The organism is Streptomyces aureus (assembly GCF_000725495.1).
Taxonomy (GTDB): Bacteria; Actinomycetota; Actinomycetes; order Streptomycetales; family Streptomycetaceae; genus Streptomyces; species Streptomyces aureus_B.
Map to the genome: position 1 here is coordinate 171,516 of NZ_KL647042.1, position 57,210 is coordinate 228,725.

At 73.0% G+C, this 57,210-nt stretch carries 49 protein-coding genes and 1 pseudogene (2 of these 50 running past the window's edge); 19 read left to right on the plus strand and 31 right to left on the minus strand.

The genetic code is table 11. The annotated features are described in order from the left end of the window. Window positions 1-769: the 3' portion of a DMT family transporter gene (locus tag IO36_RS41895; RefSeq protein ID WP_078943782.1), read on the plus strand. The gene continues 407 nt to the left of window position 1, outside the view; the window shows 769 of its 1,176 coding nt (coding positions 408-1,176); the start codon falls outside the window, past its left edge; the stop codon is at window positions 767-769. Between the two features lie 164 nt (window positions 770-933). On the opposite strand, the gene IO36_RS41900 is transcribed toward IO36_RS41895, so the two are convergent. The 8 genes from IO36_RS41900 to IO36_RS41935 all read right to left on the minus strand — a co-directional run bounded on the left by IO36_RS41900 (window position 934) and on the right by IO36_RS41935 (window position 11,535). Beyond that, the gene (locus tag IO36_RS41900; RefSeq protein WP_037628528.1) at window positions 934-2,016 is read right to left on the minus strand and encodes a Zn-dependent alcohol dehydrogenase; all 1,083 of its coding nucleotides are present in this window, start codon (window positions 2,014-2,016) and stop codon (window positions 934-936) included. Window positions 2,017-2,026: 10 nt separating this feature from the next. Then, a complete protein-coding gene (locus IO36_RS41905) occupies window positions 2,027-3,415 on the minus strand; it encodes an aldehyde dehydrogenase family protein (protein WP_037628529.1) in 1,389 nt (462 codons plus the stop codon). 135 nt (window positions 3,416-3,550) lie between these two features. Next, window positions 3,551-4,897, minus strand: a complete 1,347-nt coding sequence (locus IO36_RS41910) for an ABC transporter ATP-binding protein (RefSeq protein WP_037628530.1) — start codon at window positions 4,895-4,897, stop codon at window positions 3,551-3,553. Window positions 4,898-5,882: 985 nt separating this feature from the next. Next, on the minus strand, window positions 5,883-6,653 hold the full coding sequence (locus IO36_RS41915; protein ID WP_037628531.1) for a class F sortase: 771 nt from the start codon (window positions 6,651-6,653) through the stop codon (window positions 5,883-5,885). Next, entirely contained in the window at window positions 6,640-7,362 is a 723-nt protein-coding gene (locus IO36_RS46580) for a hypothetical protein (RefSeq protein ID WP_037628532.1), read from the minus strand. The genes IO36_RS41915 and IO36_RS46580 overlap by 14 nt, the downstream gene beginning before the upstream one ends. A gap of 218 nt (window positions 7,363-7,580) precedes the next feature. Continuing rightward, complete coding sequence (locus IO36_RS41925) at window positions 7,581-9,890, minus strand: molybdopterin oxidoreductase family protein (protein ID WP_078943784.1); 2,310 nt, start codon at window positions 9,888-9,890, stop codon at window positions 7,581-7,583. A 146-nt stretch (window positions 9,891-10,036) separates the two neighbouring features. Beyond that, window positions 10,037-10,654 (minus strand): TetR/AcrR family transcriptional regulator, encoded by a 618-nt coding sequence (locus IO36_RS41930; protein WP_037628534.1) that lies wholly within the window; start codon window positions 10,652-10,654, stop codon window positions 10,037-10,039. 383 nt (window positions 10,655-11,037) lie between these two features. Continuing rightward, complete coding sequence (locus tag IO36_RS41935; RefSeq protein ID WP_037628536.1) at window positions 11,038-11,535, minus strand: hypothetical protein; 498 nt, start codon at window positions 11,533-11,535, stop codon at window positions 11,038-11,040. Between the two features lie 192 nt (window positions 11,536-11,727). Between IO36_RS41935 and hmgA the strand changes: the two genes are divergently transcribed. The 4 genes from hmgA to IO36_RS41955 all read left to right on the plus strand — a co-directional run bounded on the left by hmgA (window position 11,728) and on the right by IO36_RS41955 (window position 16,470). After that, the gene (hmgA, locus tag IO36_RS41940; protein ID WP_037628537.1) at window positions 11,728-13,068 is read left to right on the plus strand and encodes a homogentisate 1,2-dioxygenase; all 1,341 of its coding nucleotides are present in this window, start codon (window positions 11,728-11,730) and stop codon (window positions 13,066-13,068) included. A gap of 49 nt (window positions 13,069-13,117) precedes the next feature. After that, the gene (locus IO36_RS41945) at window positions 13,118-13,867 is read left to right on the plus strand and encodes a GntR family transcriptional regulator (RefSeq protein WP_037628538.1); all 750 of its coding nucleotides are present in this window, start codon (window positions 13,118-13,120) and stop codon (window positions 13,865-13,867) included. Between the two features lie 41 nt (window positions 13,868-13,908). Continuing rightward, the gene (locus IO36_RS41950; protein ID WP_037628540.1) at window positions 13,909-15,123 is read left to right on the plus strand and encodes a type ISP restriction/modification enzyme; all 1,215 of its coding nucleotides are present in this window, start codon (window positions 13,909-13,911) and stop codon (window positions 15,121-15,123) included. A 138-nt stretch (window positions 15,124-15,261) separates the two neighbouring features. Further along, window positions 15,262-16,470, plus strand: a complete 1,209-nt coding sequence (locus IO36_RS41955) for a CaiB/BaiF CoA transferase family protein (protein ID WP_209441353.1) — start codon at window positions 15,262-15,264, stop codon at window positions 16,468-16,470. Between the two features lie 157 nt (window positions 16,471-16,627). Here the strand turns inward: IO36_RS41955 and IO36_RS41960 are convergent, their stop codons facing one another. The 3 genes from IO36_RS41960 to IO36_RS41970 form a co-directional block, all read right to left on the minus strand. After that, window positions 16,628-16,897, minus strand: a complete 270-nt coding sequence (locus IO36_RS41960; protein ID WP_078943785.1) for a hypothetical protein — start codon at window positions 16,895-16,897, stop codon at window positions 16,628-16,630. Window positions 16,898-17,012: 115 nt separating this feature from the next. Further along, on the minus strand, window positions 17,013-17,801 hold the full coding sequence (locus IO36_RS41965) for an anti-sigma factor (protein WP_037628545.1): 789 nt from the start codon (window positions 17,799-17,801) through the stop codon (window positions 17,013-17,015). Between the two features lie 55 nt (window positions 17,802-17,856). Further along, window positions 17,857-18,399, minus strand: a complete 543-nt coding sequence (locus IO36_RS41970) for a sigma-70 family RNA polymerase sigma factor (RefSeq protein ID WP_037628546.1) — start codon at window positions 18,397-18,399, stop codon at window positions 17,857-17,859. Between the two features lie 351 nt (window positions 18,400-18,750). Here IO36_RS41970 and IO36_RS41975 point away from each other — a divergent pair, with 351 nt between their 5' ends. The 4 genes from IO36_RS41975 to IO36_RS41990 all read left to right on the plus strand — a co-directional run bounded on the left by IO36_RS41975 (window position 18,751) and on the right by IO36_RS41990 (window position 25,714). After that, the gene (locus IO36_RS41975; protein WP_037628548.1) at window positions 18,751-20,292 is read left to right on the plus strand and encodes a DUF4331 domain-containing protein; all 1,542 of its coding nucleotides are present in this window, start codon (window positions 18,751-18,753) and stop codon (window positions 20,290-20,292) included. A gap of 110 nt (window positions 20,293-20,402) precedes the next feature. Continuing rightward, window positions 20,403-22,127 (plus strand): tetratricopeptide repeat protein, encoded by a 1,725-nt coding sequence (locus tag IO36_RS41980; RefSeq protein ID WP_078943786.1) that lies wholly within the window; start codon window positions 20,403-20,405, stop codon window positions 22,125-22,127. Further along, window positions 22,124-24,022: an urease accessory protein UreH domain-containing protein gene (locus tag IO36_RS41985; RefSeq protein WP_037628549.1), complete on the plus strand. Its 1,899-nt coding sequence runs from the start codon at window positions 22,124-22,126 to the stop codon at window positions 24,020-24,022. The genes IO36_RS41980 and IO36_RS41985 overlap by 4 nt, the downstream gene beginning before the upstream one ends. Window positions 24,023-24,067: 45 nt before the next feature. Continuing rightward, window positions 24,068-25,714 carry a serine/threonine-protein kinase gene (locus IO36_RS41990; RefSeq protein ID WP_037628551.1) on the plus strand — a complete coding sequence of 549 codons (1,647 nt, stop codon included), beginning with the start codon at window positions 24,068-24,070 and terminating at the stop codon, window positions 25,712-25,714. An 87-nt stretch (window positions 25,715-25,801) separates the two neighbouring features. On the opposite strand, the gene IO36_RS41995 is transcribed toward IO36_RS41990, so the two are convergent. Beyond that, window positions 25,802-26,608 (minus strand): SGNH/GDSL hydrolase family protein, encoded by an 807-nt coding sequence (locus tag IO36_RS41995; RefSeq protein ID WP_078943787.1) that lies wholly within the window; start codon window positions 26,606-26,608, stop codon window positions 25,802-25,804. 320 nt (window positions 26,609-26,928) lie between these two features. On the opposite strand from IO36_RS41995, the gene IO36_RS42000 reads away from it, so the two are divergent. After that, entirely contained in the window at window positions 26,929-28,023 is a 1,095-nt protein-coding gene (locus tag IO36_RS42000; RefSeq protein ID WP_037628555.1) for a DUF5925 domain-containing protein, read from the plus strand. Then, window positions 28,020-28,265: a hypothetical protein gene (locus tag IO36_RS42005; protein WP_037628556.1), complete on the plus strand. Its 246-nt coding sequence runs from the start codon at window positions 28,020-28,022 to the stop codon at window positions 28,263-28,265. The genes IO36_RS42000 and IO36_RS42005 overlap by 4 nt, the downstream gene beginning before the upstream one ends. Here IO36_RS42005 and IO36_RS45555 read toward each other — a convergent pair. Beyond that, window positions 28,161-28,514, minus strand: a pseudogene (locus IO36_RS45555) (GntR family transcriptional regulator); the annotation flags it as partial. The gene IO36_RS42005 and the pseudogene IO36_RS45555 sit on opposite strands and share 105 nt — an antisense overlap. A gap of 71 nt (window positions 28,515-28,585) precedes the next feature. Between IO36_RS45555 and IO36_RS42010 the strand changes: the two are divergent. Further along, window positions 28,586-29,515 carry a GNAT family N-acetyltransferase gene (locus tag IO36_RS42010; RefSeq protein WP_037628558.1) on the plus strand — a complete coding sequence of 310 codons (930 nt, stop codon included), beginning with the start codon at window positions 28,586-28,588 and terminating at the stop codon, window positions 29,513-29,515. Then, the gene (locus IO36_RS42015; protein ID WP_037628559.1) at window positions 29,496-29,996 is read left to right on the plus strand and encodes a ribonuclease FAU-1 family protein; all 501 of its coding nucleotides are present in this window, start codon (window positions 29,496-29,498) and stop codon (window positions 29,994-29,996) included. The genes IO36_RS42010 and IO36_RS42015 overlap by 20 nt, the downstream gene beginning before the upstream one ends. An 85-nt stretch (window positions 29,997-30,081) precedes the next feature. Here the strand turns inward: IO36_RS42015 and IO36_RS42020 are convergent, their stop codons facing one another. After that, window positions 30,082-30,705: a class I SAM-dependent methyltransferase gene (locus IO36_RS42020; RefSeq protein WP_037628673.1), complete on the minus strand. Its 624-nt coding sequence runs from the start codon at window positions 30,703-30,705 to the stop codon at window positions 30,082-30,084. A gap of 160 nt (window positions 30,706-30,865) precedes the next feature. Here IO36_RS42020 and IO36_RS49090 point away from each other — a divergent pair, with 160 nt between their 5' ends. Then, on the plus strand, window positions 30,866-31,000 hold the full coding sequence (locus tag IO36_RS49090; RefSeq protein WP_263974428.1) for a hypothetical protein: 135 nt from the start codon (window positions 30,866-30,868) through the stop codon (window positions 30,998-31,000). Between the two features lie 201 nt (window positions 31,001-31,201). On the opposite strand, the gene IO36_RS42025 is transcribed toward IO36_RS49090, so the two are convergent. The 3 genes from IO36_RS42025 to IO36_RS45560 all read right to left on the minus strand — a co-directional run bounded on the left by IO36_RS42025 (window position 31,202) and on the right by IO36_RS45560 (window position 33,548). Beyond that, on the minus strand, window positions 31,202-31,636 hold the full coding sequence (locus IO36_RS42025; protein ID WP_037628675.1) for a GNAT family N-acetyltransferase: 435 nt from the start codon (window positions 31,634-31,636) through the stop codon (window positions 31,202-31,204). Between the two features lie 86 nt (window positions 31,637-31,722). Continuing rightward, on the minus strand, window positions 31,723-32,706 hold the full coding sequence (locus IO36_RS42030) for a serine hydrolase domain-containing protein (RefSeq protein WP_245173676.1): 984 nt from the start codon (window positions 32,704-32,706) through the stop codon (window positions 31,723-31,725). A gap of 41 nt (window positions 32,707-32,747) precedes the next feature. After that, complete coding sequence (locus IO36_RS45560) at window positions 32,748-33,548, minus strand: hypothetical protein (protein WP_245173673.1); 801 nt, start codon at window positions 33,546-33,548, stop codon at window positions 32,748-32,750. A gap of 279 nt (window positions 33,549-33,827) precedes the next feature. Between IO36_RS45560 and IO36_RS42040 the strand changes: the two genes are divergently transcribed. Next, complete coding sequence (locus IO36_RS42040; protein ID WP_037628561.1) at window positions 33,828-34,886, plus strand: lytic polysaccharide monooxygenase auxiliary activity family 9 protein; 1,059 nt, start codon at window positions 33,828-33,830, stop codon at window positions 34,884-34,886. Between the two features lie 217 nt (window positions 34,887-35,103). Here the strand turns inward: IO36_RS42040 and IO36_RS42045 are convergent, their stop codons facing one another. Together IO36_RS42045 and IO36_RS42050 are read right to left on the minus strand one after the other, a co-directional pair. Continuing rightward, window positions 35,104-35,964, minus strand: coding sequence for an esterase/lipase family protein (locus IO36_RS42045; protein ID WP_037628563.1), 861 nt, complete (start codon window positions 35,962-35,964; stop codon window positions 35,104-35,106). A 170-nt stretch (window positions 35,965-36,134) separates the two neighbouring features. Further along, window positions 36,135-36,581, minus strand: coding sequence for a MarR family winged helix-turn-helix transcriptional regulator (locus IO36_RS42050; RefSeq protein WP_037628564.1), 447 nt, complete (start codon window positions 36,579-36,581; stop codon window positions 36,135-36,137). Window positions 36,582-36,704: 123 nt separating this feature from the next. On the opposite strand from IO36_RS42050, the gene IO36_RS42055 reads away from it, so the two are divergent. Continuing rightward, window positions 36,705-37,079 carry a cupin domain-containing protein gene (locus IO36_RS42055; RefSeq protein ID WP_037628566.1) on the plus strand — a complete coding sequence of 125 codons (375 nt, stop codon included), beginning with the start codon at window positions 36,705-36,707 and terminating at the stop codon, window positions 37,077-37,079. A gap of 101 nt (window positions 37,080-37,180) precedes the next feature. Here the strand turns inward: IO36_RS42055 and dnaE are convergent, their stop codons facing one another. The 6 genes from dnaE to IO36_RS42085 all read right to left on the minus strand — a co-directional run bounded on the left by dnaE (window position 37,181) and on the right by IO36_RS42085 (window position 46,938). Then, on the minus strand, window positions 37,181-40,840 hold the full coding sequence (gene dnaE / locus IO36_RS42060) for a DNA polymerase III subunit alpha (RefSeq protein WP_037628568.1): 3,660 nt from the start codon (window positions 40,838-40,840) through the stop codon (window positions 37,181-37,183). Between the two features lie 236 nt (window positions 40,841-41,076). Further along, window positions 41,077-42,123: a S1 family peptidase gene (locus tag IO36_RS42065; RefSeq protein WP_037628570.1), complete on the minus strand. Its 1,047-nt coding sequence runs from the start codon at window positions 42,121-42,123 to the stop codon at window positions 41,077-41,079. A gap of 433 nt (window positions 42,124-42,556) precedes the next feature. Continuing rightward, complete coding sequence (locus tag IO36_RS42070; protein ID WP_037628682.1) at window positions 42,557-43,219, minus strand: SPFH domain-containing protein; 663 nt, start codon at window positions 43,217-43,219, stop codon at window positions 42,557-42,559. Window positions 43,220-43,441: 222 nt separating this feature from the next. Further along, entirely contained in the window at window positions 43,442-44,341 is a 900-nt protein-coding gene (locus IO36_RS42075) for a S1 family peptidase (protein ID WP_037628572.1), read from the minus strand. A 262-nt stretch (window positions 44,342-44,603) separates the two neighbouring features. After that, entirely contained in the window at window positions 44,604-45,386 is a 783-nt protein-coding gene (locus tag IO36_RS42080; RefSeq protein WP_037628574.1) for a DUF1684 domain-containing protein, read from the minus strand. 250 nt (window positions 45,387-45,636) lie between these two features. Then, window positions 45,637-46,938 (minus strand): DUF5685 family protein, encoded by a 1,302-nt coding sequence (locus tag IO36_RS42085; protein ID WP_078943790.1) that lies wholly within the window; start codon window positions 46,936-46,938, stop codon window positions 45,637-45,639. Window positions 46,939-47,227: 289 nt separating this feature from the next. Here IO36_RS42085 and IO36_RS42090 point away from each other — a divergent pair, with 289 nt between their 5' ends. After that, window positions 47,228-47,665, plus strand: a complete 438-nt coding sequence (locus tag IO36_RS42090; protein WP_037628578.1) for a cell division protein SepF — start codon at window positions 47,228-47,230, stop codon at window positions 47,663-47,665. A 50-nt stretch (window positions 47,666-47,715) separates the two neighbouring features. Here the strand turns inward: IO36_RS42090 and IO36_RS42095 are convergent, their stop codons facing one another. After that, window positions 47,716-48,906, minus strand: coding sequence for an acyl-CoA dehydrogenase family protein (locus IO36_RS42095; protein ID WP_037628580.1), 1,191 nt, complete (start codon window positions 48,904-48,906; stop codon window positions 47,716-47,718). A gap of 143 nt (window positions 48,907-49,049) precedes the next feature. Further along, window positions 49,050-50,993, minus strand: a complete 1,944-nt coding sequence (locus IO36_RS42100) for an MFS transporter (protein WP_078943791.1) — start codon at window positions 50,991-50,993, stop codon at window positions 49,050-49,052. A 256-nt stretch (window positions 50,994-51,249) separates the two neighbouring features. On the opposite strand from IO36_RS42100, the gene IO36_RS42105 reads away from it, so the two are divergent. Together IO36_RS42105 and IO36_RS42110 are read left to right on the plus strand one after the other, a co-directional pair. Further along, window positions 51,250-52,428 carry a glycosyltransferase family 39 protein gene (locus tag IO36_RS42105; RefSeq protein WP_037628582.1) on the plus strand — a complete coding sequence of 393 codons (1,179 nt, stop codon included), beginning with the start codon at window positions 51,250-51,252 and terminating at the stop codon, window positions 52,426-52,428. Window positions 52,429-52,679: 251 nt separating this feature from the next. After that, window positions 52,680-53,717 carry a phosphatase PAP2 family protein gene (locus tag IO36_RS42110; protein WP_037628583.1) on the plus strand — a complete coding sequence of 346 codons (1,038 nt, stop codon included), beginning with the start codon at window positions 52,680-52,682 and terminating at the stop codon, window positions 53,715-53,717. Window positions 53,718-53,818: 101 nt separating this feature from the next. On the opposite strand, the gene IO36_RS42115 is transcribed toward IO36_RS42110, so the two are convergent. The 4 genes from IO36_RS42115 to IO36_RS42130 form a co-directional block, all read right to left on the minus strand. Next, window positions 53,819-54,034 carry an I78 family peptidase inhibitor gene (locus tag IO36_RS42115; RefSeq protein ID WP_037628585.1) on the minus strand — a complete coding sequence of 72 codons (216 nt, stop codon included), beginning with the start codon at window positions 54,032-54,034 and terminating at the stop codon, window positions 53,819-53,821. Between the two features lie 368 nt (window positions 54,035-54,402). Further along, window positions 54,403-55,434 carry a helix-turn-helix transcriptional regulator gene (locus IO36_RS42120; RefSeq protein ID WP_037628587.1) on the minus strand — a complete coding sequence of 344 codons (1,032 nt, stop codon included), beginning with the start codon at window positions 55,432-55,434 and terminating at the stop codon, window positions 54,403-54,405. Between the two features lie 149 nt (window positions 55,435-55,583). Next, window positions 55,584-56,861: an ABC transporter substrate-binding protein gene (locus IO36_RS42125; protein ID WP_037628589.1), complete on the minus strand. Its 1,278-nt coding sequence runs from the start codon at window positions 56,859-56,861 to the stop codon at window positions 55,584-55,586. Between the two features lie 6 nt (window positions 56,862-56,867). Further along, a protein-coding gene (locus IO36_RS42130; protein ID WP_037628686.1) for an MTB12 C-terminal domain-containing protein crosses the window boundary here: on the minus strand, window positions 56,868-57,210 show its 3' portion. The gene runs 221 nt beyond the window's last position; 343 of the gene's 564 nt are visible here — the last part of the coding sequence; its start codon lies off the right edge, out of view; the stop codon is at window positions 56,868-56,870.

Consider the following 57,210-nt stretch of genomic DNA (forward strand, 5'->3'; position numbering starts at 1 on the left):
GCTGCTCGCCGGCATGGCGGTGTCGTTCGCCGGCGCGGTCGCCGTGGGGCTGTCGATGTCGGGCGGCGGCGGTTCCTCGGTGCTCGGGGTGGTGCTGTGTCTGCTCGCCGCCGTCGCCTACGCCGCCGGGGTCGTCGCGCAGAAGCCCGCGCTCGGGCACGCGAGTTCGCTCCAGGTGACGACGTTCGGCTGTCTGATCGGGGCCGTGGTGTGCCTGCCGTTCGCGGGCCGGCTCGTCCACGACGCCGCCGCCGCTCCCCTCGGCGCCACCCTCGACATGGTCTATCTGGGCGTCTTCCCGACCGCCCTCGCCTTCACGACCTGGGGGTACGCCCTGGCCCGGACGAGCGCGAGCCGCATGGGCGCGACGACGTACGCCGTGCCCGCTCTGGTGGTGCTGATGTCCTGGCTCGTCCTCGACGAGGTCCCGGGACCGCTGACGCTGGCGGGCGGGGCGCTGTGCCTCGCGGGTGTGGCGGTGTCGCGCTCGCGGCCGCGCCGGACCCCGGCGTCGGGGTCGACGTCGGTGCCTTCGGGGGCGTCGGCGGGGGCGTCGGCATCCGTATCGGATGCCGACGCCGGTCCGGTGACGGTGCACGCTGCGGCACCCGCGCAGGGTCCGGCCGCCGGTGCCTCCTCCGCGGCCCTGTCCGGTTCCGGCGGTCCCACCGGTGCCGGCACTCCTTCCGGCGTCGGCGGTCCTTCCGGCGTCGGCGGTCCGCGGCCCGCGACGGCCGGGGAGAGCGGGAGCCGGGCCGAACAGGCCTGACGCCGGGCCGCGTTCGTGCCGGCGAGTCGCCATGAGGGGCCGTCGAGCCCGCTCGGCGCCCCTCCGGGTCCGGCCCGGGAACCGGCGGCGACCGCCGGTGCCGTCGTCGCCCGGGAGCCCGGGAGCCCGCGCTCCCGGGCGACGACGCGAAGGTCGGACAGGCCCTAGAACACCACCAGCGCCCGGCCGCCCTTGCCCGCGATCATGTTGTCGAAGGCCGCCGGGATGCCGTCCAGGGCGATGCGGTCGGTGACCAGGCCGCCGAGGTCGAGGCGGCCCGCGCGCACGTGCTCCGCGAGCACCGGCAGATCGCGCGCCGGGTCGGAGTTGCCGTACACGCAGCCGGCGAGGGTCCTGCCCCAGTGGAAGATCTCCAGGGCGTTGAAGGTGACCTGCTGGTCCTTGCCGCCGATGCCGACGACCGTGGTGCGGCCGCCGCGCCGGGTCGACTCCCAGGCGGTACGGATGGTGACGGCGCGGCCGACGCACTCGACGGCCACGTCCACCCCGTTGCCGCCGGTCAGGGCGCGGATCTCACGGGCGGTGCCGGCGGAGGCGACGACGTAGTCGGTGGCCCCGGCCTCGCGGGCCAGCCGCTCCTTCTCGGGCGATACGTCGACCGCGACGATCTTCGTGGCGCCGGCGATCCGCGCGGCCTGGAGGGCCGCGAGCCCGACCCCGCCGGCCCCGAACACGGCGACGCTCTCGCCGGGCTGGACCTGGGCCGAGTGGTGGACGGCACCGTAGCCGGTGAGGACGGCGCAGCCGAGCAGGGCGGCCTCGGTGAGCGGGACGCCGTCCGGGGCGGGCAGGACGCAGGACACCGGCACCACCGTCTCCTCCGCGAACGCGGCGACGTTCAGACCGGGGTGCAGATCGCTCCCGTCGGAGGCTCGCCGGGCGTACACGCTTCCCGCGCCGGTGAGCGCGTCGGCGCACAGCCACACCTCGCCGAGCGAGCAGGCGTGGCATCTCCCGCAGGAGGGGGCCCAGTTGAGGACGACCGGGGAGCCGGGGGCGACCTGGGTCACGCCCTCGCCGACGGCGACGACGGTGCCGGCGCCCTCGTGGCCGAGAACGGCGGGCACCGGCACCCGCATCGTGCCGTTGGACAGGGACAGGTCGGAGTGGCAGACCCCGGCGGCGGCGAGCCTCACCCGGACCTGGCCCGGTCCGGGGTCGGGGAGCTCGATCTCGGCGATCTCCAGCGGGGCACCAACGGCGGGCAGGACGGCGGCGCGAACCACGTGAACGCTCCTAGAACTGGAGGGACTTGGTCTGGAGGTACTCGGACAGGCCGTGGGTGCCGAGTTCGCGTCCCACGCCCGACTGCTTGTACCCCCCGAAGGGGGCCAGGGGGTTGAAGCGTCCCCCGTTGATGTCGACCTGGCCGGTGTCGAGCCGCCGCGCGAAGGCGACCGCCTCGGACTCCTCGCCGGCCCACACCGCGCCCGCGAGCCCGTACACCGTGCCGTTGGCGATGCGCAGGGCGTCCTCCTCGTCCTCGTAGCGCAGGATCGACAGGACCGGGCCGAAGATCTCCTCCTGCGCGATCGTCATCGTCTCGGTGACGTCGGCGAAGACGGTGGGGCTGACGAAGTAGCCCTGTTCGCGCGGGGATTCGGGGCCGCCCGCGACGAGCCGCGCGCCCTCGGCGACCCCCTTCTCGATGTAACCGCGCACCCGGTCGCGCTGCTTGGCGTTGACGACCGGTCCGATGCGGTCGCCGTACTTCGCGGCGGCGGCCGCGGCCAGCTCGACGGCCTCCTCGTAGCGGTCGGCGGGAACGAGCATGCGGGTCCAGGCGCTGCACGTCTGGCCGGAGTTGGACATCACGTTGGCGACGCCGACGTTCACGGCCTTGGCGAGGTCGGCGCTCGGCAGGATGACGTTGGCGGACTTGCCGCCGAGTTCGAGGGCGACGCGCTTGACCGCGGCGCCCGCCGTCGCGCCGATCCGCCGGCCGACGGCCGTGGAGCCGGTGAAGGAGACCAGGTCGACGTCCGGGTGCTCGGCGAGTGCCTGGCCCGCGACCGGGCCGAGGCCGGTGACGAGGTTGAAGACGCCGGCCGGCACGCCCGCCTCGGCGACGGCCTCGGCGAAGAGCTGGGCGGTCAGCGGGGTGTCCTCGGCGGGCTTGAGCACCACCGTGCAGCCCGCGGCGAGGGCGGGGGCGACCTTGGCGACGATCTGGTGGAGCGGGTAGTTCCAGGGCGTGATCGCGCCGACGACGCCGACGGGCTCCTGGTAGACGGTCGAGTTGCCGACCTTCTCCTCGAAGGCGTACGTCGCCGCCAGCTCGGCGTAGGAGCCGGCCACCAGGACCGGGACGCCCGCGTGCACGGCCTGGGAGAACGCGAGCGGCGCCCCGAGCTCGGCGGTGACGGTCTCGGCGATCTCGTCCCGGCGCGCGGCCAGGACGTCCCTGAGGGCCGCGAGGCGGGCGGCCCGTTCGGCGGGCGGGGTCGCGGCCCAGCCCGGGAACGCGGCGCGGGCGGCCCGTACGGCGGTGTCGACGTCCGCGGCGGTGCCGGCCGGGACGTGGCCGATCACCTGCTCGTCGGCCGGGTTCACGACCTCGATCGTGTCCCCTTGGGCGGCGGGGCGCCACGCCCCGTCGATGTACATGCCGTCATGTGCCTTCATCGTGTTCCTCCCGGGCGGGGGCAGCGTCGTCCGGGACCTAAACTAGCGATGATAGTTTTGCGGCGCCAGGGCGACCTGCCGTGCCGCAGGTCACGGCATCCGCGGACCGCCCCGCCGAGGGCCCGCCCCGGGGCGTCACTCCTCCAGGTCGGGCAGCCGCTCGGGGGCCGGGCAGATCCGCTCGCCGCCGTGGTCGAAGACGAACAGGTGGGCCAGGTCCACGAGGAGCGGGATCTGCATCCCGTGGCGGAGTTCGATGTCGGGGGTCGTGCGCACGACCAGGTCACCGGGCAGCCGCCCCTCGGGCGGTGCCGGCTCGGAGTGCTCGTACCCGTCGTCGGAGGGATGGTCGAGGACGACGACCGGTCCGGCGCGCAGCGCCCCCGCGCGCCCGCGCAGCCGGTCCAGGACGGTTCCGCCCTCACGGCGGCGCCGGCGCGACGGGCGGGACGGCCGCGGCGACTCCAGCTCGGGCACGAAGGCGGGCCGTGAACCGGTGTTGAAGTGGACGAGGACCTCGTGCCCCTGGAACTCCACGTGCTCGACCAGACCGGTGATCGCCACCTCGCCCGGCCGGGCCTCGGACGCCCGGGCGAGCCGGATGGCCTCCGAGCGCAGCCCGACGATCACCTCGCGGCCCTGCTGCACCCGGAGCAACTGGTGGTCCAGGCTCAGGGGTTCGGGCAGCCGCAGGAACTGCTTGCCGAGGCTGATCGTCATGGCGCCGTCGAGCGGGGCCCGGACGACTCCGCGCAGCAGGTTGATGCGCGGGGTGCCGATGAAGGCGGCGACGAAGACGTTGGCGGGCAGTCCGTAGACCGTGCGGGGCGTGCCCAGTTGCTGGAGGACCCCGCCGCGCATGACGGCGACCCGGTCGCCGAGCGACATGGCCTCGGCCTGGTCGTGGGTGACGTAGACGGTGGTCGCGCCCAGTTCCCTGGTGAGCTTGGAGATCTCGGCCCGCAGGTGGTTGCGGAGTTTGGCGTCGAGGTTGGACAGCGGCTCGTCCATCAGGAAGGCGGAGGGGTGGCGGGCTATCGCCCGGCCCATCGCCACGCGCTGCCGCTCGCCGCCGGAGAGCTGGTTGGGGAAGCGTTCCAGGAGGTCCTGGATGCCGAGCATGCGGGCGGTGGCGTCCACCCGGTCCCGGGGGTCGGCTCCGGGCGTCTCGATGCGCAGCGGGAAGCCGATGTTGTCGCGGCTGGTCATGCTCGGATAGAGGGCGAAGTTCTGGAAGACCATCGCCATGTTCCGATCGGAGGGCGGCAGGTCGTTGGAGTACTCCCCGTCCAGCCGGACCTCGCCCTCGGAGACCTCCTCGAGTCCCGCGATCATCCGCAGCACGGTCGACTTGCCGCAGCCGGAGGGGCCGAGCAGGACGAGGAACTCGCCGGGCCGGATGTCCAGCGAGAGGCGTTCCACCACGCGGGGCCCGCGGGCGTAGGACTTGCTGACGTGGTGCAGGGAGATGGCGCGTGTCATGACAGGGGCCCCCGGGGGCGTGCAAGGCGCTGGTGCTCCGCGGCCGGTCGTCCCGTACGGGTCGTACGGGACCTTGAGTCACGGAAGCTAACGGACCGCGCATGTCCGGGGGAAGACACGGGGCGGTATCGGACGGGCGGGTTCGGTACGGGCGGAAACGGACGATCGGCTACCGGTCGAATGCCGGGCCCTGCCGGGCGGACACCGGCGGGATGCCGGGCGGGCCGGGGCCGCCGCAGCACGCGCCGCGGCCGGGCCGGGCCCGGCCCGGCCCGGTCGCGGTGCTGCCGAGCTCGGTGCTGCCGGGCTCGGTCGTGCCGCGGCCGACTCCCGGCTCGGTCGCGGCGCGAACTGGGTCCGTCGTGCCCGGCCGGGGCGAGCGGGATCCGGCCCGCCCTCGGCCTCCGTGAGGGGGGCGAAGGCGATGACGTTCTCCGGCCGCGGCCGCTGCGGCGCGCACTGCGGCCGCGGCCCGGCTCGGTCGTGCCGCTGCTCGGGGCCGTCGTACCGCGGCTCGGGTCTCGTGCTGCGGTTCGGGGCTCGCGGCACGGCCCGGCTCGGTCGTGCCGTGGCCAGGGCCTGGCTCGGCCGCGGTGGGAACCGGGTCCGGCGTGCCCCGGCCGGGGTCGGCGTGCGCCGCCGGGGCGGGCGGGGGCCGGTCAGGGCCAGCAGGCGCCGGCCCGCCCTCGGCCTCCGTGAGGTGGGCGAAGGTGATGACGTTCGCCGCACAGGCCGCCGCGGCGCGCACCGCGGCCCGGGTCGGTCCTGCCGCTACTCGGGGCCGTCGTACCGCGGCTCGGGTCTCGTGGCGCGGTCAGGGTCGGTCGTGCCGCGGCCGGGTCCCGGCTCCGTCGCGGCGGGAACCGGGTCCGGCGAGCCCCGGCCGGGGGCGGCGGGCGCCGACGGGGCGAGCGGGCGTCGCCGGGGGCAGCGGGGGCCGGACGAGGCGCGCAGGCGCCGGCCGCGGCGAGCGGGCGTCGCCGGCTCAGTGGGCGTCCGCCCGGCCGCGGATCTCCGTGAGGTGGGCGAAGGCGATGACGTTCGCCGCGTAGCCGGTCGTGTGGTCGTACGCACCGCCGCAGGTGATCAGCCGCAGTTCGGGGCGCCCCCGGTTTCCGTACACCTCCTGGTCGGGGAAGTGGGCCTTCGCGTACGTGCGTACGGCGTAGACCGTGTAGACGGCGGTCCGCCCGTCCTCGCGCCGCGCCTCGACGCGCGCGCCGGTGCGGATCCGCTCGATCGGGGCGAAGACGGCGGGGCCCGTCCGGGTGTCGCGGTGGCCGACGACGAGGGCCGTGCCCCGTTCGCCCGGCGTGGGACCGTCCGTGTACCAGCCGACGGGCTTCGGATCGTCCACGGGTGGCGCGGTGAGCCGTCGGTCGCGGTCGAGCCGGAGTCCGATGACCGGCGCGTCCACGTCCAGGGAGGGGATGCGCAGGCGGGTGGCCCGGGAGCGGGGCAGCGGCGCGGGCGGGGGTGCGGGCCGGGCCGCCCGCCGGGCGGGCGGGGACGCGTGCCGCCCAGGGCCGCCGCCGGGCCGGGCGTCCGGAGCGTGCCCGGCGCCCGCGGCCGTGGCCGGGGCCCGGGAGGCGGCGCCGTCGTCGTGGGCGGCGCCGGCCGCCACCGTCCCGGAGGGTTCGTCGTCCCCCGCCCACCAGACGCCGCCCACCACCAGCGCGACGGTGACCGCCAGGGTCCTCGTCAGGCGGTAGGCGCGCGTCCGGTACCAGGGCCTGCGCCGTCTACTCGGCGCCATTGCTGCGTCGGCGCAGCCGCAGGAACACGACTCCCCCGGCCACTACGAGACCCGCGGCAGCCGCTCCGGCCACCGGCGAGAAGTTCTGGGCGTGGGCCAGACCGCCACCGCCCGCCGGAGGACCGCCGTTGGGGCCGCCCGGACCGCCCTGCTGTCCACCGGGGCCGCCCTGCTGTCCGCCCGGACCGCCCTGCTGTCCGCCGGGACCACCACCGGACCGGGTCGGACTGGGGCTGCCGCCGGGACCGCCGGGACCGCCCTGCTGACTGGGCGAGGGGGACGGCGCGCTGACGGGGCAGTCGACCTTGAAGACCTTGCTCTTGCCCGCGCCGTTCTCGCCCTGGAAGGTCCAGGTCATCTTGTACTGGCCGTCGGGCAGCGTGAGGTTGCCCGTGCGGCCGCGGCCGGTGGCCGAGGTGAAGAGCTGGCCCTGGAGGACGGGGTCGCCCGCGGCACCGGGCTGGTGCGCGATCGACCAGCTGATCCGCTGGCCCCCGTCGAAGTTGAAGCCGTCGAGGTAGAACTGGCAGACCTTCGGATCGTCCCGCTGGTTGTCGAACGGCGTGTTCGTGTCGTGGACCTTGACGTCGCCGTTGTCGCCGGGGGCGGCGACGGCTGCCGGGGCGCCGAGGAGGGCGGCACCCGCGACCGCCAGGGCGGCGAGGGCGCCGGCACCGCGACGTGGCACGGCGTGGGACGAGGTGGACATGCGAGGCTCCTCCAGGTCAGATGATTTTCATACAACTTTCAGGTCATCTGACTAGTTCTCACAGAAGATCCACGAAGGGGCGCAACTGCGCCCGCCGCCCGGCCGGGGACCGCTCGTCCGGCGCAACGACGCCCCTGGTCCGCGGCGGGACCAGGGGCGTCGTGACGTCCCGGGTGCCGATGCGTCAGGGGCACCGGGACCCGGGGGACCTGGGCGGCTCAGGGACAGGCCGCGAGGTCGACGGGCACTCCGTTGAGGACCGCCGTTCCGGACAGCGGGTCGAGCAGCGAGCCGTCGAGGAGCTGGTTGACGTTCACCCCGGGGTCGAGGGCGGCGTGGCTCATCCGGGTGCCGGGGCGGTCGTGCCCCCAGCCGTGCGGAAGGCTCACCACTCCGCGCCGTACCGTGTCGGTGATCTCCGCCGGGGCGACCACCTCTCCGCCGGCGCCCCGGACGCGCACGGCCGCTCCGTCGGCGAGCCCCAGCCGGGCCGCGTCGTCGGGGTGGATGTGCAGGGTGCAGCGGTTCGAACCGCCGGTGAGGGCCGGGACGTTGTGCATCCAGCTGTTGTTGGAGCGCAGATGCCGGCGGCCCACGAGCACGACGGCGGCCGGGCGTTCCCGCAGCGCGTCCCGCAGGCGCGGCAGATCGCCCGCGATCGGCTCCGGGAGCAGCTCGATCCTCCCGCTGCGGGTCTTCAGGCGCCCCGGCAGGGTGGAGGTGAGCGGTCCGAGGTCGATGCCGTGCGGATGCGCCAGCAGCTTCTCCAGCGTCAGACCGTCCGGGCGCGCGCCGAAGCCGTCGCCGTACGGGCCGAGGCGCAGCATCATGTCGAGCCGGCGTTCGGGGCCGTTCTCACCGGTGAGGGCGGCGGCGAGTTCCCCCGGGGCGCGCCCGTGCACCGGCGAGGCCGGGTCCTGGACCGCCTTGCCGAGGGTGGTGTCGACGACCATCGTGTCGACGGCGGACGGGTCGGCGCCGTGCATGCCGCTCGCGGCCAGGACGAGCCGGGCGAGGATCTCCGTCTCCGCCATCCGGCCCTCCTCCAGGGGGACGGCGGGGCGGTTGTAGCGGACCTGGTTGCGGACGGCGAGGGTGTTGAACGCGAAGTCGTGGTGGGCGCCGCGGGAGGGCGGGGGCGGCGGGAGCACGACGTGGGCGTGGCGCGAGGTCTCGTTCAGATAGGGGTCGACGCTGACCATGAAGTCCAGCGATTCGAGGGCCTTGTCGAGACGCAGGCCGTCGGGCGCGGAGAGGACGGGGTTGGCGGCGACGGTGATCACCGCGCGGACCGGGCTGCCCTCCTCGGTCGGGGTGTCGATCTCCTCCGCCAGGGCGGCCAGCGGCAGTTCGCCCTTGGCCTCGGGGTGCCGGCCGACCCTGCTGTGCCAGCGGCCGAGCGCGAAGCCGCGGCCGGGGCCCGCCGGGCGGGGAGTCCGGTCGGTGGCGGCGGTCGGGAAGAGGGCCCCGCCGGGCCGGTCGAGGTTGCCGGTGAGGATGTTGAGGACGTCCACCAGCCAGCTGGCCAGGGTGCCGTGCGGGACCGTACAGCTGCCGATGCGGCCGTAGACGGCGGCGGTGGGGGCCGCGGCCAGCTCGCGCGCCAGCTCCCTGATGGTCCCGGCGTCCACGTCACAGGCCGCGCTCGCCGCCTCGGGGGTGAAGTCCCGCAGCGCGTCGGGGAGTTCGTCGACGCCCTGGACGTGCGGCGCGAGTGCGCCGAGGTCGACGAGCTTCTCCTCGAACAGGACGTGCGCCATCGCCGCGAGCAGCAGGGCGTCGGTGCCGGGGCGTATGGCCACGTGCCGGTCGGCGAGCTTGGCGGTGCGGGTCCGGCGCGGGTCGATGACGGTCAGGGTGCCGCCGCGGGCCCGCAGCGCCCGGAGCCGGCCGGGGAAGTCGGGGGCGGTGCACAGACTCCCGTTGGACTCCAGCGGGTTGGCGCCGATGAGCAGCAGGTGGTCGGTGTGGTCCAGGTCCGGCACGGGGATGGCGTTGGCGTCGCCGAACAGCAGTCCGCTCGACACGTGCTTGGGCATCTGGTCGAGCGTGGAGGCGGTGAAGACGCTGCGGGTGCGCAGGGCGCCGAGCAGGACGGTGGGATAGAGGGCGCCGGCCATGGTGTGCACGTTCGGGTTGCCGAGGACGACACCGACGGCGTGCGGTCCGTACCGCTCGACGACGGGGCGCAGGCCGGCGGCCACGGCGTCGAAGGCCTCCTCCCAGGTGGCCTCGCGCAGTTCGCCGTCGCGGCGGACGAGGGGGGTGCGCAGCCGGTCGGGGTCGCCGTCGGCGGCGCCGAAGGAGGCGCCCTTGGGGCAGATGAACCCCTTGCTGAACACATCGTCGCGGTCGCCCCGGGCGCCGGTCACCCGGGTGCCCTCGATGGTCAGCGTCAGCCCGCAGGTGGCCTCGCACAGGGGGCAGACGCGCAGCGCGGTGCGGGAGTCGGGGGTGGTGCCGGAGGTGCGGGACACGGGTCCTCCCGGAGGGCGGTGGGCTGGTGGCACACGGACGCCAGCGAGCATACCGACCGGTACGCATGACGGGGAGGGGCTGCCGGGGGTCAGGTCGCGAATCCGCGAACCGCCACGCTCCGAGCTCGGTGTCCGACCTCCCGGACTCCACTCCCCCGCCTCCGGACGCTCCGGACGCGGACCGGAAAGCCGTCCGGTCAGTCGAGGACCCTGGCCAGATACGCCCGCAGCAGCTCCCGCGTCTCCTCGATGATCCGTTCGTCCCCCGCGGGGTCGAGGCGGAAGGCGAGGTGGACCAGGGTGTCGGCGCTCTCCACGGCGACCAGGAAGCAGCGCCGGAGGTCGTCGTCCGGCGTGCGGTCGAGATAGCCGGCGAGCAGGTCGGTGAGGCGGTCGGCGACCCGGGTGTTGGGCTCGGCGTCACGGGCGCCGACGGGTATCTGGTTGCCGAAGTCGACGAGGGAGAAGCCCGCCGTGGTCCGCTTCATGGCGATGTACTCGTCGAGCACCGCATCCATCGCGGCCCGCCAGTCTCCCCCGTCCGCCTCCCGCAGGCTCCGGGTGACGCGCTCGGCGTACAGCTCCAGGTTGCGCTGGGCGAGCGCGTCGGCCATCGCCCGCTTGTTGCCGAAGAAGCGGTAGACGGAGCCGATGGGCACACCGGCCCGCTGGGCCACGGCCCGGGTGCTCAGCGCGTCGTAGCCCACCTCGTCGAGGAGGTCGGCGCAGGCGTCGAGGATCCTGGCCAGCCGTTCGGCGCTGCGCCGCTGCACGGGCGCTCTGCGGAGCGAGGTCGTCTGGGGCACGGTCTTCATGATGCCTTTCCGCCGGGGTCCGGTGAACCTCGCCCATGAGTACGCGTCTGCGTGCCGTGACCACTCATTTCGGGCGGGCGACTCCGTGCCGTGACCACCCGTTTCCCGCGGGCGTCTGCGTGCAGTGACCACGCACCACGGCCCGGTCCGGCCTCACCGGGGGTGACCCGCGAACCCGCCCCTGTCAGCCGCGCGCGGGCGAGGCCATCGCCCCCGGGACCGACCCCGGAGCCGCCCTCTGGACCGACCCCGGAGCCGCCCTCTGGACCGACCCCGGAGCCGCCCTCTGGACCGACCACGGAACCACCCTCAGGACCACGCCCCGCGGCCTCACCCGTCCTGGTCCGGGCCCGATCACGAGTCCGATCCCGGCCCGGGCCCGATCAGGAGTCCGAGGCCGTGATGTCGGCCGTGCTCTCGACGGGCTTGCCGCGGACGGCCCACACGGTGCCGTCGTCCGCGTACAGGCGCGCGGTGACGTGGTGGGTGCCGCGCGGCACCAGACGCCCGGCCAGCCGGCACTCGGCGGTGCGCAGCCGGGCGACGGTCCGGCCGTCGACGTACAGGTGGGCGACACCGCGTCCGGCGACCGGCACGGCGCGTGTGCCCGTCGGCGAGAAGCGGAAGTTGCGGACGGTCAGCCGCACGTCCCAGCCGTCGGCCGAGTCCTGCTGGATCTCGATCGCGACCTCGGGCGCGCCCTTCCTGCCCACCTCGCGGTAGAGCCGTCCCTCCTCGTCCATCGTGTCGAGCAACGTGCCCACGGGCGGGGCGGAGACCGTGGTCCCCCGCTCGTGCGCATCACCGGCGCCGCAGCCCGCGGCTCCGCCGAGCAGGGCGCAGACCGCGAGCGCGGTGAGCAGTCCACGCGTCCACCGCATGACCGGGAGCGTAGAACAGGGCCCCGTACCGCCGGATCCCCCTGGAGTCGGGTTCTTGGACGGCCCGTACACCCTCGAGTACTAGTCCTCCGGCAAATCCGGCCAACCCTCCCCCTCCCCCGGCCGGCCTCTTGCGCGGGGCGGAGCGGAATCCTACGGTGATGCATAGGAATCAGGCGCGAGGGAGCGAACATGAGCGGGGACGCGAGGAAGACGGCCGAGGGGCTGGCCTACCTCTCCGGATTCGGCAACGAACACAGCTCGGAGGCGGTCCCGGGGGCCCTGCCGCACGGCCGCAACGCGCCGCAGCGCGCACCGCTCGGCCTGTACGCGGAGCAGCTGAGCGGCTCGGCGTTCACCGAACCGAGGGCGTCCAACCGCCGGTCGTGGCTGTACCGGATCCGTCCCTCGGCCGCGCACCCCGCGTTCACCCGCACCGACAACGGCACCCTGCGGACGGCCCCGTTCACCGAGACCGTGCCCGACCCGAACCGGCTGCGCTGGAACCCGCTGCCCGAGCCCCCGGCCGGGACCGACTTCCTCGCGGGCCTGTGGACCCTCGGCGGCAACGGCGACGCGAGCCAGCGGACCGGGATCGCCGTGCACCTCTACCACGCCAACGCCTCGATGGAGCGGGTGTTCAGCGACGCCGACGGCGAGCTGCTGATCGTCCCGGAGCGCGGCGGCCTGCTGCTGCGCACCGAGTTCGGGCTGCTGCACGTGGAACCGGGCCGGATGGCGCTGATCCCCCGCGGAGTGCGCTTCCGGGTGGAGTTGCTGGACCCGGCACCGGAGGGCGCGCCGGACGGCGGGGCCCGGGGTTACGTGTGCGAGAACTACGGAGCCCCCTTCCAGCTGCCCGACCTCGGCCCGATCGGCGCCAACGGCCTGGCCAACGCCCGCGACTTCCTCGCCCCGGTCGCCGCCTACGAGGACGTCGAGGGTCCGGTCGAGGTGGTGAACAAGTTCTGCGGCAACCTCTGGACGGCGACGTACGACCACTCGCCGCTGGACGTGGTCGCGTGGCACGGCAACCATGTGCCGTACGTCTACGACCTGCACCGCTTCAACGTGATCGGCTCGATCAGTTACGACCACCCGGACCCGTCGATCTTCACGGTGCTCACCTCGCCGTCCGACACCCCGGGTCTGGCCGGGGTCGACTTCGTGGTGTTCGCGCCACGCTGGCTGGTGGGCGAGGACACGTTCCGGCCGCCCTACTTCCACCGGAACGTGATGAGCGAGTACATGGGGCTCATCGAGGGCGCGTACGACGCGAAGGCGGAGGGCTTCGTGCCGGGCGGCGGTTCGCTGCACAACATGATGTCGGCGCACGGACCGGACCAGGAGACGTTCGACCGTGCCAGCGCCGCCGAGCTGAAGCCGCAGAAGATCGACGACGGCCTCGCCTTCATGTTCGAGACCCGCTGGCCGGTCACCGCGACGGCCCAGGCGGCCGGGGCGGACCACCTCCAGCGCGGCTACGACGACGTGTGGAAGGGGCTTCGCCGGCACTTCCGCCCGGCGGACTGAGACCCGCCGGCCGTTGCCTTCCACGCCCGCGACCGGTACGGATACCCTCGTGACCTCCTTCGCTCCCGATTCGATCGTCCTGAACCGCAAGCTGCCGCTGTGGTATCAGGTGTCGCAGTCCCTGCGTGCCTCCATACTCGGCCGCGCGCCCCAGGACCCCCTGCGCCTGCCCACCGAGGAGCAGCTCGCCGGGCACTACGGGGTGAGCGTGCTGACCATGCGGCAGGCGCTCAAGGAGCTGGAGGTCGAGGGGCTCATCACCCGGCACCGGCGGCGGGGCACGTTCATCGAGCCGAGCGCGCGGCGGGGCGCTCCCGTGCGGCTGCTCGGCTCGGTGGACGCGATCGTGGCCCAGCAGTCGGGGATGACGACCGAACTGCTGGACCAGGGGAAGACACCGGTGTCCGGCGAACTGGCGGAGTTCTTCCCGGACGTGGACGAGGTGGCGACGTACCACCGCCTCCGCAGCGACGAGGCCACGGGCGAGCCGACGAACCACGCCCGCAACTACCTCCGGCCCGAGCTGGCCGACCGCATCGACCGGGAGGACCTGATCCGCTGGCCGATGACCAAGGTGCTGCGGGACGTGCTCGGCGTGGGCATCAGCCGGATCACCGACACGGTGGAGGCGACGCTCGCGGACCCGGAGACGGCCCGGCTGCTCCAGGTGCCGCTGCTGAGCCCGATCCTGCGTTATACGGGCGTCATCCACGGCAAGGACGGACAGGCCCTGGACGTGGCGGTCATCCACTACCGGGGCGACCGCTTCTCCTTCACGGTCACCCTCGACGCACACTGACCCCGGCGTACGGGGACGGCGGGCAGCGCCCGCGTCGTACGATGCCGAGCGTGACGCCCGACGCCGCTCCGCTGCTCGCGGACCTCATGCCGTGGTCCGTCGCACCGCCGAGGCTGGGCCGCAGGTGGCCGGCGGCCCCCGACGCGGCCTCCCTGAAGGCCCGCTGGGACGCTCTCGTACGGGCCGAGGGCGCCGACCGCGAGACCCTGTTCGGGCCGACCCGGGCGCGCACGACGCACTCCGCGGTCGCGCAGCTGCCAGGTCAGTCCAGCGGGACGGGCCGCCTCGCCCGGGCCTCGGACCCCTGTCCGGCGCCGGTCCGTGTGCTCAGCGCCCCCTTCGACGAGCAGTGGCTGATTCCCGATCACCGGCTGATCGACTCCGCCCGTCCCGAACTGTGGCGCGTGGCGGGCCGGGAGCAGGTGTTCGCGGTCGAGCAGACCCCCGTGCCCGAGACGTCCGGTCCGGCCCTGCTGGCCGCGTCCGTGCTGCCGCTGAGCGCCGGCCGCGGCGGGCGGGTGCGCCCCCTCTACCGGCGCCCGGGCGGGCGTGAACCGAACCTGGCGCCGGGGCTGCTGGCGTATCTGGGATCCCGTCTCGGTCTGGAGCCCGCCCCCGCCGACGTCCTCGCCTGGACGATGGCGGTCGCGCGGCACGGCCGGGACGGCTGCCTGGTCCCGCTCACCGCCGACCCCGAGGTGTGGACGTCCGGCGTCGAACTGGGCCGGCGCATGCTGCGGCTGATGCGCCGCGACGGCGAGCGTCCCAAACTCCCCGGCGGCCGGCGCCCGTACGTGCGCGCGCCGCTGTCCGCGCTCCCCCCGGGATCACGGCCGGCCGCGGGTCCCCTGATCGGCGATCCGTTCTACGACCGCGACGAGGAGTCGCTGCACCTCGGCGAGGGCAGGATCGCGCCGGTGCCGCCCGAGGCCTGGGACTTCGAGGTCGGCGGGGTACGGGTGCTGGAGCAGTGGTTCGCGGCGCGGACCGGGACGGGCGAGCCCGGCACCCTGGAGGCGATCGGCCCCGGCGGCTGGCCGCAGGCGTGGACCTCCGAACTCCTCGAACTGATCACGGTGCTGGCGCTCCTCGCGGAACTGCGCCCCCAGCAGGCCGCGTTGGGACCGGAGGCTTCGATCACCCGGACGGAACTGCGGACCGCCGGGGTGCTCCCCGTCCCGCCCGCGGCCCGCCGCCCGGCGTCGGTGCTCGACCACCACGAAGAGGGCCCCGAGGGCCAGTTCGCGCTGCTCTAGGCCGGCCGCCCGCGGTCGCCCGCCGGGCTCGGCCGCGTTGCTCGGGGCAGCCCGCCGAGGCCGCCCGGCGAAGCCGCCTCCGGGCTCGCCGGCCCGGTCCGCGGAAATCAGTGCATGACAAAAGTATGTCCAGGGTCCATGATCCATCGCATGCAGCCAGAGCCCCTGCCCCTCGAAGGCATCACCGTCGTCGCCGTCGAGCAAGCCGTCGCCGCGCCCTTCGCGACCCGGCAGCTCGCCGATCTCGGCGCCCGGGTCGTCAAGGTCGAGCGGATCGACGGCGGCGACTTCGCCCGCGGGTACGACACCACGGCCAAGGGGCTGGCCTCGCATTTCGTGTGGTGCAACCGGGGCAAGGAGTCCGTCGCGGTCGATCTGAAGGACCCCCGCGGGCTCGACGTCGTCCGCCGGCTCGTCGCGGAGGCGGACGTCTTCGTGCAGAACCTCGCCCAGGGGGCCGCGGCCCGGCTGGGCCTGGACGCGGCGACCCTGTGCGCCGAGCATCCCCGGCTGATCGCCGTGGACGTCTCCGGCTACGGGCCGTCCGGCCCCTACGCCGGCAAACGCGCCTACGACATGCTCGTGCAGTGCGAGGCGGGGCTCGTGTCGGTGACCGGGACGCCCAAGAGGCCGGTGAAGGCGGGCATCCCGGCCGCGGACATCGCGGCGGCCATGTACGCGTTCTCGGGGGTCCTCGCGGCGCTGGTGCGGCGCGGCACGACCGGACGCGGGGGTCCGGTCGAGGTGTCGATGCTGGACGCGCTCGCGGAGTGGATGGGTCATCCGCTGCACCACGCGATGCACGGCGGGACCCCGCCGGCCCGCACGGGACTCGCCCACAGCGTCATCGTGCCCTACGACGTCTATTCGACGGCTGACGGCGGTCAGGTGCTGTTGTCGGTGCAGAACGACCGGGAGTGGCGGCGCCTGGCCCAACAGGTGCTGGAGCGGCCCGAGATGGCGGACGACCCGGACTTCGCCACGAACGCCGCGCGGGTGGCCGGCCGGGAGCGGGTGGACGCCGCCGTGGCCGGGGCGCTGGGCGCGCTGGGCGCCGACGAGGCGGTGGCCCGGCTGGAGGCCGCGGGCATCGCCTGCGCGCGGCTGCGGGACGTCATGGAGGTGGCGGAGCATCCGCAGCTCGCGGCCAGAAACCGATGGCGGGAGGTGGGATCGCCGGCCGGACCGCTGCGGGCGCTGCTGCCTCCGATCACGCTGCCGGGCGGGCAGGAGGCACGCATGGGATCCGTCCCACGGCTCGGTGAGCACACAGGGGTGGTGTTGCGGGCGCTGGGCATGACGGACGCGGACGTCGCCGAACTCCGGCGGGACGGGGTGGTGCGCTGAGCCTCAGGGCTCGGCGAAGGTGGTGACCCGCGCTCCGGACATGGTGGTCACCGGCACCGCTGCCCGCCGTGGGGATGACGGACGCGGTAGGACAGCGGTGTGCCGGTTCGGTGGAGTCGCCGGAGCGCGGGTCGAGAAGGCCGGTGCCGACAGCCGTTCAGCGGCTGCCGAACAGCGAGCGGCGCAGCCGCCTGAGCGGCGCGAACAGCGAGACCCGCCGCACACGCGCGACCCTGGAGCCGCTGTCGTGCGCGTGGTCACGGGTCGTGAGTTCACGCATCAGCGACGTCGCCTCGACGGTCTCGCGCTGCGGTATGGCGGGACCGCCGAGCACCGCGAGATGTCGGTCGAGGCGCGAACTGGTCGCGCTGCTCCCGCACGTGATCGCAGGGACGCGTGCCCTGCTGCGCACTGTTATCTGTTCCATGTCACTCCCCACCCGTACAAGTCCACCCGGCCCGGGCAGACTAACCCTATCGCCCCCTCGCGGCGCGCGTGTATCTCGGACAAAGGAATCACCTTCCCCATAAGGGGGTTGACGGTCACTCTCCGAATCCAACCGTTTCCAGGGCGAGTTGGACAACAGGCGAGGTAGTGGGCTGTTGTGAGCCACCGTGAGGCTCGACCGTCACTGCGAGTGACGTCGAGTTCGGGTCGAGTCCGTCGGCGACGAGGGGCGTGTCGCCGTCGAACAGACCGAGGGAACGCGGATTCTCGTTGGGGCGCATGAGCCACAGCTGGTGAACGCGTCCGCCGGAGGGCGTGCCGAGTCCGCTCAGCGTCACGACGGCCCGCCGCTCGGACGCGGAGGCCACTACTCCGATTCCGCGGCCACTCTGGTCCCGTTCGCCGGTCGCCCGCGCGTCGGGAGCGGCGAGAACGTGGGCGATCTCACGTGCCTGGGCACGCTCCTGGTCCAACTGGTCGCGCGCCTGGGTCACCTGGACCGCGAACAGCGCGGCGACGACGAGGGCCGCGGCGGCCGTGGCGGTGGCGAGCGGGGCGAACAGCGGGCGCAGCCGCGGGGCCCGCGCCCGCGTGGGCTGGTGGGCGGCCCGCACCCGGGTCAGATCCCGGGCGGACTGTTCCTGGGGCGTCAGCCGTACGGCGGTCAGCACCCGGTCGCGCAGCGCGGCCGGCGGCGCCGCGGCCGTGGACCAGGCGAGCCGCACGGCGTCCTCGGTCAGGGCCCGCACCTCCTCGGCGCAGCGGTGACAGCCCTTCAGATGGCGTTCGAAGCGGCGCTTCTCCTCGCCCTCCAGCGCGTCGAGGGCGTAGGGGGCGGCGAGCGAGTGCAGATCGCGGCCCAGCAGTCGGTCGAGGACGCTCATGCGGCACCCCCCTCTCTTCCGTTCGGATCACGGCCCGGCAGGCGGTCGGCGGCGTTCACGCGACTCCTCCCAGGCAGTCGCGCAGACGGGTGAGCCCGTCGCGCATACGGGTCTTGACGGTGCCCAGCGGCAGGGACAGCCGCTCGGCGACCTCACGGTAGGTGTAGCCGTCGTAGTAGGCGAGCGTCACGGACTGCCGTTGCAGGGCCGTGAGCCGGTCGAGACAGCGGCGGACCCACTCGCGTTCGAGGCCGGCCTCGACCTCCTCCGCCACCTGGTCGAAGGCGGGACGGTGGTTGCGCTGCCCCTCGCGCTGCTCGCGCTCGGTGGCCGCGCGGGCGCTGCGCACCCGGTCGACGGCACGGCGGTGCGCGAGGGTGAGGATCCAGGACAGCGCGCTGCCGCGTCCGGGGTCGAACCGCGGTGCGGAGCGCCAGAGTTCGAGCAGGACCTCCTGCGACACCTCCTCCGACTGCGCCGGGTCGCGCACCACGCGCCGCACCAGTCCGAACACCGGCCCGGACACCAGTCCGTACAGCTCCTCGAACGCCTTCTGGTCGCCTCCGGCCACCAGTACCAGTAGTTCGTCAGCCTCCACCCGTCCCCCTCTGCGGCCGTGCACCGTCCGTCCCTTCCCTTACGTGTTCGCAGCGAACCTGTCTACGGATGGGGTACGGATCGGCGAGCCGAAAACGCGTGTCCGCGGACGATCAGTTCGCCCGCCCGCCACCGAACAGGACGTGACGGCGCGGCCGTTCCGTTCCCGTCCCCGACCGGCGGTGACGCGCCTCCCTGACAGGGCGGCTCGGGGGCCCGTCGGCGAAGAAGCCGGCCCGTCGATGAAACAAGCCGAGGAAACCGCCGTAAAGACGTTTGGGATTCGACCAATCCACCCCGGCGACCGCTCCGAATGGCGTGCGTCAGGCAAGTTGGACAGAGGACGGACGGCATGACACCTATCTCCAGGACCGGCGCGAGTCGCAGGACTCTCGCGACCCTCGTATGCGGTGCGCTGGCTGCCGGGGGGCTCGCGGCCGCGGGTGCGACGGCGCTGACGCCGGGGGCGGCCTCCGCCTCCAGCCACCGGGAGGCCCCGCTGATCTCGGGCACTCCCCAGTACGACAACACGGACGTCTACGCGTTCGTCAGCCCGGACAAGCCCGACACGACGACGATCGTGGCGAACTGGATCCCCTTCGAGGAGCCGGCCGGCGGGCCGAACTTCTACACGTTCGCGGACGACGCCCAGTACGACATCCACGTCGACAACAACGGTGACGCCCAGGGCGATCTGATCTACCGCTACACCTTCAAGACCCACCGCAAGAACGGCAACACGTTCCTCTACAACACGGGTCCGGTCACCAGCCTCGACGACCCGGACCTGAACATCACGCAGACGTACGACATCGACCTGCTGCGGCTGCACAACCAGCGCGTGATGTCCCGGACGAAGATCGCGGACGATGTCCCGGTCGCTCCGTCCAACGTCGGCAAGGCGTCCATGCCGGACTACGCGAAGCTGCGCTACCAGGCGGTGTCCAAGCTCGCCGGCGGCTCGTCGACGTTCGCCGGCCAGGCGGACGACCCGTTCTTCCTGGACCTGCGCGTCTTCGACCTGCTGTACGGCGGGAACCTCACCGAGGTCGGGCGGGACACCCTCAAGGGCTACAACGTCAACTCCATAGCCCTGCAGGTCCCGAACGACATGATCCGCGAGTCGGCCGGTCAGCCGATCGTCGGCATCTGGTCCACCACGCAGCGCCGTGACGCGCGCGGCCAGTACCGCCAGGTCTCGCGTCTCGGCATGCCGCTGGTCAACGAGGTCGTCAACCCGCAGAAGGACAAGGACAAGTTCAACGCGTCCGCGCCCTGGGACGACGCCCAGTTCCTGAAGAACGTGACCAACCCCGAGCTGCCGAAGCTCATCGAGTCGATCTACAAGATCAAGGCCCCGGCCGAGCCCCGCAACGACCTCGTCGACGTGTTCCTGAAGGGCGTGAAGGGCCTCAACCAGCCGCCCCACGTCCGTCCGTCGGAGCAGCTGCGCCTCAACACCTCGATCAAGCCGTCCATGCACCCCAAGCGGCTCGGTGTCCTCGACGGCGACAACGCGGGCTTCCCGAACGGACGCCGCCTCACCGACGACGTGATCGACGCCTCGCTCCAGGTCGTCGAGGGTGAACTGGTCGGTTCCAAGAACGACTTGGGTGACGCGGTCGACAAGAACGACAAGAGCTTCGAGAAGTACTTCCCGTACGTCGCCGAGCCGACCTCCGGTTCGCGCGGCGCGCTCGCCAAGGGCACGACCAGCGGGACCGACGTCCGCAGCCAGCTCGGCGACGCGCTCCAGCCCGCCGGCACGAACTCCGGCGGCGGTACCGACACCATGCTGATCGCGGGCTCGGCCGCGGCGGGCGCCGCCGGCATCCTGCTCATCGGCACCGGTCTGCTGTGGTGGCGCCGACGGATGTACAACCGGGCCTACTGACCCGGCTCACCGACTGGCGCGGCCCGCACGAGTTCCAACCCCCCACGGTGCGGGCCGCGCCGCCCCACCCCCCACGACGACCGTTTCGCCAAGGACTTTGAGGAGAGGGCATGTCCCCGCGTACGAACGACAACGCGACGCCGGACGCCGAGAAGGCCACACCCGCCGAGAACACCGCGGGGGCCGTGCCCGAGGAGAACACCACGGGGGTCGTCACCGACGAGAAGACGCCGGAGGCGGTGGCCGACGAGGACGCCACGGAGGCCGTGCCCGAGGAGCAGGCGGCCGAGGCCGTACCCGGGGAACGGGCCGCCGAGGCCGTTCCCGAGGGGCAGGCCGCCGAGGCCGTACCCGACGAGAACACCCCGCGGGACGTGCCCGACGAGCAGGTCGCGTCGGCCGGCGAGGGGGCCGCCGACGGACCGGCCTCCGAGGGCGACGGCGAGAGCCACGAGGACGAAGCCGATCCGCGGGTGGCCGCCGTGCGGCGGCTGTCGCGGTCGCAGCGTCGCTGGCGGGCCGCTCAACTCGGCTTCTGCGCCGCCGCGTTGGCCGTCGCCATGACCGCGGGCGCGGTGGTGCTCGGCGCGCTGCGGGACGGTGCGACGACCCCCGCCGTCGCGAACGTCTCCAACGGCGTGTCCCCCCAACTGCTCGCGAGCGGCGACCTCGACGCGAGCATCCGCTCCATCCAGGCCCATCTCCGCACCCAGCCCAAGGACTTCGGCAGTTGGGCGACGCTGGGCCTCGCCTATGTCGAGCAGGCCCGCACCAAGGGCGACCCCTCCCGCTACCCCCAGGCCCAGCAGGCGCTCGACCGCGCCCTGAAGCTGCGCCCCGGCTACGACCCGGCGCTCGCCGGACGGGCCGCGCTCGCCGCCGCCCGGCACGACTTCCCCGGCGCCCTGAAGTACGCGGACCTCGCCCTGAAGCAGAACCCGTACAGCGAACGCGCCCTGTCCTCCCGCATCGACGCGCTCGTCGAACTCGGCCGCTACGCCGAGGCGTCGAAGGCGGCCGACCTGGCGGACTCCCGGCGGCCCGGCGTCCCCGTCTTCACCCGGTACGCCTACGTCCACGAGCTGCGCGGCGACGTGAAGACGGCTCGCCGGGTGCTGGAGCAGGCCCTCTCCACCGCGACCAGCCGCGGCGACATCTCGTACGTCACCTCGGCACTCGGCCAACTGGCCTGGAACCAGGGCGACTACCACTCCGCGCTCACCTATTACGCGCGAGCCCTCGCCGCCGACGACAACTACCTGCCCGCCCTGGAGGGCCGGGCCCGTACCCAGGCGGCACTGGGCGACCGCGCGGCGGCGATCAAGGGAATGGAGCAGGTGGTCCAGCGCTACCCGCTGCCGCAGCCCCTGGTCGAACTCGGCGAGCTGTACGAGGCCCGGGGCGCGGCGGGCGACGAGAGCAAGGCCCACGACCAGTACACGCTGGTGAACGCCTGGATCTCCCTCGCCCACGCCTATGGCGTCAACGCCGACCTCGACACCGCGCTGGCCGCCGCCGACCACGGCGACCACAAGGCCGCGCTGACGGCGGCCCGGGCCGAGTGGGCCCGCCGGCACACCGTGCACACCGCCGACGCGCTCGGCTGGGCGCTGCACGTGTCGGGCCGGGACGCGGAGGCCCTGCCGTACGCCCGCCGGGCCACGGCGACGGGCTACCGCAACGCCTCCTTCCTCTACCACCTCGGCGTCATCGAGCAGGCCACCGGCCACGCCGAACGGGGCCGCTCCGCGCTGAAGGCGGCCCTGGACCTGAACCCGGGCTTCTCACCGCTGGGCGCCCGCGAGGCCCGCAAGGCGCTGGAGGCCGCGAAGTGAGGGCGCCCAGGTTCCTCGCCCTGTGCGGCACGGTCCTGACCGCCGCCTGCGCCCTCGTGCTGGGCCCGTCCGGGAACGCGAGCGCGCATCCGCTCGGGAACTTCACCGTCAACCGGTACGACGGACTCGTCGCCGCCCCGGGGCAGTTGCGCGTCGACCACGTGGAGGACCTGGCCGAGATCCCGGCCACCCAGGCCCAGCCGGACATCAAGCGGCTCGGCATGACCGACTGGGCCCGGCAGCGCTGCGCGACCGCGGCCCAGGGCAGCAAGGTCACGGTGGACGGGCAGGAGGTGACGCTGAACGTCGGCACGAGCCGGGCCCGGCTGCGGCCGGGACAGGCGGGACTGCACACCCTGCGCGTGGAGTGCCGGCTGACCGCTCCCCTGCCCTCCAAGGGCGCGGTCGCCGTGGGCTTCCACAGCGCGGGCGCCGATCACGGTCCCGGCTGGCGCGAGATCACCGCCCAGGGCGACCGGATGACGCTGGCCTCCTCGGACGTGCCGCGGAAGTCCGTGTCGTCCGAGCTCACCCGGTACCCCAAGGCGCTGCTCTCCTCTCCCGCCGACACGGCCACCGCCTCGCTGCGGATCCGCCCCGGCGGTCCGGCCCTCGTCGAGGAGCGGCCCGACGCCCCGGCCACCTCCGTGCTCCCGCGCGGCGCCGACCGCTGGACCCAGTACCTGAACGACCTGGTGGCCCGTCATCACCTCACCTTCGGCTTCGCCGCGCTGGCCCTGGTCATCGCCGTCGGCCTGGGCGCGCTGCACGCGCTCGCCCCCGGCCACGGCAAGACCCTGATGGCCGCGACGGCGGCGGCGCGCGGGGGCCGGGCCCGGTTCAAGGACGTCCTGCCGCTGGCCGCCTCCGTGACGGTCACCCATACGCTCGGGGTCGTCGCGCTCGGCCTGCTCGTCACCGCGGGCTCGGCGGCGGCCCCCTCCGTGATCGCCTGGCTCGGCGTGTCCAGCGGCGTCCTCGTCACGGGGGCGGGCGTCACCCTGCTGCGCCGCGCCTGGCGCAACCGCCCGTCCGCACACGGACACACCCACGACCACACCCATGATCACGCGCACGCCCGTGACCACGACGGTCACGACCACGCCCACGACCACGGGCACAGCCACGACCACGCGCACGACCATGCTCACCCCCATGACCACGAGCACGGTGACGCGCACCCCCATGGTCACGAGCACAGTGCCGATCACGACCACGTGGACGCGGCACGCCCCCTGGTACTGGCCCACGCCACGGCATCCGCCGCGCCCACCGCTCCCACCGCGGCGGTGACGGCGACCGCGACCGCACCCCAGCCCCACACCCACGACCACCCGCACCCGCACCCGCACCCGCACGACCACAGCCACGATCACGGACACGACCACGATCACGGGCACAGCCACGACGGGCACCACCAGCACGATCACGACCACGGGCACGCCCACAACCACGACCACCACACCCACGACCACGGCAAGGGCCGTGCCCCCCACTCCCCCACCCTCGAACACACCCACGGCGGCTTCACCCACACCCACGAGATCGCGCCCACCGTCCGCGGCACGATCCTGCTCGGCTTCGCCGGCGGGCTCGTCCCCAGTCCCTCCGCGGTCGTCGTGCTCGTCGGGGCCGCGGCGCTCGGACAGGCGTGGTTCGGCCTTCTTCTCGTGCTCGCCTACGGCGTCGGGCTCGCCCTGACGCTGACGGCGGCCGGCTTCGCCGTCGTCAAGCTCGGCAGCGGCGTGAACCGCGCGCTGGCCGGACGCCGGAGCTGGGCCGAGGGGCGCCTCGTGCTGCTGGTCCGCCGGACCGCTCCCCTCGGCTCGGCGCTGATCGTCGTCGTCCTCGGGGCCGGATTGGTGCTCAAGGGGGCGGCATCCGTACTCGGCTGAGCTACTTTTGGGGAGAAATCGCTCGTAAGCGAATGGGGGACGCACGTGTCCGAAGGTCCGGGCAGTGAACGTGTGATCGCGGGGCGCTACCGGCTGCTGTCGCCCCTGGGCGAGGGCGGCATGGGCACGGTGTGGCGCGCCCGCGACGAGGTGCTGCAGCGCGAGGTCGCCGTGAAGGAGGTCCGCGCCCCGGCCGGGCTTCCCGACTCCGAGGTCGAGCGGATGTACGCGCGGCTGGAACGGGAGGCGTGGGCGGCGGCCCGAGTCGCCCACCGGAACGTGGTGACGGTCTACGACGTGGCCATGCAGGACGGCCGGCCCTGGATCGTGATGGAGCTGATCCGCGGCATCGCGCTCTCCGACCAGCTGGACGCCGAGGGCCCGCTCGATCCGCGCCGCGCCGCGCACATCGGCGCCGAGGTGCTCGCCGCGCTGCGCGCCGCGCACGAGGCGGGCGTCCTGCACCGGGACGTCAAACCGGGCAACGTGCTGCTGGCGAACGACGGACGGGTCGTCCTGACGGACTTCGGCATCGCGACGGTCGAGGGCACCTCCGCGCTGACCATGACGGGCGAGGTCATCGGATCGCCCGAGTTCCTCGCCCCGGAGCGGGCGCTCGGGCGCACCCCCGGGCCCGAGTCGGACCTGTGGTCGCTCGGGGTGCTGCTGTACGCGGCGGTCGAGGGCAACTCGCCCTTCCGGCAGCCGACTCCGCTGAGCACGCTCCGGGCCATCGTCGACGAACCGCTGCCGCCGGCCCGCCGCGCGGGCCCGCTCGGCCCCGTCATCGAGGGACTGCTCGCCAAGGACCCGGCCGAGCGCACGAGTGCCGCGGCGGCCGAGGACGAACTGCGTGCGGTCGCGGGCGGCGGCACGGCGCCCACGCGCCCCCTGGGGGCCGCGGCCCTGCCCTCCGAGGCGCCGACGGTCGGGGCGTTCGGCCCCCCGTCGGCCTCGTCCCCGACCCCGCCCCAGGGGTTCGGTCCGCCCCACGCGACCGTGCCCACGCCCGCGCCCGCGCCCGCCGCCGAACCGGAGCGCAACCGCCGGGCGGCCGTCGCCCTGGTCGCGGGCCTGGTCGCACTGGCGCTGGCCCTCGGCGGGCTGACGTACGCCCTGCTCAACCACGACGGGGACTCCGGGAACACCGGGCGAGGGACCAGCAGCAGCGGGGGCACGGGCGCGACCGACGGGGGGACGGCCTCGGGCGGGCACACGAGCGAGAGCTCCACCGCCGGTGCGACCGGCGGCACGAGTCCCTCCAGCAGCGCTCCCGGGGGCGGGAGTTCGACCAGCGCCCCGCCGGCGCAGACCGTCCAGGTGACGCTCTCGGGCCACAACACCCACTACACGGGCTCCTGTCCGCCGCCGAGCGCGCAGGCTCCCTCGTTCACGGCGACGTTCACGGTGGGCCGGGTCCCGGCGGACGTGGAGTACCGCTGGGTGACGCGGGACGGGGAGGTGACCGATCCGAGCTGGAAGACGCTGTCGTTCCCGGCGGGCGGCGGCAGGACGCAGCAGAAGACGGTGGTGGCGACGACGTACGACACGAGCGGGGAGTTCGCCAACTCGATCGCCGTGGAGGTGCGCAGTCCGGTGCGCGTGACGTCGAACTCCGTCGCGTTCACGATCACGTGTGTGACGGAGACCCCGACGGACGGGGCCTCCGCATCCGTGTCCGCCACTCCCTGACGGGCCGGCGGTGTCCCTCGGCGGGGCGGGTGTCCTCCCCGCCGGGGCGTTGTTCTCTCGAAGGGTTCCGGGGTGGGGGCCCGGAGGTCAGGCGGCTCCGGACAGGGCCGGCAGGTAGCCGCCGGACTGGCCGGCCGCGGTCGGGTGGTACGACACACCGATGTCGAGCCAGTTCAGACTGTGCAGCCAGGCGCTGCCCGAGCAGATCTCGTGACCGGTGAAGTTGCCCCTGACGTCGGCGTACGAGAAGCCGTGGGCGGCGGCACGGGCGGCGATGGCGCTGTCCAGATAGTCGGCCGCGCCGTTGATGGCGGACCGCTCGGTCTCCGAGAGTCCGGTCAGGCAGCTGCCGCTGAGCTTGTAGAAGCGGGGGTAGCCGATGACGACCACGTGGGCGGCCGGGGCTTTGGCGCTGATCGCCGAGTAGACCGAGTCGAGCTTGCCGGGGAGCGTGGAGTCGACGTACGCCTTCGCCGTGGCGATGCGTGAGAGGCAGGTGCTCTCGGACTGCAGGACGCAGGTCGTCATGACGTCCGAGAAGCCGGCGTCGTTGCCTCCGATGGTGATCGAGACGAGGCCCGTGGAGGAGCTGAGCGGGCCGAGCTGATTCGCCGTGACATCACCCGTACGAGCGCCCGAGCAGGCGGTGAAGTCGAACGACGAGGGTGAATGGGCGGCGTTCCAGAGGTAGGGGTACGCCTTCGTGCTGCGGTCGCAGGAGCCGCTGGAGCTGATGTAGCTGCCCGCGCCGACGCCGGATGAGTAGGAGTCACCGAGCGCCACATAGCCGGTGGCGGCCGCGCTTTGCGCCTGAGCCGCGGCTGCCCCGGTGAGGGCGAGGCCGGCGGCCAGGAGGAGTGAGGTCATGTATGCCGAAAATCTGGGACGTCTCATGGAACCTCCCTTTAGCAGGATCTCTGCCACAACTTTGGTAGCAGCTACGCGTGTTGACCGGAAGTGTCCATGCCAAGACTCTTATGCATCAAGAGAGGGATATGGCACTGTTCATCACATATTTCGTTACATGTCCATGTCGATTACGTGCCGGTCACATGACAGAGCGCGACAACTCGTCAACTCCCGCCCCACGCCGTCGAGTCGGCCGACGGCCGTCGCCGGTGCCCCGCGTCGGCGGCGACGGGACCGAGGGCGACATACGCGACGCACCGTGGAAACCGGGTGCACGGGGCGCCTTGTTGACGGATCATGGCGACATGTCAGCGAACCCTCACGACGCTCTGCCGATCAGGCTCAACGTCGACGACAGCGACTCGCCGTCGGACGTCGTCGACGCGCTGTTCCTCGGTCGCTTCGCGACGGGCGAGCAGCCGCACTCGCACGCGGCGAACATCGACCGCGTGCGCTCCGGGGCCACCCTGCTCCCACCGGACGCCCGGGTGCTGCGCTCCGCGCGCGACGACGACCGCAGCGCCACCCTCGCCGAGGGGGACGGCTGGACCCTGCTGGTGTCCCGCTGGAACCGCGGCGCCGACGTCACGGTGACCGCGACCACCGTCGAGCTGGCCGAGAAGGTGCTGAAGCAGGCCACGGAAGGCGCCGCGGACGAGCCCGAACCGCAGCCGGACAACGTCACGATGGGCTTCTGGTACGTCTCCCCGCGCCGGGGGCCGCACCGCACGACCCGGCAGATCTCTGCGGGCACCTGGGACGAGATCCGCCCCAACTACACGGCACCGGTCGCGGACGCGATGGACCGGCTGATGAAGACGACCCCGGAGGACATCGCGGGCCGGCTGCTGCTGCTCCACGGCCCGCCCGGCACCGGGAAGACCTCCGCCCTGCGCACGCTGGCCCGTTCCTGGCGCGACTGGTGCCAGGTGGACTGCGTGCTGGACCCCGAGCGGCTCTTCTCCGACGTCGGCTATCTGATGGACATCGCCATCGGCGAGGACGACGGCAACGGCAAGGGCCGCTGGCGTCTCCTGCTGCTGGAGGACTGCGACGAACTGATCCGCGGCGAGGCCAAGCACACCGCGGGCCAGGCGCTGTCGCGGCTGCTCAACCTCACCGACGGACTGCTCGGCCAGGGCCGCAACGTCCTGGTGGGCGTCACCACCAACGAGGACCTGGAGCGCCTGCACCCCGCCGTCGTCCGCCCCGGCCGCTGCCTCGCCCGGATCGAGGTCGGTCCGCTCACCCGCCGCGAGGCGGTGGGCTGGCTGGGCACCGAGGAGGGCGTCTCGCGCGAGGGCGCGACCCTCGCCGAGCTGTACGCGCTGCGCCGCGGGACGACCCCGACCTCCGTGCCGGACCAGCGCGAGGGCGCGGACGCGGGCCTGTACCTGTGACGGCTCCGGCCGGCGACCGCCGGATCGCTCGCGCCGGGGCCGGCGCGGTCGGCGCGGTCGGCGCGGTCGGCGCGGTCGGCGCGGTCGGCGCGGTCGGCGCGGTCGGCGCGGTCGGCGCGGTCGGCGCGGTCGGCGCGCGCCCGCAGCGCGTCGCGTACGGCGTCCAGCGCGGCGGACTCGGTCAGGCCGAGCCGTCGAGCACGCTCCGCGTAGGCCTGCGCGGCGGACGCGGCCTCCCGTGACGCCGCGTCACCGGCGGCGGCCACGAACGTCCCGTTGCGGCCCCGCGTCTCGATCACCCCGTCCGACTCCAGGGCCCGGTAGGCCTTGGCGACGGTGTTGGCCGCGAGCCCGAGCGACTCGGCCAGCCCTCGTACCGTGGGCAGCTTGTAGCCGACGGGCAGTGCGCCGGACCGGGCCTGCTCGGAAATCTGGGCGCGCACCTGCTCGTACGGCGCGGCCCCCTCTGCGATGCGGATCTTCAGGGTCACGCGGCGATTGTCCCGTACCCGCGCGAAAATGAGAGGCACCCGTCCACGGCGCCCGCGTAACGTGCGATCACATGACCGTGATCGTTCGCGAGCTGCGGCGCGGGGACCCGGCGGACGCCGCGGGGTTCGCGCGGATTCGCCGGCAGGCCCTCCCGTTCATGCTCTTCACCCCCGAGTCCATCGCCTACTCGCTGGAACAGGCCCATCCCGACTCCCATTACCAGCCGCTGCTGGCGGAGGAGGACGGGGAACTGATCGGCACCGCGCAGGTGGCCATCGTCCACGACAGCCCGGAGCCCGGCCAGGGGAGCCTCAACATCTACGTGGACCCGGAACGGACCGGCCGCGGCGCGGGTTCGCTGCTGGCCCGCACCGCCGAGGAACGGTTGGCCGCCCTCGGCGCGACCCGGCTGCACTCCTGGGTGCTGGACGAGCCCCGCAACCGCGCCTTCGCCGAGAAGCGGGGCTATCGCGCGGCCCGCCCGGCGCACTTCCTCCGTCTCGACCTGGCGAACGGCACCCTGCCCCCGCTCCAGAGCCCGCCCGACGGCGTGGAACTGCGCACCGGTGCCGACTTTGCGGACGACCCGCGGCCGCTGTTCCGGCTGGACGCGGAGACCCTGCTCGACGAACCCAGCGACATCGACCGGGAGTTCACGGACTACGAGGCCTGGCTCACGGAGACCTGGCACGACCCGCTGCTGAGCCGGGAGCTGACGTCCGTCGTGCTCGTCGACGGCCGGCCTGCGGCGTTCAGCGCGGCCCGTACCGACGACGGCACCCGCTACGGCACCGTGATGACGGGCACCGCCCGCGCCTTCCGGGGCCGCGGCCTGGCCAAGCTCGCCAAGAACCACTCGTTGCACCGGGCCCGCGCCGCCGGGTTCACGGACGCGTTCACCGGCAACGACGCCGGCAACGGGCCGATGCTGGCGATCAACGAATGGTTCGGTTACGAAATCTGCGCAACGGAGGTGAACCATGTCCTCGACCTCGGCTGACACGCCCGCGTCGGTGGAGATCGTCCTCGTCAAGGGCGGTCGTACGAAGATCAGTTACCGGGCCGAGCTGCTCGCCGACGACGGCAACCGGGTGGTCGTCCGAGCCCCCTGGGCGGGCGACGGCGTCCGCGACTTCGGCTTCGTACGCTTCGAGAAGGGCGACGTCTTCACGGAGTACTACTGGCGGGACCGCTGGTACTCGGTGAAGGAGGTCAGGGACGCCGCGGGCCGGCGCAAGGGCTGGTACTGCGACATCACGCGTCCGGCGGACGTCCACGCGGACCGGCTGGTCGTCGAGGACCTCGACCTGGACCTGTGGCGCTCGGCCGACGGCACGGAGGTACGGCGCCTGGACGAGGACGAGTTCGCGGAGAGCGGCCTGGCGCGTACCGACCCCGCCGCCGCGGCCGCCGCCGAGAAGGCCCTGGACGACCTCGAACTCCTCGCCCACGAGGGCGGCTTCGAGGACCTGCTGGCCTAGCGGACGGGACGGCTCTTGGGCCTGTCCGGCGGTTCGCGTCGCCCGCGGGGCGGACGGGAACGGCCGGGCAGGCCCCGGGCACCGGTCAGAAGCGGGCCACCACCGCGTACCGCTCGTCGTCGACCTCTCTGCCCCACAGCAGCGGGTCGTGCGACAGCGGCTCCACGCGCAGGTCGTCGGGGTCGGACAGCAGCGGCCGGAGCAGGGCGGCCATCCGCTCGGCGGGTATGCCGACCGGGCTCAGGGTCCCCCAGACCCCCTCGACCAGGACCAGCCGCCCGCCGGGGCGCAGCAGCCCGCGCCAGTGCCGCAGCACGCGCCCGGGGTCGGGCAGCGTCCACAGCACGTGGCGGGTGAGCAGGACGTCGAAACGCTGCTCCCCGACGGGCGGGGCCGCCGCGTCACCGACCAGGAACACCGCGTCACGTCCTGCCAGCTTGGTGCGGGCCCTGTCGACCATGCCCGGCGCGAGGTCCACCCCGGTGACCCGGTGTCCCTGCTCGGACGCCACGAGCGACAGACTGCCCGTGCCGCAGCCCACGTCGAGCAGATCCGCGGGCTGTCCGGGCAGCCAGTCCCGCAGCCGGGCGGCCCAGGCGCCGCGGACCCCGGGATCGCGCAGCCCGTGGTCGGGTTCCTCGTCGAAGGTGCCGGACTGCGCGTCCCAGTCGACGCCCGCCCCCTGCTGATGTCCGCCGTCGCTCGTCATGCGTCCCAGCCTGTCACCCGCCACTGACAACGGGCCCGCGCCCGCGGCGGACCGCCGGGAGGTGACCGCCGCCACAGACATTTCGCCGCCGATGAGGAACCCTCCCGGCAACGGTCTACCTCCGTACACCGCGGATTCCGGTAGACACGAGGAGGCAGCCATGCGCCGTGTGACCGTGCAGAAGCCCCTGAGGAAGTCGGACTCCCGCCGCGTACGGGACGAGCCCGACGAGCGCCCCGCCGAGCGCCCGGAGGTCCGCAAGGACATCGCGCGCACCTGGTGGCCGGACGGCTGAGCCGCGGCCGGGCCGGGCACCGGCGCGACGCGTGCCACCGGACCGGTGGCGCCCGGCCCTACGCCCCGGGCCGCCCCACGGCCTGCTCGCCTGTGGCCGCCACATGGCTTACTACCTGTGGCCGCCCCACGGCCTGGTCGCCCATGGCCCTCCCACGGCCTGGTCGCTCATGATGGCCGCCGCCCGTGTGCGGCGGCCCCGTCAGCCCAGCCGCTTGCGGTAGTGGAGCCGGTCGTACGGCCCGGTCACCCGGCGCTCGGTCATCTCGTACCCGTACCGCGGGTAGATCTTCTGGTTCTCCCACATCATCGCGTTGGTGTAGAGCCGGATCTCGTGCAGTCCGAGGGCGCGCGCGTGCGCGTCCACGAAGCGCAGGAGCCGCCCGCCGATGCCCCGGCCGTGGGCCTCGGGGCGGACCGCGACGATGTCGAGGTACAGATGGTCCGGGCGTTCCTCGACGACCACGAGCCCGAGGACCGGCTCGCCCGTGACGAACACCCGTCCCGCGGCCACGTTCGCCGCGTGGTCCGCCTCCATGGGCACGGGCACGACCCCGATGCGCTCCACGTAGGGCTCGAACGCGGCGTCGATGACGGCTTTGACCTGGGGCACGTCGGCGGCGACGGCCGGCCGCATCCCGAACGCGCCGGGCGCGTCCCCGGCCCCCTCGGACGTCTCCCCGTACCCCTCCGGCTGATCCCCGTGTCCCCCGGGCGTCTCTGTCATGTCCTCATGCCTTTCCCCTCCGCCGGGCCGCCGGTCATCACGGGCACGAGCCGGCGCAGGACGTCGTCGAGATCGTCGTCCTCGTTGTTGGACAAGATCACGACGGTCGTGTCGAGGCCGGGCAGCCGGCCGAGGAAGGAGCGGTATCCGGGGTTGTCGCCGATGTGGAAGCGCGCGGTGTGCCCGGCCAGGGTGCCCAGCGCGTACCCGTACCCGTAGCCCTCGGCGACCGCCGGTCCGTCGGTGCCCCAGGCGCCCGCCATGGACGCGTGCGGGGTCGCCATCGCTTCCCGCGAGCGGGCCGTGAGGAGGTGCCCGGCGTCGAAGGCCGCGGTGTGGCGGGCCAGGTCGTCGACGGTCGACCAGAGGTCACCGGTCCCCGGCAGGGCGGCGAACTCCGGCACGTCCACCCGCCGGTCCCCGCGATGGCCGTGGGCGGCCGAACCGGACGGAGCCTCGCCGACGCAGGTCGACGTCAGGCCTAGGGGACACAGGACGTGCTCGGTCAGGAAGTCGGCGTACCGCTGCCCGCTGACCTCCTCGACGATCCGTGCCGCCAGGAGGTAGCCCGGCGAGCTGTAGTGCCACGTGCTGCCGGGCGCGCTGCGGAGCGGCACCGCGGAGAACCGGTCCAGGAACGTACGGGCGTCGCCGGGATGCTCGATGTCGAAGCCGGGCAGGTCCCGCCAGTGCCCCAGACCCGAGGTATGGGACAGAAGTTGATGCAGCGTCAATTCCCGCCACGCCTGCGGACAGTCGTTGAGCCAGGGCTCCACGGGATCATCGACGTCCACGTCGCCCCGCTCGGCCAGGAGCATCACGGCCGCCGCGGTGAACTGCTTGCTCACCGAGGCGATCTGGAACCGGGTGCCCGGAGTGCACCTCGCCCCGGTCCCGAGATCCGCCACCCCGCCGGAGGCCCGCACGAGATCCTCTCCACCCCGCACGACCAGAACGGCACCGGAAAACCCGTCGATCATCTCCACACGCCAACCCTAAGCACCGCGGGCCCCCGCGCCGGTCAGGTGGCCGCGGGCAGTCGCCGTGCGCCGACAAGCCCGGCCATGACGCGAAGCCGGCCGAAGTAGGAGGCGCAGTACTCCTCATCGAGGAGAGGCACGACCTTGTCGAGCTCGGCGATGCAGGCCCAGAGGACGGCGATGCCCTCTCCGTCGAGCCCGCCGCCCAGTTCCCGCCGGACGAGACCGGCGACGTCGGCGTCAAGAAGGATCAGGGCCACGCCGTCGAAGTCCACTCCGCGGAAGCTCTCCGGGTAGGGCGCCTGGAGATGCTCCTCCCAGAGCCGAGGAAGCCCGTCGTCGGACTGCGCCCCGTTCCCCCCGACGGTCCCTGCCACGGAAGCATGGCCGGCGCGCCCCACGGACGCCGGCTGAAGGAGCATCGAGACGGCGTCGAAGACGCCGCGCACCATCGTGACGGCGCCGAGCGGGGTGCAGGCCGCACTGGTCACCTCGCCGTGCGCGATCCGGTCGCGCAGGTGGAGGGCCCGCTCGAGTTCGGCCCCGAGCGCCGCCGTGACGAGCCCCGCGGCGGTGGCCCGCTCGATCAGTTCGCGCAGGGGCGACTCCCCGGCCAGCCGCTCGGCGAGGACCTGCTCCAGGGCGAACAGCGCGTGCGTGACGGCGACGGTGGCGAACTCGTACCGGTGGTAGGAGTGCCGGATGAGCTCGCGGGAGGTCTCCAGCGCGCTCATGACGTACATCGACGCCCCGTCGGGCAGCACCAGCTCGGCGACGAGGGCGTGCATGCCCTGGTACCCGTCCGCCTCGTCGCGCATACGGGTGTCCGGCACCGGAGACACGGACGAACGGGACTTCGACGGGAGGGAATTCACCGCCGCAGTCTGACCGGCCGAAGGCCTGCGACGCCATCGGATTCCGGTGCCGCCCGGCCCGGCACCGCTCTTCCTGAGCCCCCCGTTAGCCCTGCCTTAAAGCCAGCATAAGGATCCCTCCCGGCCGGGCGCAGCAGGCGAATGTGCGGATTCTTGGGGCTAGTTTCTGATCACCCCCCCACGGGATCCCCGCACGGAGTGTCGTGCGGGGCTCGCCGCGCCACAGGACCGTTCGAGGAGTTCCCCATGTCCGCACGCCGCAAGGCCGCCGGTGTCGCCGTCGTCGGCCTCGCCCCGCTCGCCCTGTCCGCGCTGGCCGCGGTGCCGGCCTCGGCGCACGGTTCGATGGGGGACCCGGTGAGCCGGGTGTCCCAGTGCTACGCGGAGGGCCCGGAGAGCCCCAAGTCGGCTGCCTGCAAGGCGGCCGTCGCGGCGGGCGGCACCCAGGCCCTCTACGACTGGAACGGCATCCGCATCGGCGACGCGAACGGGCGGCACCAGGAGCTGATCCCGGACGGCAAGCTGTGCAGCGCCGGGAACGCCGAGTTCAAGGGGCTCGACCTGGCGCGCTCCGACTGGCCCGCGACGAGCGTGAGCGGTGGCTCGTACACCTTCAAGTACCGGGTGACGGCGCCGCACAAGGGCACCTTCAAGGTCTACATCACGAAGTCCGGCTACGACCCGTCGCGGCCGCCGGCCTGGAGCGACCTCGACCTGGCGCACCCGGTCGCGACGGCCACCGACCCGGTGGCCTCGGGCGGCTTCTACACGTTCTCCGGCACCCTCCCGCAGCGCTCGGGCAAGCAGCTCCTGTACGCGATCTGGCAGCGCTCGGACAGCCCGGAGGCCTTCTACTCCTGCTCCGACGTCGCGTTCGGCGGCGCGGGCGGCGGCAAGGGCACGGGCAGTGGCGGCGGCGCTCCCGCGCCGAGCGCCTCGGCACCGTCCGACAAGCAGATCGAGGACGGCAGCGACAAGTCGACCGTGGAGCACCACGGCCACGGTGACGACGACGCCGCCACCTCGGCGGAGCCGTCCGCGAGCGGGGACACCGCCGCCTCGGCCGGGGACACGGGGGCGGCCGGGCCCGTCGAGAAGTCCCGGACCGACGCCGCTTCCGCGGACTCCGCGGGGAACCTGCCCGCGGCCGCCGGCGCCTCGGAGAACCTCGCCGAGACCGGTGGGGACTCGTCCACCGCCTACCTCGCCATCGGCGGTGCCGCCGCGCTGGCGCTCGGTGCCGCGGCGCTGTTCGCCTCGGTCCGCCGGAGGGCGACGCCGAGCACCGGCCGACGCGGGCGCTGAGGCCCGGACGGGCAAGAGGCCGAGCACCGGTCGGAGCGGTTCCTGAGCCGCTTGCGACCACCCATGACTCCGGGGGCTGACCGGCGGCTCAGGCCGGACAGCCCCCGGCGGCGTGATCCGCCGTCCGTGTTCCGCGGACGCGCGGAACACGGACGGACGGACGATCACGCCGGAACGCCCGGGCGGACGACCATGGACGAGTCGTCCGCCGGGCCGGTCAGCTGAACACGGACGCGCAGGTGGTGGCGGACGCGTGCGCCGGGTCGAGCGCGTTCACCACCTCGTGGTACGCGATCCGGTCGAGGATCCCGATGGCCACGTGCTCGGAGAGGTCGAGGCCGCAGAGGTTCTGCAGCAGGACGTTGTGGACGTCGGAGCCGCTCAGGAACTCCGACTGGTACGGGGTGACCACCTCGTCGTACTTGGTGGCGATGACCGTGTAGTGGACGCCGGGGACGGTGTCGCCGCCCGCGTTGAGCTTGGTCAGGAACGCGGAACCGGCGATCTGGTCCGCGAGTCCCGGAGTCGCCGCGGACAGCAGGTCCTTGGCCCCGGGGAAGTACGGGAGCAGTTTGGTGAGCCCGTTGAGGGTCGTGCCGTGGTTGTCGGGGGCGATGCCGACGAGGGCGTTCACCTTGGCCGCCCCGCCGAGGAACTTGAGGTAGTAGCGGGGCATCATGCCGCCCTGCGAGTGACCGACCAGGTCGACCTTGGCCGCTCCGGTCGTGGAGAGCACCTTGTCGACGAACACCTGCAGCTGTCCGGCCGAGGCGTCGATGGGGCCGAGGCCGTTGAAGAACGGGACGCCGGGCAGTTGCCCGTAGTCGAGGGAGAAGACGCAGTATCCGCGGCTGGTCAGGTAGGGGGCGAGGGCCAGCCAGTTGTCGACGGAGTTCCCGAAGGTGCCGTGGACGAGGACGACGGGGCGCGGGTGCGCGGCGGACGGCTTGCAGGAGTAGTTGTTCCAGCCACTGCTGGGGGCGGAATCGGCGTGTGCCGAGGCGGCGGGGAGGAACGCGACCGTGGCGGTCAGGAGCAGCGCGGCCAGGGGTCTGAGCACTCGCTTCCAGGGCAGCATCGGGTGATCTCCTTGCGGCTCAAGGGAGTTGTGGGGGTTTACGCCCTGTGATCCGGATCACGAGGATGCTGTTCACTCGTCAAGTTACGGTCGAGTAGCAGAGGTGTGAAGTTACGCGTCAGTAAAAACTTCCAGTGATAACCAGGGCGGCCGTCGCCGATGACGGAACGTCACCAGGCGGGCTTGATCGGACCGTAGGGTGCGATGCTCGTCAAAAGCGTGCGCAACGCGCGCATTTCCCTCTCCCCCAGCACTTCGGCCCATGCCCCCACGGCATCCGCGGCCGCCTCCTCCGCCGCCCGGGTGCAGGCCCAGCCGAGTTCGGTGAGCACGACGAGCCGGGCCCGCGCGTCCTCGGGGTGCGGTCGCCGCTCGACGTACCCCTTGCGGACGAGCTCCTCGACGATCTGACTGGCGGCCTGCTTGGTGACCCCCAGGTGCGCCGCGATCTCGGTGACCGTCGCCCCGTCCGACGCGAGCCGCGCGAAGGTGAAGCCGTGCGCCGGCCGCACCCCCTCGAACCCGCGGGCGACGACGCCCTCGTGGATGCGCTGCGTCAGCTCACCGGCGGCGGCGAGCAGGACGGCGGACAGGGCGATGGCCTCGGAGTTCTGCACCCCCGCATTGAAACACCCTTGACTATTTGGTCAAGCTGCTTGACCATAATGGCGAAGCAACTAGTCAAGCTGCTTGACCATATTTCGAGCGTCCGACCCGCCCCACCGATCCCGGAGGCACCCGTGCCCGTCGTCCGTCCGTCCGAAGCCGTCACCCACGAGGTCCACGGCGCCCGCTTCGACTCGTACGCCGCTCCCCGCAGCGGCAGTAAGGAACTGTGCGCCTGGCGCGCGGAGATTCCCGCGGGGCATCAGGCCCCCGTGCACACCGTCAACCGCGAGGAGATCTTCCTGCTGCTCTCCGGCGAACTGCTGGTCACGCTCGACGGCCGCACCGAGCGGATCACCGCGGGCGACACCGTGATCATCACCCCGGGTGTGACCCTCGCCATCGAGAACCCGACCGGCCAGAGCGCGCACTCCTGGGTCACCACGTCCGTCGGCCTCCAGGCGGAACTGGCCGACGGCTCGACCCTCACCCCGCCCTGGGCGAACTGAGGACCGTCCGGGAGGCGCGCCACGAGCAACGAGCAACGAGCAACGAGCAGCGGGCAGCGGGCAGCGGGCAGCGGGCAGCGGAAAACGTCCGCGCGGGACGGTCATCCCGCGCTCCCCGGACTCTGGTGCCACAGCTTCTTTCCCCCCGCGGGCCCTTCGCCCGCGGGACGCAGGTCGGCCCAGGGGTGCATCTCGTACCCCGTGGGCATCCTGATCGTCCGGCTCCGGGACGGACCGCCGTCACCGGCCCGGTCACCGTCGGCACCGCCCCGGCCACGGCCGTCACCGGCCCCGTCGCCGGACCGGCTCCCGTCGGCGGACGGCCGTCCCGGCGCCCCCGGCGCGGGTGCGGACAGGCGCGCCGCCACCCCGTCGAGGCCGCTCTCGGCGCGCAGTTCGGCCAGTTCGGCGAGGTTCCAGGCCGCCGAGCCCACCACGCTGAGACTGCGCGGGCCGCGGCGCTGCACCACTCCGCGCACGAGCAGCAGCCAGGAGTGGAAGACGGTGTGGGCGCAGGCGTCGTGGGAGTCGTCGAAGAAGGCGAGGTCGACCAGGCCCGTCCCGTCGTCCAGCGTGCTGAAGATGACCCGCTTGCCCGACCGGATCGGCGGGGTCTGGGTGGCCGCCTTGGCCCCCGCGACCAGGACCGTCTCACCGTGCCGCGCCTCGCGCAGCCGGCGCGCCGTGACCACGCCCAGTTCCTCCAGGAACTCCTGGTGGTCGTCCATCAGATTGCGCGAGGTGTCCATCGAGAGCACGCCCAGTTCGGCGCTCAGCCGCTCCGCCGAGGACAGGTCGGGCAGCCCCGCGGAAGCGGTGTTCCGGCCGCCGGACAGCGGGAGTTGACCGCCGCCCGCCCCACGGGAGCCGCGGTGCAGCTCGGTCAGATGAAGCCGCAGGTCACGGCGGTTGGCTCCGAACGCGTCCAGAGCGCCGACCTGCGCGAGCCGCTGGGCGAGCGGCCGGCTCGGCCGGGCCCGCTCCCAGAAGTCGAGCAGCGAGGCGTACGGCTGCCCGTCCGCGATCCGCGCCGCCTCGGCCTCGCTGATGCCGTGCACGTCGGAGAGCGCCAGCCGGACACCCCAGCGGCCCGCGGAACCGGCCGGACCTACAGGACCGGCAGGACCTACGGGACCGGCAGGACCTACGGGACCGGCAGAACCGGCAGGACCAACCGGACCGGCAGAACCCACGGGACCAACCGGACCGGCACCCTCCGACTCGGCCCCGCCCGCCGCACCAAGGCCGGAGTCGGACATCAGTTCGATACGATGCGCGACCCCCGACCGGTTCACGTCCAGCGGCAGAATCGGCACCCCCCGCCGCCGCGCGTCCGCCAGCAGCAGCCGCTTCGGGTACATCCCGGGATCGTGCGTGAGCAGCCCCGCGTAGAAGGCGGCCGGATGGTGGGCCTTCAGCCACGCCGACTGATACGTCGGGACGGCGAAGGCCACGGCGTGCGCCTTGCAGAAGCCGTACGACCCGAAGGCCTCGACGATCTCCCAGGTGCGCGCGACGGTCTCGGCGTCGTACCCCTTCGCCGCCGCGTGCTGCGCGAACCAGATCCGGATGCGCCCCTGCGACTCGGGGTCGGACAGCCCGCGCCGCACCCGGTCCGCCTCGTCGCGTCCGCAGCCGGTCATGATGTCGACGATGTCGATGATCTGCTCATGGAAGACGACGACCCCGTACGTCTCCTTGAGCGGCTTCTCCAGGTCCGGGTGCGGGTAGCGGACCGGTGCCCGGCCGTGCCGCGCCTCGATGAACGGCCGCACCATGTCGGCCGCGACCGGCCCCGGCCGGAAGAGCGAGATGTCGACGACGAGGTCGTGGAAGGTCGCGGGCTGGAGCCGTCCGACCAGGTCGCGCTGGCCCGGCGACTCGATCTGGAAGCAGCCCAGCGTCTCGGTGGACCGGATCAGCCCGTACGTCGCCGGGTCGCCCGGCGCCACCGCGTCGATGTCCGGCCGGCCCCCCGTGGCCCGCTCCACCTCGGCCACCGCGTGCGCCATCGCGGACTGCATCCGCACGCCCAGCACGTCGAGCTTGAGCAGGCCGAGGTCCTCGACGTCCTCCTTGTCGAACTGCGCCATGGGCAGCCCCTCGCCGCTGGTCGGCACGACCGGTGTACGGGCGAGCAGGGAGGCGTCGGAGAGGAGCACCCCGCACGGGTGCATGGCGATGCCGCGCGGGAGGGCGTCGAGGGATTCGACGAGGTCCCACAGCCTGCCGTACCGGTCCTTCTCCCCCGCCAGCTCGCGCAGTTCGGGGAGTTCGTCCATGGCCGCGCGGGCGTCACGGGCCCGGATGTGCGGGAAGGCCTTGGCGATCCGGTCGATCTCGGCCGGGTCCAGCGAGAGGGCGGCGCCCACGTCGCGGACGGCGTGCCGGACCCGGTAGGTCTCGGGCATGGAGACGGTCGCGACCCGCTCGGTGCCGAACCGGCCGATGATCGCGCGGTAGACCTCCAGCCGGCGCGCGGACTCCACGTCGATGTCGATGTCGGGCAGCACCGGGCGGCGCTTGGACAGGAAGCGTTCCATCAGCAGCCGGTGCTCGACGGGGTCGGCGTGCGCGATGCCGAGGAGGTGGTTGACCAGGGAGCCGGCCCCGGAGCCGCGCGCCGCGACCCGGATGCCCATCCCCCTTACGTCGTCCACCACTTGGGCGACCGTCAGGAAGTAGGAGGCGAAGTTGTGGTGGGCGATGATGTCCAGCTCGTGGTGCATGCGCTCCCAGTACGCGCGCCGGCCGGCGTAGCCGCGCAGCACCATGCCCGCCGCCGCGCGGGAGGCGAGGACGCGCTGGGCGGTGCGCCGGTCCGCGCCGACGAGACGGGGTTCGGGGAAGTGCACGCTGCCGATGCCGAGGTCGTCCTCGGGGTCGACGCGGCAGGCGGCGGCGGTGGCCCGGGTCTGTTCGAGCAGCCGGAGCGCGGTGTCGCGGCGGTAGCCCGCCGCCTCGACGATCCGTTCGGCGGCCGCCAGCATGGCGCTCTCGCCCTTGATCCAGGCCTCGCCGGAGTCCAGCTCGCCCCGGGGGTCGACGGGGACGAGCCGGCGGGCGGAGTCCAGGACGTCGGCGACCGGGCCGAGGCCCGCGTCGGCGTACCGGACGGCGTTGCTGAGCACGGGGCGCACCCGCTGTTCGGCGGCGAAGCCGACCGTGCGGGCGGCCAGGCGCAGGGAGCCGGGGCCGGTGCCCTGGCGGCCGTGCCAGACGGCTTCGAGGCGCAGGGCGTCCCCGTAGCTCTCCCGCCAGGGCGCGAGCAGGGCGGCCGCGCGGTCGGGGCGGCCCGCGGCGAGCGCACGGCCGACGTCGGAGCCGGGGCCGAGCAGCACGGTCAGACCTTCGGCGTGGTTGTCCGCCCAGGGCAGCAGCGGCGGGCCGTTCTCCTTGCCGCCCGCGTGCGCCGCCGTGACGATTCCGCAGAGGCCGGCCCAGCCGACGGCGCCGTCGCGGGCGAGGAAGGTCGCCCGGGGGGCCGACTCGTCGACGAAGGCGCCGCCGCGCGCCGGGGTGCGGCGCCGCTCCCCCCGTACGGGCTCCCCGACCGCCAGGTCCACGCCGAACAGCGGCCGGACGCCCGCCTTCGCGCAGGCCTTGGCGAACCGGACCGAGCCCGCGAGGGTGTCCCGGTCGGTGAGCGCGAGGGCGTCCATGCCCCGCTCGGCGGCGCGCTCGGCGAGGCGCTCCGGGTGCGAGGCCCCGTACCGCAGGGAGAACCCGGAGGCGGTGTGCAGATGCGTGAATCCCGGCACGCACACCTCCCGACCTGTGAGCCTTCACCAGCTCTCGAACATTTGTTCCCAGCTACCCCACCCCCACCATAGACCAATTCCCGAACACTTGTACGACATCTGCCGGGACCCGGTCCCACCTGCGCGAACGCCGGACGGTCCGGACCCGGGAACGCCCCGGAAGCGGCGGAGCCCCGCCCCCGCGACACGCGCGGGGGCGGGGCTCCGCCTTCCCGGGAAGGCCGACCGGGAAGCCGTCAGCCGATCTGGGCTCCGAAGGCCGAGAGCGCCTCGGTCACCGGCTGGAAGAAGGTCTCGCCGCCCGCGGTGCAGTCGCCGCTGCCGCCGGAGGTGAGGCCGATCGCGGTGTCGCCGGAGAACAGCGAGCCGCCGCTGTCACCGGGCTCGGCGCAGACGTCGGTCTGGATGAGACCGTTGACGACGTCGCCGTTGCCGTAGTTCACGGTGGCGTCCAGGCCCTTGACCGTGCCGTCGTGCACATGGGTCGTGGAGCCGCTGCGGGTCACCTTCATGCCGACGGTGGCGTCGCCGGCCTTGGTGATGGGCTGGGTGGAACCGTTGTAGAGGTCGACCTCGCTCGGGTGGTCCGTGGTCGCCGTGTACTTGACCAGGCCGAAGTCGTTGTCGGGGAAGCTGGACTGTTCGTTCTTGCCGATCTCCTTGCCGTCGGCGTCCGACCAGGTGGAGATCGCCTGCGTGCAGTGCCCGGCGGTGATGAAGTACGGCTGGCCGCCCTTGACCACGTTGAAGCCGAGCGAACAGCGCCCGCCGGAGCCGCTGATGGCGTCACCGCCGGCGATGAAGGGCTTGAACTCCCCCTTCGTCCGCTGGAGTTCCGCCTTGGCGCCGAGCCCGTCGACGACCTTGGAGAGCGTGGCCCACTCGGCCGCGGAGACCGTGCGGTCGGCGGTGACGACGACCCGGTTCGTCTCCGGGTCGGTGGCCCAGGAGGTGCCGGGGATGGTCGCGTCCTTCTTCAGCGTGGTACGGGCCCCCGCCAGCTCGGCGAGGGAGTTCTCCACGATCCTGGCCCTGGCCCCGGCCGCCGTGACGGTCCTGGCCGCGGCCTCGTCCAGCACGTTGACGACGAGGTGGCGGGACTTCGCGTCGTAGTACGTTCCCGCGGCGTCGGTGCCCAGGTCCTTACCGAGGACCGAGGCGAGTTTTCCGGCCGCCGGGGCGGACAGGGTGTGCGGCCCGGGGTTCGCCGGGACCTCGCTCGCGTTCGCAGTCTGGAAGGTGACTCCGGCGGCGACCAGCGCGGCGATGCCGGCGCCCGTCATGAGGGCACGCCTGTTGGATATGCGTCGGTGCTTCAACTCACGTCCTCCTGTGGGGGGTCGGTCCGGGAGGTTGTGGGGACCTCCGGGACCGGAAGGCGTTCGGACAAGGGCCCGGGGCACGGCAAAAAGTCCGTACCGTCGCGTCCATGTCAGTTGTTCCTCGACCACTATTCCGAGACGCACAGCGAACACACAAGGTCGACTTCAGGACTCCTGTACGACAACAGCCGTAGTCCTTCTACGTCCTGACTGTGCGTGGTCACGCCCCGTGGATTCACTCAGCAAACAGTGCACACGCGCCGCACGACGGCGGCGCACGCGCTGTGAGGCTGTCCTGAAATCACCCTGCCGGGGAACGGGTCCGGGAGGGCGCGCCCGCAGGACCGTTGCTCCCGCACCGGTTGCTCCCGCGACGGCGACCCCGCCCGGCGGACTACTCGGACCGGCTCGGGGGCTCCACGGGCCGCTGTCCCGTCTGGGCGCGTTCGAGGAAGCGCAGCAGTTCGACGGGGAAGGGCAGGACGAGGGTGGAGTTCTTCTCGGCGGCGACGGCCACCACGGTCTGGAGCAGGCGCCGCTTCATCGTCTCCGGCAGGGAGACGTCCTTGATCTCGACCCGGTCGATCTGCACGCCCCAGCCGATCGCCGGGCTGTCTATCATCAGCTCGAGCCCCTGGTTGAGCTTCTCGCGACTGGAGAGCAGATCGTCCAGGTCGCTCTTGCCGATGATCGAGCGCAGCGAGGTCTGCGCCATCTGGGAGACCGCGAAACGGTAGTCCTCGACCTGGATGATCGCGTCGGCCGGGTCCACCACCTTGAAGTAGACGACGGCGTCGACGCGGACGGTGACGTTGTCCCGGGTGATGCCCTCCTGCGCGGGAACCGGCATCGTGACGATCTGCATGTTGACCTTGCGCATCCGGTCCACGAACGGCACGACCATCGTGAAGCCGGGACCGCGCACCCCGGGGCGCAGCTTGCCGAGCCGCAGCACCACGCCCCGCTCGTACTGCTGGACGACACGGGCGGCGGCGATCACGCCGACCAGTCCCACGGACGCGACGGAGACTCCCGCCGCCACCAGTTCCTCGACCATCACGGCCCCCCAGGGTCCGACGTGGCGCACCGGGCGTGTACAGCGTGTCCCTCGAAGGTAGCCCCGGTACCGGGGCAAGAGCGAGCCCCCGCACGCCGGTTGCGTGCGGGGGCTCGCCCACTGGGCCGTTCGTCGAGGTCCGGTCGCGCGGAAACCCGTGGGGGGTGCCGGCGCCGAGGGCCGCTCCTGCGGCCCGGGGCCGGTCCGTCGCGCGACCGGACGTCAGCCGACGCTCACGCCGTAGTAGCTGAGCGCCTCGGTGACCGGCTGGAAGAAGGTCGTACCGCCGGAGGTGCAGTTTCCGCTGCCGCCGGAGGTCAGGCCGTAGGCCACGCTGCCGCCGTACAGGGGACCGCCGCTGTCTCCGCCCTCGGCGCAGACCGTGGTCTGGATCATGCCGTAGACGACGTCGCCGCTGCCGTAGTTGACGGTGGCGTTCAGGGCGGTGACCCGGCCGCTGTGCGTGCCGGTGGTCGAGCCGCGCCGGTAGACCGTGGTACCCACGCTGGGCGTGGCCGCGCTGCTGATCGTCTGGCTGCCGACCGCGCTCGGGTGCGCGACCGAGGTGTTGGTGTACTTGACCAGCGCGAAGTCGTTGGTCGGGAAGCTGTAACTGACGTTCGTGCCCAGCTTCGTGGACTGGCCCGAGTTGGAGTACCAGGTGGAGGCGACCTCACCGCAGTGGCCGGCGGTCAGGAAGTAGTACGTGCTCCCGCTGTGCACGTTGAAGCCGAGCGAGCAGCGGTAGCCGCCGCCGTAGATGGCGTCGCCGCCGCTGATCAGCTTCTTGAAGGTGCCCGGGGTGTGCTTGATGGTGATGGCGGCCGAGTTGCCGCCCGCGTCGCGCCTGATCTTCGCGATCTCCGCCTTCGAGACCGTGCTGTCGACGGTGACGACCACCCGGTTGGTCTTGGCGTCGACCGCCCAGGCGGTGCCCGCGACATCGGACTTGAGCACCGACTGCTTGACGCTGCTCAGCTGGGTCGCACTGAACGTCTGGGCGTCGGACGCGTTCGCGCTGGGGACCGCGAACGCTGCGGCGGCGACGAGCCCGGTGGACACGGCGATCAGCCGGCTCCGTCTCGCTATGCCACCACGGGGGGTTGTGCGCTTGATCCTCACGTTTCATTCCTCCGAAGGGAAGTAAGGGGCCCCATGTCGTGGGGTCGGGGCCCGTGAGGCGCAGCCGGGGGCCACCTGTCCGGATTCCGAACAAGGCATGCCCCTGACAAGCGCTGAGGGGGAGTATTCGGCGGCGCGGCCGACAGGCGCAAGGGCGCCTTTCGGCCGTGCAGCCTTCAACTTGCCCTCATATGGGGGAGGTTGATCATCGGACCACTGGAGGTGTCAGGTTCCCCCCGTGTCCCCGGGCGTCCCCGGAGCCTCAGCGCAACCGGCGTTCCCCCGCGGCGACGGCCACACGGAGAACATTCCCTGGGGGCGGGAACGGGCAGACGAAATGATCGGCGAACGCGCACGGCGGCAGCACGGTCCGGTTGAAGTCGACCGTCGTTCGGCCCTCGGCGTCGGGCGCCGGCGGACGCAGGAACCGGAAGCGGTAACTGCCGTCCCCGCTGGTGGTGTCGGCGAACACGGCCCACAGCGAGCCGTCGCTCTCGACCGACACCTGGAGGGTGAGGTCCTGTCCGTCCAGGGTGAAGGCGAGGACTCCGCCGAGGGGGAGCCCCCGGGTCACCCCGTCGGCGTTCTCGACCCGCACGGTCCGGCTCTCGCCGTACGGGGTGAACCGTCCGGGCACCGACCAGCGCTCGTCGTGGGGGGTCGCCTCGATGCCCGCGAAGGACTGCCGGGCGGGCGCCTCGGGGTCGTAGCGGCGGACGCCCCAGATCCCCTCGCGCACCAGGACGACGAACCGGCGGTCCCCGCGCCCGACCCGGGCACCGTCGGCCCCTCCGTAGTCGGCGTCCAGCACGACGTCGCCGGTGAACGGCTCGCCGTCGACCGTGAGCCCCTCCTCGGCCACCGCCGTCAGGGCCACCCCGTCGCCCTTGACGGCCCATTGCCCGGGGATGTCCGGAAGTCGCCCTTCCGGATAGTCCTCGAGCCAGTGGGTCCCGGTGAGGGCGAGCGGGCCGTACGGCGCGGACACCGCCGCCAGGCGGTGCTCCTGCCAGTGCTTCCAGTCCTCGGATGCGTCCGTCGTCATGTGATCAACCCTGGCACACGGGCCCGGCGCGGCCGGGCTGCGAACACCGCGTGGTGCCCGCCACTTCGGCACGGAACGCACACGTCACCACGAGCCCGGCCCGGCACCCACGCGCCACTGCGACTCGGCGATGCACCCACACGCGCCACTGCGGCCGGCTGGACACCCACGCGTCACCACGGCTCGGCCCGGCGAGGCACACCGCCTCAGCGCGGCGCGTCGTCCCGCGCCGAGCCGCCCTGACGTGTCCTCACAAACCGCAGTCGCAGCACGAGCAGCACTCACAGCATTCGCAGCACTGGCAGGCCTCGCAGCAACTGCAGTCACAGTCGCAGTCGCTCAGGCATCCTTCGCGCTTCTTGCGCGACCACGGACCCTCGTACTCGTCGGCGCAGCACATCTTGCAGGTGCAGCACAGGCCGATGGCGGCGGCGCAGCCGGCCCAGAAGCCGCGCTTGCCGGGGGTGGGGGGCGTAAAGGACGGCCCGCCGCCGAAGGGGTTGCCGCCGTCGCCGTATGGATTCCCGCCGCCGGTGTACGGGTTCCCGCCCTGCTGGGGCGGCGGCCCGAAGGAGCCCTCGGGTCCGAGCAGGACGGCGGAGCCCGGCAGGCCGAGGAGACCGCCGGAGCCGGGGGCGTCGAGGGAGCCGTGCGATCCGTGTGTCCCGTGCGCTCCGTCCGCCGGGTGCCCGCATCCCGACGTCCCGAACGCGCGGTCCACCGAGCGGCCCAGTTCGTGGACGAGCAGGACGTGCGCCAGTCTGCCGTCGGTGAACTCGGCCTCCCGCAGGGCGAGCCGTATGCCGTGCACCGCGTCGTCGGCGAGCCGCCGGGCCTCGGTGAGCGGGGTCCCGGTGGCCGTGAGGGGGTTCCAGGCTCCCGCCGCGGCGTCGGCTTCCCGGTCCTCCACGGCGTCCAGCAGATGTGCGAGCCGTCCGAAGAGACGTCCGGCCTCGGCCAGCGGGGCCGCGTTGCCGGGACGGCCGGCGAGGACGGCGGTGTGCGCGAAGGCGGCGGCGGTGGCGGTCTCGGTGGGTTCCGTCACCGTCAGCAACGAGGTCCCCGGGCCGGCCAGCGCCTCGATCCCGACCTGGCGGTCCACCGCGTCGACGAGCACGGCCGTGTCGAAGCCGACCGCGGATCCCGTACGGGCCCCCGCCTTCCCCCAGCTCACGGCCACCCTGCGCGCGGCGAGCGCGACCGGCTTGCGGGCCAGGAGACCGTCCCCGTCGGCGACATGGTCGCGGACCTTGGCCGAGGCGAGGACCAGCGAGACGGCGGCGGCGAGGCGCGCGCCCTCGCCCTGGGCCACGGAGGCGGTGCGCATGCCGCGCAGCGGACAGGGTCCGGCGGTGCGCCGCCACCCCGTCGCCTTCTCGGCCTGAGCCTCCGTCAGAACCGATATCAGCAGGCCGTCGTAGTTGGTGACAACCCGCGCGAACTGGCCATGGTCCCCGCGCAGCGCGAGGCAGAGACCGCACAGATGCGCCATCCACTGCGTCTTGAGCCCCTCACCGAGACGGTGGCTGCAGGGCCTCACGATTCCGAACACGACACTCCCCCGTGACCCGTAAGACGTTGAGGTCCGGATCGTATCGACCCCTTCCGTTCACCCGTACGCCCCGGCCGTCACCCGGTCGCCGCGAGAAATCATATTTCACTCTCAGTCAGCAGCCTTACCCCGTACGACCCTTGGGGGGCGCGGGCTCTCGACGGATCCGCTGTGCACCAGTACCGTCACGAAACCCCCACGCGGCGTCTATCCACTTGGCGCGACATCCGCATCATGGACGACCATGGGGACGCGGAAGCACGAAAGACCGCTGTGAGAGGAGGCGTCCATGGGATCGGTGCGCAAGGCGAGTGCCTGGCTTGGCCTCGTCGACGACAACGATGACGAGCGTTACTACGACGACGACTACGCCGAGGGTCAGGACTCCGGCGACGCCTGGGTCACCGACCCTCGCGTGAAGGTTGCTTCCGAGACGGCGGAGGAGAAGGGCCGCCGGATCGGCACGGTCACCCCGGACAGCTTCCGGGACGCACGCGGTATCGGCGAACTCTTCCGGGACGGCGTCCCGGTCATCATCAACCTCACGTCCATGGAGGCCGCCGACGCCAAGCGCGTGGTGGACTTCGCGGCCGGCCTGACCTTCGGCCTGCGCGGCACCATCGAGCGGGTGGCGACCCGGGTCTTCCTGCTGACCCCGGCGCACACGGAGATCGTCAGCGGCGAGGCCGCGGGCCGTCAGACGGACGGGTTCTTCAACCAGAGCTGAGGCAGGGCCGCTCACCGGCCCTGCCCCGCCGGGTCTCCCTCACGGGCGCTTCACCGGAAGGCGTCGAGCCCGGTGAGCGCCTTGCCCAGCACGAGCTGGTGCATCTCGACGGTGCCCTCGTAAGTGAGCACCGACTCCAGGTTCGTGGCGTGCCGCATCACGGGGTACTCCAGTGAGATCCCGTTGGCACCGAGGATCGTGCGCGAGGTACGGCAGATCTCGATGGCCTCGCGTACGTTGTTGAGCTTGCCGAAGCTGATCTGCTCGGGACGCAGGCGTCCCGCGTCCATGCGGCGGCCCAGGTGGTGGGCGAGCAGGATCCCCTTGTGCAGTTCGACGGCCATGTCGGCGAGTTTGGCCTGGGTGAGCTGGAAGCCGCCGATGGGGCGCCCGAACTGTTCACGCGTCCTCGCGTAGGCGAGGGCGGACTCGAAACTGGACCGTGCCGCGCCCATGGCGCCCCACACGATCCCGTAGCGCGCGTGGGAGAGACAGCCGAGCGGGCCCTTGAGGCCGACGACGTCGGGCAGGACGGCGTCGGCCGGCAGCCGCACGTCGTCGAGGACGAGCTCGCTGGTCACGCTCGCGCGCAGGGACCACTTGTGCTTGATCTCGGGGGCGGAGAACCCGGGCACGTCGGTGGGCACGACGAAGCCGCGGATGCCGTCGTCGGTCCCCGCCCAGACGACGGCGACACCGGCGACGGAGCCGTTGGTGATCCACATCTTGCGGCCGTTCAGGACCCAGTCGCCGCCGTCGCGCTTGGCGTGCGTGCGCATCGAGGCGGGGTCGGAGCCGTGGTCGGGCTCGGTCAGTCCGAAGCAGCCGATGATCTCACCGGCGGCCATGCCCGGCAGCCAGGTCTGCTTCTGCTCCTCGCTGCCGAACCGGTGGATGGCGTACATGGCCAGCGAGCCCTGCACCGAGACGAGCGAGCGGATGCCGGAGTCGGCCGCTTCGAGCTCCAGGCAGGCCAGGCCGTACTGCACGGAGCTGGCCCCGGCGCAGCCGTACCCCTGGAGCGACATGCCGAGGGCGCCGATTCCGCCGAGCTCCCGGGCCAGTTCCCGGATGACGGGCAGTTCGCCCTTCTCGTACCAGTCGGCGACGTACGGCAGGACGCGGTCGGCGGCCCAGGTGCGCACGGTGTCGCGGACGGCGAGGTCCTCCGCGTCCAGCAGGTCGTCGATCCCGAGCGGGTCGGCGGGGTCGAAGGACGGCAGCTTCGAGGACGCGGACATACGACAGCCTCCGGAAGGGGTGATAACTAGCACTGCTAGTCACGGATCTCGGCCCGACGTTACGACGCAGTGTCCCGCAAGTCCAGGGCACTTCCGCACGCCGCCCGGGCTCCGGGCCGCGACACGCCCTAGGCGGAGACGCCCTAGGCGGAGACGCGGGCCTCGGCGGTCCCGGGCATCTCCCGGGGAGCCGGGATGCCGGAGGGCTCCCCCGCCGGGACCGGGACCCCGGTGACGTCCACCGGGGCGACCGGCGCCGGGACCCGGGCGCCGACGGCACCCGTGCCGGGAGCGGTGAAATCCGCCGCGCGGGCCGCGGCGGCGGCGAGACCGGTCGCGCCCGTGGCGGGAGCGGCCTGGCGGGCGGTGCGGGTCGTCACGGCGGAAAAGCCCGTCGCACCCGTCGCTGGAGCGCTCGGGTCGGCCACGCGGGTCGCCGGGGCGGCGGAACCGGTCACACCCGTCGCGGGAGCGGCCGGAGCAACCGATGGCGTGGTCGTGCGGGTCGTCGTGGCCGTGGGGTCGGTGGCGGGGGATGCCGCGGGGGTCCCGCACTCCATGATCCGGGGCAGCCGCAGTGCCATCAGGGCGCCCACCAGCAGCAGGCCGGCGCTGACCAGCAGCGTCACGTGCAGTCCGTGCACGAAGGAGTCCCGGGCGGCGTGCCGCAGGGCGCCGCCGGACGCGCCGCCGAGCCGGTCGGCGACCTGGTACGCCTCGCCGAGCGAGTGCCCGGCCGCCGCCGAGTCGGCCGCCGGGACCCCGGGGACGGACGACAGGCCGGGCGCGTACGCCGCGTTCATCACGCTGCCCAGCAGCGCTATGCCTATCCCCGCGCCCAGCTGGTACGAGGTCTCGCCGATCGCCGCGGCACCGCCCGACTGCGCCTGCGGGGCCTCGCTCAACATCGACTCGTACGCCCCGAAGAGCGTGGTCTCCAGGCCGAAGCCGAGCAGCACGAAGCCGGCGAGCAGCAGGGCCGCGTTGTCGTGCCCGCCCATCGCGGTGAGCGTGACCACGGCGGCCGCGGTGAGACAGAACCCGAAGGAGACCATCGTGCGCGGCCCGAACCGGCGCAGCAGCTTCGCCCCCGCGAGACCGGCGGCCATCGCGGCGACGGTGAGCGGCAGCAGCCGCAGCCCGGTCTGGAGCGGCGACAGGCCGAGCACGAGCTGGAGGTACTGGGCGGCGATCAGTTCGAGGCCCACCAGGGCGAGCATGGCGAGGACGATGCAGCCCACCGACGTGCTGAAGGCGGGCCCAGCGAACATGCGCAGGTCGATCAGGGGGTGCGCGCGCCGCCGCTGCCGCCGGACGAAGGCCGTCATCAGGACGCCGCCGACGAGCAGGGAGCCCAGGGTGAGGGGGCTGAGCGGCGCCTCGCCGCCGCCGAGCCGCTTGACCCCGAGGACGAGTCCGAACAGGCCGGCGGCGGCCATGAGCGCGCCCACCACGTCCCAGGGGCCGTCGCGGTCGCCGTGGGACTCGGGCAGCAGCAGCCGTCCGACCGGCAGGGCGACGATCATCAGCGGGATGTTGACGAGGAAGACCGATCCCCACCAGAAGTGTTCGAGGAGGAAGCCGCCGAGCAGCGGTCCGACCGCCGCGCCGACGGCCGCGACGGCGCTCCAGACACCGATCGCGAGGGCCCGCTCGCGCCGGTCGGGGAAAACCTCGCGCAGGATCGACAGCGTGGCGGGCATGATCATCGCGCCGCCGACGCCGAGCAGGGCGCGGGCGCCGATCAGGAGCTGGGCGTTGCCGGAGAAGGCCGCGATGCCGGAGGCGACGCCGAAGAGGGTGTACCCGAGGAGGAGGACGCGCCGACGGCCGATCCGGTCGCCGAGCGTGCCGAACAGGATGAGCAGCGAGGCGCAGACGAGCGGGTAGACGTCGACGATCCAGAGCAGTTCCATCGCGCCGGGCTTCAGGTCCTCGGTGACCGCGGGCACCGCGACGTGGAGCACGGTGGCGTCGAGGGCGACCAGCAGCAGGCTGACGCACAGAACGACGAGGACGACCCAGCGGTTGGCACCGGCTCCGGCCTCCCGACGGCGTCGCATCGCGGCCGTGGTCGTCCCGGACATGTACGTACCTCCAGAGATTCCCTCGCGTTCTGCGGATCCGCAGGGTGGGGACTCCCTGGGGCTGCGGCCCTGGGAGGGGGATCCCGGGCCCACGCAGCAAAGGCGAGTGAGCGGCCAGCGTACGCGAGTTCTCGGCCGGTACACGTGGCGGACCTCTCACGTTCGCCGACCAGGCATGTGGCGTACGCCACGCCGCCCGCATGTCGACACGCCCCGCGCGACCGGCCGGTTCCGCCGTCTGCCGATAATCGAGCCCGTGACCGATCCGGAGAGTCCCGCCGTGACGCCCCCCGCGGGCGCCCTGCGCCGAGCCGCGCCCGCCCTGATGGGGTACGCGGCCGTGCGCGCCCTGGGCCTCGCCGTCCTCGCGGTCTGGAGCGCGGCCGAGGGCACGAGCGCGCACCGGCTGCTGTCGGAGCGCTGGGACTCGCTCTGGTACACCAGGGTCGCCGCTCTCGGCTACGGCTACGAGGTCCGCCTTCCGAACGGGGACGTGCACTCGAATCTCGCGTTCTTCCCCCTGCTGCCCTGGCTGGAGCGGTTCGGGCACGCGGTGTCACCGCTGTCGTACGCGGACGCCGGTCTGCTGGTGGCCGCCCTCGCCTCGCTCGCCGCCGCCTGGGGGATCTTCGCGGTCGCCGATCTCGTCCACGGCCGCCGGGCGGGGGTGTGCGCGGTGCTGGTGTGGGCGGTCCTTCCCGTCGGCGTCGTGCAGTCGATGGCGTACAGCGAGTCACTGTTCACGGCGCTCGCCGCGTGGTCGCTGTACGCGGTGCTGCGGGACCGCTGGCTGACCGCGGGTCTGCTCGCCGTGTTCGCCGGGCTGACGCGGCCGGTGGGGATCGCCGTGGTCGCGGCCCTGTGGGTGGCGGCGATTACGTCGTTCGTGGGAGAGCGCCGGCACGGCGGGAGCACGGCCGGGACGTACGGCGCATATGCCTGGCGACGCGCCCTCGCCATGATCATCGCGCCGCTCGGTGCCGCCGGTTACGTGCTGTGGGTCGGGCATCGAACAGGCCGGGGCCCGTTCGGCTACCTCGACGTCCAGGCGGGCTGGCGCAACGGCTTCGACGGCGGCTACGCCTTCGGTCGCTTCGTGGCCGAGAAGTTCACCTCGTTCCCGTCCGCCCTGGCCGGTGCGGCGCTGACGGCCGGGGTCGTGCTGATCCTGTGGCTCTACGTGACGGGTGTGCGCCAGGGGCAGCCGCCGGCGCTCCTGGTCTACACGGGGATCGTCGTCGCGCTCGCGCTGTGCGCGTCGAGCTACTTCGGGTCGAAGCCGCGGCTGCTGATGCCCGCCTTCCCGCTCCTGTTCCCGCTCGCCCGCGCTCTGGCCCGGCTGCGTCCCTCCAGGTCAGCACTGGTCCTCGGGGGTGTCGCGGCGGCCTCGGCGGTGTACGGGGCCTTCTGGCTGAACGGCTCCGGACCTCCCTGAGCGGCCCTCCGGCGCCCCGCGCGGGCCGGGTGAGCGGGCGAAGAATTCCACACCACCCCCCGGTGAACGAATATAAAAGTGCCATAAACTCGAAGCCCCTCGGAGATCAATGGAATTGAAGGCTCCGTCGTCCCGGGATTAGCGATTCATTAGAAATAAGCATGATCCTGAGAGGAATCCCACATCACATCGTCATCACAAACCGAGTGAATCGGCCTGGAACGCAGCTCACTCGCTGTAACGTCGATTGAGTGCGTACCGAACGAAACCTCACCCGTCTGGACCGGGTCTTCGCCCGGCTGGACCGTGAGCCGGAACGACCGGCCCACATCGATGTGCCGAAGATGAGTCGGCACAGGGTCGTCCTCTTCGCGGCGACCCTGGCCTTCTATCTGGCGATCGTGTGGGCCGTGGCGATCACGTCGTGGCTGGTCCGGTTCGACTGGCAGGTCATGTTCTTCCGGCCCTACCAGCAGTGGCCGGAGATCCACGCGTTCCTGGACTACTACGTGGTGCTGGGCCAGCGCGGCCCCACCGCGGTGATGGTCGCCGCGTGGCTGGGCTGGCGCTCCTGGCGGCAGCACACGCTGCGCCCGCTGCTCACCCTGGGCGCGTCCCTGCTGCTCCTCAACCTCACCGTGGGGGCCGCGAAGCTCGGCATGGGCCGTCTCGGCCCGCACTACGCCATCACCATCGGCTCGAACGAGATGGGCCTGGGCGGGGATATATTTCCGTCCGGCCACACCGCCAACGCCGTCGTGACCTGGGGAATCCTGGCCTATCTGGCGTCGACCCCGAGGGCCAGGCGCTGGCTCTCGGCGCTGTCCGCCGTGACCTCGCTGGGCGTCGGCCTCACCACCGTGTACCTGGGGACGCACTGGCTGAGCGATGTCCTGCTGGGCTGGGCCGCGGGCCTGCTGATCCTGCTGGCGCTGCCCTGGTGCGAGCCGCTGATCGCCCGCTCCGAGGCCGGGATCTTCGCGCTGCGCGACCTGTGGCGCACCCGTCGCGGCCGCACCGCGCCCGCTCCCGTGCCGGTCCCCGCCGCGGTCCTGTCCCCGCGGGCCGCCGCGGACGGCGAGCTGCCGGCCCGGGAGCCCGTCGCCGTCCGGCCGTCCCGGCCCCCCGTCCACCTGGCGCCGGGCCCGCACACCGCCCGCTCGGAGCGCACCCCGGTGACCCCGGCGGGCAGCCGCCGCCCGCCGCACCCGGAGCGGCCGGCGCACCTGGACCGTCCGGCGCGCGCCGGGGCCGGTGCCACGTCGGCCCGCCCGCTGACCGGCGGCTGAGAACCGCGGGGCCGGTACGCACAGCCTCTCCCCGCACCGCGAAGGCCCCCGGCTCGACGAGCCGGGGGCCTTCGCACGTCCTCGGGGCGGACGACCGGTGTTCAGCCCTTCCAGGAGCGCGTCACCGTACCGTCCGTGACCTCGAAGTTCAGCCGCCCCACCAGATACTCCATGGTGACGATCGCGCCGGGCGGCAGCGAGCGGACCGTGGACCAGCCGCGCTCGCGCGCCCGCTCCCGGGCGACGCTCACCTCCAGGCCGACATAGCTCTCCGGACTGTCCTGCGGCTCTGCGTTCGGGGAGGGAAAGGGTGCCATGGCCGCCACGTTAGGCGGCACGCCCCGGCGGGGGGAAGCCCGATCGGCGACGAAGCGTCACCTGTCCCCCGTCGGTCACGCTTCTGTCACAGGATCACGACATGCGTTTCGGCGAACTCCATCACCCGTACGAGCGGCCGCTTACGCGTTCCGCACCCCTTCGAACGTAATTCGGAGCAGTCGCGCGAGCACTCCGAATAGGCGCGCGATATCCGCGGAGCGGAGCGCCGCCGGGCAGCCCCGCGGCGCTTTTCCATTCCGGCCCGCGCCGATTCCGCCGCGGGCCGCGGAACCTGACGGCGCATAGGAAATACACGCTTCGGCCACACAACCCCCGCACGGCCGGACGGCGGCTCCGGGGACGTCGGCTAAGGCACTCCGGCCCCGACGGACGACTCCCCCGGACCCGGCCCGGCGGCGCCCGGCGCCCCCTGTTCCGAGCGCTCCAGCACCCGGGACAACCGGTCCCGGTGGGCCCTGATCACGTCGCCGAGCCCGGCGGGCTCCAGGACCTCGAACTCGAAGCCCATCATCATCACGTGGACGACCATGACGTCGAGGCTCGCCGCCCCGGTGCGCAGGACACAGCTGTCCTCGCCCGAGGCCTCCAGGGTCCCGGCGGACGGGGAGATCCGCGCCGCGGCCTCCTCCAGCGGCACCAGCAGCCGGACGACGGCGTTCGTGGCGTACGCGCCGGTGGACACACCCCGGGAGACGTACTCGGCCAGGTTCTCGTCCGGTGGCGTACGCGGGGTGAAGCGCGGCCCGTGCGGCGGCCGGGGCGTCACGCGGTCCACGCGGAACGTGCGCCAGTCCTCGCGCTCCACGTCCCAGGCGACCAGGTACCAGCGGCGCTCGGTGCACACCAGCCGGTACGGCTCGACGGTCCGCCGGGTGGCGGCCCCCGTGTGGTCGCGGTACTCGAAGCGCAGCCGCTCGCTGTCACGGCAGGCGTTGGCCAGTTCGGTGAGGACGGCAGGGTCGACGGCGGAGGGCCCCGCGCCGCGCAGCATCGGCACCGTGAAGGCGTTCAGCGCGCCGACCCTGCGCCGCAGCCGGTTCGGCAGCACCTGCTCCAGTTTCGCGAGCGCGCGCACCGAGGACTCGCCGATGCCCTCGATGCCCTGCCCGGCCGCCGTGCGCAGCCCCACGGCCACCGCGACGGCCTCGTCGTCGTCCAGGAGCAGCGGCGGCAGTTCGGCCCCCGCGCCGAGCTGGTAGCCGCCGCCCGTGCCCGGGGTGGCGTTGACGGGATACCCCAGCTCGCGCAGCCGCTCCACGTCACGGCGGACGGTGCGCGCGGTGACGCCGAGGCGCCCCGCGAGGTCCGCGCCCGACCATTCGCGGTGGGCCTGCAGCAGTGAGAGCAGGCGCAGCAGCCGTGCCGATGTCTCCAACATGCCGCCGAGTCTGCCAGCGCTCGCGGACAGCCACTGTCCGCGAGTACGGGGCTTTCTCAGGGCTGGTGGGGGATCTGCGGTAGGCGCTCAAGGCCGGTAGGGGGTCTGCGGCATGTGCTCACGGCCGATAGAGGGTCTGCGGCAGGTCCTCAGGGCCGGTAGGGGATCTGCGGCACGTCGAAACAGTTCGTGTTCATGTCGCCCTGGGTGACCCAGCCGCTGCCGTCCCGCCAGCGGGCCACCGACAGACAGGTCCGGCGCGTCTTCGGCGGCTCGGCCAGCCGCTCGTAGACGACGGGGATCAGCAGCCCGCCCGCGGTGTAGGGCCTGCCCCGGTTCATGAAGGCGTCGACGCAGGCCCGGGTGATGTGCGGGGCGCAGGACTGCGCCGCGTCGGTGAACCACCGTGCCGCCGCCCAGCCCTCCAGCTGCCACTGGGAGTGGGTGGCCAGCCCCGCGGTCGCGTCGCGGAACTCCCGGACGGCAGGGTCGCCGACGTCCTCGTAGTTGCGGCTCGACCCCGTGGCCCACAGCGCGTTGCGGCAGCGCGGCGCGCTCTTGTAGTCCTCGGGCACGGTGGACGTCCAGTTCTGGACGTTGGTCACCTTGGCCAGCACGTGGGCGCCGACGGCGTCCATGGCCTGGCAGAGCTGGGCGTTGCCGTGGGTGTCGAGGGCGTCGAAGACGAGCTGGGCGCCCTGGGCCTTCAGGTCGGCCGCGGCGGCGCGGAAGTCGGGCAGCGCGAAGTCGACCTGTTCGGCGACGACCCGGTAGCCCTCGGCCCTGAGCCCCTGGGTGACGAGCCGGGCGTAGGCGGCGGAGGCGGACTGGTTGTAGGAGACGACGGCGGCGGTGCGGGCTCCGTGAACGCGCTTGAAGTAGCGGTAGACCTCGGTGCCGCCGTACAGCTCGCCGTTCCAGCCGGGGGTGCCCTCGCGCGGGGCCAGGCTGCCGTAGATCCCGTACAGGTGCGGATAGGTGTCGTAGGCGGCGCCGATGGGCTGGCCGCCGATGTCGGGCACGCCCGCCCGGGACACCTGGGGGGCGCCGGCGTAGTCGAGGGAGGTCGTGGCGACGAGGGCGACGACCTTGTCCTCGTCGATCAGCCGGTGCACGCAGGCGCTGTTGCCGACGCCGCTGCCGCCGTCGTCGCACGTGCGCACCTCGACCCGCCGCCCGTCGATGCCGCCCCGGGCGTCGAGCCGGTCGAAGAAGGTCTTCGCGCCGTCACGCGGTCCGGTGAAGGCGGAGGCGCCGACGGGACTGGTGGCGCTGCTGATGACGCCGACGCGGATCGGCGCGGCGGACGCCCCGGGCGTGGGCGTGCCGGGGTTCTCGAAGTCGCTCTCGGGGAGCCGGCTGCCGCAGGCCGTGCCGAGCAGGAGCAGCAGGCCCGCGACGGCGGCGCCGGCAGCGGTGCGCCGCACCGCCGCTCAGCAGCCCGGGACGGCGCTCGCCGAGGCGTTGCCGCTCAGCTGGACCAGGGCGCAGAGCGTGTTCACGGAGACCTTCCAGGTGCCGTTCTGCTGGACGGCGGTGCCGGAGGCGTTCGGCAGGGCGGTCGCGCCCTTCACGGTCAGCGTGTAGGTCACGTCCGCCTGGGTCGGCGAGGTGAACTCGATCTTCTCCACGGTGGCCTTCGCCTCCCGGCCGCGCTGGTCGCCGTTGAAGCCCTGGAGCACCGGGGCCAGCTGGTCGCCGTTCTCGAGCAGGGCCTGCTTCTCCTGCGTGGAGACGGAGGGGTCGAAGAACTTCTCCCAGTTCTGCTTGATCTCC

Coding starts and splice junctions, on each gene's coding strand:
- IO36_RS41905 (WP_037628529.1), bottom strand. CDS start 3,415: ATGAAGGCACATGACGGCATGTACATCGACGGGGCGTGGCGCCCCGCC.
- IO36_RS41910 (WP_037628530.1), bottom strand. CDS start 4,897: ATGACACGCGCCATCTCCCTGCACCACGTCAGCAAGTCCTACGCCCGC.
- IO36_RS41915 (WP_037628531.1), bottom strand. CDS start 6,653: ATGGCGCCGAGTAGACGGCGCAGGCCCTGGTACCGGACGCGCGCCTAC.
- IO36_RS46580 (WP_037628532.1), bottom strand. CDS start 7,362: ATGTCCACCTCGTCCCACGCCGTGCCACGTCGCGGTGCCGGCGCCCTC.
- IO36_RS41925 (WP_078943784.1), bottom strand. CDS start 9,890: ATGCTCGCTGGCGTCCGTGTGCCACCAGCCCACCGCCCTCCGGGAGGA.
- IO36_RS41930 (WP_037628534.1), bottom strand. CDS start 10,654: ATGAAGACCGTGCCCCAGACGACCTCGCTCCGCAGAGCGCCCGTGCAG.
- IO36_RS41935 (WP_037628536.1), bottom strand. CDS start 11,535: ATGCGGTGGACGCGTGGACTGCTCACCGCGCTCGCGGTCTGCGCCCTG.
- hmgA (WP_037628537.1), top strand. CDS start 11,728: ATGAGCGGGGACGCGAGGAAGACGGCCGAGGGGCTGGCCTACCTCTCC.
- IO36_RS41950 (WP_037628540.1), top strand. CDS start 13,909: ATGCCGAGCGTGACGCCCGACGCCGCTCCGCTGCTCGCGGACCTCATG.
- IO36_RS41955 (WP_209441353.1), top strand. CDS start 15,262: ATGATCCATCGCATGCAGCCAGAGCCCCTGCCCCTCGAAGGCATCACC.
- IO36_RS41960 (WP_078943785.1), bottom strand. CDS start 16,897: ATGGAACAGATAACAGTGCGCAGCAGGGCACGCGTCCCTGCGATCACG.
- IO36_RS41965 (WP_037628545.1), bottom strand. CDS start 17,801: ATGAGCGTCCTCGACCGACTGCTGGGCCGCGATCTGCACTCGCTCGCC.
- IO36_RS41975 (WP_037628548.1), top strand. CDS start 18,751: ATGACACCTATCTCCAGGACCGGCGCGAGTCGCAGGACTCTCGCGACC.
- IO36_RS41980 (WP_078943786.1), top strand. CDS start 20,403: ATGTCCCCGCGTACGAACGACAACGCGACGCCGGACGCCGAGAAGGCC.
- IO36_RS41995 (WP_078943787.1), bottom strand. CDS start 26,608: ATGAGACGTCCCAGATTTTCGGCATACATGACCTCACTCCTCCTGGCC.
- IO36_RS42000 (WP_037628555.1), top strand. CDS start 26,929: ATGTCAGCGAACCCTCACGACGCTCTGCCGATCAGGCTCAACGTCGAC.
- IO36_RS42010 (WP_037628558.1), top strand. CDS start 28,586: ATGACCGTGATCGTTCGCGAGCTGCGGCGCGGGGACCCGGCGGACGCC.
- IO36_RS42015 (WP_037628559.1), top strand. CDS start 29,496: ATGTCCTCGACCTCGGCTGACACGCCCGCGTCGGTGGAGATCGTCCTC.
- IO36_RS42020 (WP_037628673.1), bottom strand. CDS start 30,705: ATGACGAGCGACGGCGGACATCAGCAGGGGGCGGGCGTCGACTGGGAC.
- IO36_RS49090 (WP_263974428.1), top strand. CDS start 30,866: ATGCGCCGTGTGACCGTGCAGAAGCCCCTGAGGAAGTCGGACTCCCGC.
- IO36_RS42025 (WP_037628675.1), bottom strand. CDS start 31,636: ATGCGGCCGGCCGTCGCCGCCGACGTGCCCCAGGTCAAAGCCGTCATC.
- IO36_RS42030 (WP_245173676.1), bottom strand. CDS start 32,706: ATGATCGACGGGTTTTCCGGTGCCGTTCTGGTCGTGCGGGGTGGAGAG.
- IO36_RS42040 (WP_037628561.1), top strand. CDS start 33,828: ATGTCCGCACGCCGCAAGGCCGCCGGTGTCGCCGTCGTCGGCCTCGCC.
- IO36_RS42045 (WP_037628563.1), bottom strand. CDS start 35,964: ATGCTGCCCTGGAAGCGAGTGCTCAGACCCCTGGCCGCGCTGCTCCTG.
- IO36_RS42065 (WP_037628570.1), bottom strand. CDS start 42,123: ATGACGGGCGCCGGCATCGCCGCGCTGGTCGCCGCCGGAGTCACCTTC.
- IO36_RS42070 (WP_037628682.1), bottom strand. CDS start 43,219: ATGGTCGAGGAACTGGTGGCGGCGGGAGTCTCCGTCGCGTCCGTGGGA.
- IO36_RS42080 (WP_037628574.1), bottom strand. CDS start 45,386: ATGACGACGGACGCATCCGAGGACTGGAAGCACTGGCAGGAGCACCGC.
- IO36_RS42090 (WP_037628578.1), top strand. CDS start 47,228: ATGGGATCGGTGCGCAAGGCGAGTGCCTGGCTTGGCCTCGTCGACGAC.
- IO36_RS42095 (WP_037628580.1), bottom strand. CDS start 48,906: ATGTCCGCGTCCTCGAAGCTGCCGTCCTTCGACCCCGCCGACCCGCTC.
- IO36_RS42100 (WP_078943791.1), bottom strand. CDS start 50,993: ATGTCCGGGACGACCACGGCCGCGATGCGACGCCGTCGGGAGGCCGGA.
- IO36_RS42115 (WP_037628585.1), bottom strand. CDS start 54,034: ATGGCACCCTTTCCCTCCCCGAACGCAGAGCCGCAGGACAGTCCGGAG.
- IO36_RS42120 (WP_037628587.1), bottom strand. CDS start 55,434: ATGTTGGAGACATCGGCACGGCTGCTGCGCCTGCTCTCACTGCTGCAG.